General features: G+C 40.9%; 49 protein-coding genes and 2 tRNA genes (1 of these 51 running past the window's edge). 37 read left to right on the top strand and 14 right to left on the bottom strand.

Features of this window, described 5'->3' with window-relative positions:
- From PR675_RS16285 to narI, 5 genes are all read left to right on the top strand, one after another.
- Positions 1-1,314: the 3' portion of a NarK family nitrate/nitrite MFS transporter gene (locus tag PR675_RS16285; protein WP_060560941.1), read on the top strand. Its footprint begins 84 nt before the window's first position; only the last 1,314 of its 1,398 coding nucleotides appear in the window; its start codon lies beyond the left edge, outside the window; it ends in the stop codon at positions 1,312-1,314.
- A gap of 67 nt (positions 1,315-1,381) precedes the next feature.
- The gene (locus PR675_RS16280; protein ID WP_036941951.1) at positions 1,382-5,143 is read left to right on the top strand and encodes a nitrate reductase subunit alpha; all 3,762 of its coding nucleotides are present in this window, start codon (positions 1,382-1,384) and stop codon (positions 5,141-5,143) included.
- A complete protein-coding gene (gene narH / locus PR675_RS16275) occupies positions 5,143-6,684 on the top strand; it encodes a nitrate reductase subunit beta (RefSeq protein WP_004926510.1) in 1,542 nt (513 codons plus the stop codon). Before PR675_RS16280 ends, narH begins: the two co-directional genes overlap by 1 nt.
- Positions 6,681-7,403 carry a nitrate reductase molybdenum cofactor assembly chaperone gene (gene narJ / locus PR675_RS16270; protein WP_060560942.1) on the top strand — a complete coding sequence of 241 codons (723 nt, stop codon included), beginning with the start codon at positions 6,681-6,683 and terminating at the stop codon, positions 7,401-7,403. Before narH ends, narJ begins: the two co-directional genes overlap by 4 nt.
- Positions 7,400-8,077, top strand: coding sequence for a respiratory nitrate reductase subunit gamma (narI, locus tag PR675_RS16265; protein ID WP_060560943.1), 678 nt, complete (start codon positions 7,400-7,402; stop codon positions 8,075-8,077). Before narJ ends, narI begins: the two co-directional genes overlap by 4 nt.
- Before the next feature lie 107 nt (positions 8,078-8,184).
- On the opposite strand, the gene PR675_RS16260 is transcribed toward narI, so the two are convergent.
- Entirely contained in the window at positions 8,185-9,111 is a 927-nt protein-coding gene (locus PR675_RS16260; RefSeq protein WP_004926518.1) for a DUF808 domain-containing protein, read from the bottom strand.
- A 311-nt stretch (positions 9,112-9,422) separates the two neighbouring features.
- Here PR675_RS16260 and PR675_RS16255 point away from each other — a divergent pair, with 311 nt between their 5' ends.
- Positions 9,423-10,406, top strand: a complete 984-nt coding sequence (locus PR675_RS16255) for a glycosyltransferase (RefSeq protein WP_004926519.1) — start codon at positions 9,423-9,425, stop codon at positions 10,404-10,406.
- A 51-nt stretch (positions 10,407-10,457) separates the two neighbouring features.
- Here PR675_RS16255 and uriH read toward each other — a convergent pair whose 3' ends face one another.
- Positions 10,458-11,402, bottom strand: a complete 945-nt coding sequence (gene uriH / locus PR675_RS16250) for a uridine-preferring nucleoside hydrolase UriH (protein WP_060560944.1) — start codon at positions 11,400-11,402, stop codon at positions 10,458-10,460.
- Between the two features lie 340 nt (positions 11,403-11,742).
- Between uriH and PR675_RS16245 the strand changes: the two genes are divergently transcribed.
- The 15 genes from PR675_RS16245 (at position 11,743) to PR675_RS16175 (ending at position 26,969) form a co-directional block, all read left to right on the top strand.
- Positions 11,743-12,513, top strand: coding sequence for a helix-turn-helix transcriptional regulator (locus PR675_RS16245; RefSeq protein ID WP_014656847.1), 771 nt, complete (start codon positions 11,743-11,745; stop codon positions 12,511-12,513).
- A 236-nt stretch (positions 12,514-12,749) separates the two neighbouring features.
- Positions 12,750-14,054: an NAD(P)/FAD-dependent oxidoreductase gene (locus PR675_RS16240; RefSeq protein WP_004926527.1), complete on the top strand. Its 1,305-nt coding sequence runs from the start codon at positions 12,750-12,752 to the stop codon at positions 14,052-14,054.
- A gap of 46 nt (positions 14,055-14,100) precedes the next feature.
- Positions 14,101-14,469, top strand: coding sequence for a cupin domain-containing protein (locus PR675_RS16235; protein ID WP_004926531.1), 369 nt, complete (start codon positions 14,101-14,103; stop codon positions 14,467-14,469).
- Between the two features lie 27 nt (positions 14,470-14,496).
- On the top strand, positions 14,497-15,990 hold the full coding sequence (locus tag PR675_RS16230; protein ID WP_004926533.1) for an aldehyde dehydrogenase family protein: 1,494 nt from the start codon (positions 14,497-14,499) through the stop codon (positions 15,988-15,990).
- A 1,258-nt stretch (positions 15,991-17,248) separates the two neighbouring features.
- Positions 17,249-17,536 carry a helix-turn-helix domain-containing protein gene (locus tag PR675_RS16225; RefSeq protein WP_004926536.1) on the top strand — a complete coding sequence of 96 codons (288 nt, stop codon included), beginning with the start codon at positions 17,249-17,251 and terminating at the stop codon, positions 17,534-17,536.
- 265 nt (positions 17,537-17,801) lie between these two features.
- Complete coding sequence (locus PR675_RS16220; RefSeq protein ID WP_004926539.1) at positions 17,802-18,344, top strand: fimbrial protein; 543 nt, start codon at positions 17,802-17,804, stop codon at positions 18,342-18,344.
- A gap of 58 nt (positions 18,345-18,402) precedes the next feature.
- Positions 18,403-18,945, top strand: a complete 543-nt coding sequence (locus PR675_RS16215; RefSeq protein ID WP_004926542.1) for a fimbrial protein — start codon at positions 18,403-18,405, stop codon at positions 18,943-18,945.
- 14 nt (positions 18,946-18,959) lie between these two features.
- On the top strand, positions 18,960-21,434 hold the full coding sequence (locus PR675_RS16210; protein ID WP_060560945.1) for a fimbria/pilus outer membrane usher protein: 2,475 nt from the start codon (positions 18,960-18,962) through the stop codon (positions 21,432-21,434).
- A 9-nt stretch (positions 21,435-21,443) separates the two neighbouring features.
- A complete protein-coding gene (locus PR675_RS16205; protein ID WP_060560946.1) occupies positions 21,444-22,151 on the top strand; it encodes a fimbrial biogenesis chaperone in 708 nt (235 codons plus the stop codon).
- A 28-nt stretch (positions 22,152-22,179) separates the two neighbouring features.
- The gene (locus PR675_RS16200) at positions 22,180-22,578 is read left to right on the top strand and encodes a hypothetical protein (RefSeq protein WP_036941941.1); all 399 of its coding nucleotides are present in this window, start codon (positions 22,180-22,182) and stop codon (positions 22,576-22,578) included.
- Positions 22,571-23,071: a fimbrial protein gene (locus PR675_RS16195; protein ID WP_004926555.1), complete on the top strand. Its 501-nt coding sequence runs from the start codon at positions 22,571-22,573 to the stop codon at positions 23,069-23,071. Before PR675_RS16200 ends, PR675_RS16195 begins: the two co-directional genes overlap by 8 nt.
- 14 nt (positions 23,072-23,085) lie before the next feature.
- Complete coding sequence (locus PR675_RS16190) at positions 23,086-23,619, top strand: fimbrial protein (RefSeq protein WP_004926558.1); 534 nt, start codon at positions 23,086-23,088, stop codon at positions 23,617-23,619.
- Between the two features lie 18 nt (positions 23,620-23,637).
- The gene (locus PR675_RS16185) at positions 23,638-24,660 is read left to right on the top strand and encodes a PapG chaperone-binding domain-containing protein (protein WP_101495259.1); all 1,023 of its coding nucleotides are present in this window, start codon (positions 23,638-23,640) and stop codon (positions 24,658-24,660) included.
- A 600-nt stretch (positions 24,661-25,260) separates the two neighbouring features.
- Positions 25,261-26,058 (top strand): methylenetetrahydrofolate reductase, encoded by a 798-nt coding sequence (locus tag PR675_RS16180; protein WP_072197208.1) that lies wholly within the window; start codon positions 25,261-25,263, stop codon positions 26,056-26,058.
- A gap of 140 nt (positions 26,059-26,198) precedes the next feature.
- On the top strand, positions 26,199-26,969 hold the full coding sequence (locus PR675_RS16175) for an N-acetylmuramoyl-L-alanine amidase (protein WP_014656841.1): 771 nt from the start codon (positions 26,199-26,201) through the stop codon (positions 26,967-26,969).
- Between the two features lie 239 nt (positions 26,970-27,208).
- On the opposite strand, the gene PR675_RS16170 is transcribed toward PR675_RS16175, so the two are convergent.
- Positions 27,209-27,880, bottom strand: coding sequence for a LuxR C-terminal-related transcriptional regulator (locus PR675_RS16170; protein WP_014656840.1), 672 nt, complete (start codon positions 27,878-27,880; stop codon positions 27,209-27,211).
- A 398-nt stretch (positions 27,881-28,278) separates the two neighbouring features.
- Between PR675_RS16170 and PR675_RS16165 the strand changes: the two genes are divergently transcribed.
- From PR675_RS16165 to PR675_RS16135, 7 genes are all read left to right on the top strand, one after another.
- Positions 28,279-29,772, top strand: coding sequence for an APC family permease (locus PR675_RS16165; RefSeq protein WP_004926576.1), 1,494 nt, complete (start codon positions 28,279-28,281; stop codon positions 29,770-29,772).
- Positions 29,747-30,352, top strand: a complete 606-nt coding sequence (locus PR675_RS16160; RefSeq protein ID WP_060560948.1) for a DUF3156 family protein — start codon at positions 29,747-29,749, stop codon at positions 30,350-30,352. Before PR675_RS16165 ends, PR675_RS16160 begins: the two co-directional genes overlap by 26 nt.
- A gap of 56 nt (positions 30,353-30,408) precedes the next feature.
- Entirely contained in the window at positions 30,409-31,995 is a 1,587-nt protein-coding gene (locus PR675_RS16155) for an alpha/beta hydrolase-fold protein (RefSeq protein ID WP_223854867.1), read from the top strand.
- A 201-nt stretch (positions 31,996-32,196) separates the two neighbouring features.
- Complete coding sequence (phoA, locus tag PR675_RS16150) at positions 32,197-33,636, top strand: alkaline phosphatase (RefSeq protein ID WP_272582803.1); 1,440 nt, start codon at positions 32,197-32,199, stop codon at positions 33,634-33,636.
- A gap of 419 nt (positions 33,637-34,055) precedes the next feature.
- Positions 34,056-35,708, top strand: coding sequence for a Na/Pi cotransporter family protein (locus PR675_RS16145; RefSeq protein ID WP_004926590.1), 1,653 nt, complete (start codon positions 34,056-34,058; stop codon positions 35,706-35,708).
- On the top strand, positions 35,692-36,225 hold the full coding sequence (locus PR675_RS16140) for a GNAT family N-acetyltransferase (RefSeq protein ID WP_004926592.1): 534 nt from the start codon (positions 35,692-35,694) through the stop codon (positions 36,223-36,225). Before PR675_RS16145 ends, PR675_RS16140 begins: the two co-directional genes overlap by 17 nt.
- Before the next feature lie 112 nt (positions 36,226-36,337).
- Positions 36,338-36,598 (top strand): DUF1435 family protein, encoded by a 261-nt coding sequence (locus PR675_RS16135; RefSeq protein WP_004926595.1) that lies wholly within the window; start codon positions 36,338-36,340, stop codon positions 36,596-36,598.
- 80 nt (positions 36,599-36,678) lie between these two features.
- Here PR675_RS16135 and PR675_RS16130 read toward each other — a convergent pair.
- The 3 genes from PR675_RS16130 to rsmC form a co-directional block, all read right to left on the bottom strand.
- Positions 36,679-36,764: transfer RNA gene (locus PR675_RS16130), tRNA-Leu, on the bottom strand.
- A 69-nt stretch (positions 36,765-36,833) separates the two neighbouring features.
- Positions 36,834-36,919 (bottom strand) — tRNA-Leu (locus tag PR675_RS16125).
- Positions 36,920-37,074: 155 nt separating this feature from the next.
- Positions 37,075-38,088 (bottom strand): 16S rRNA (guanine(1207)-N(2))-methyltransferase RsmC, encoded by a 1,014-nt coding sequence (gene rsmC / locus PR675_RS16120; RefSeq protein WP_060560949.1) that lies wholly within the window; start codon positions 38,086-38,088, stop codon positions 37,075-37,077.
- 208 nt (positions 38,089-38,296) lie between these two features.
- On the opposite strand from rsmC, the gene PR675_RS16115 reads away from it, so the two are divergent.
- Complete coding sequence (locus PR675_RS16115) at positions 38,297-38,707, top strand: DNA polymerase III subunit psi (RefSeq protein ID WP_004926599.1); 411 nt, start codon at positions 38,297-38,299, stop codon at positions 38,705-38,707.
- Entirely contained in the window at positions 38,676-39,128 is a 453-nt protein-coding gene (gene rimI / locus PR675_RS16110) for a ribosomal protein S18-alanine N-acetyltransferase (protein WP_004926602.1), read from the top strand. Before PR675_RS16115 ends, rimI begins: the two co-directional genes overlap by 32 nt.
- A 79-nt stretch (positions 39,129-39,207) precedes the next feature.
- Here rimI and PR675_RS16105 read toward each other — a convergent pair whose 3' ends face one another.
- Positions 39,208-40,260 carry a hypothetical protein gene (locus PR675_RS16105; RefSeq protein ID WP_040132763.1) on the bottom strand — a complete coding sequence of 351 codons (1,053 nt, stop codon included), beginning with the start codon at positions 40,258-40,260 and terminating at the stop codon, positions 39,208-39,210.
- Positions 40,261-40,471: 211 nt separating this feature from the next.
- On the bottom strand, positions 40,472-42,037 hold the full coding sequence (locus PR675_RS16100; RefSeq protein ID WP_014656834.1) for a BCCT family transporter: 1,566 nt from the start codon (positions 42,035-42,037) through the stop codon (positions 40,472-40,474).
- A 293-nt stretch (positions 42,038-42,330) separates the two neighbouring features.
- Here PR675_RS16100 and PR675_RS16095 point away from each other — a divergent pair, with 293 nt between their 5' ends.
- From PR675_RS16095 to PR675_RS16085, 3 genes are read left to right on the top strand one after another with little or no spacing between them, the layout of a single operon-like run.
- Positions 42,331-43,458: an aromatic ring-hydroxylating oxygenase subunit alpha gene (locus tag PR675_RS16095; protein ID WP_014656833.1), complete on the top strand. Its 1,128-nt coding sequence runs from the start codon at positions 42,331-42,333 to the stop codon at positions 43,456-43,458.
- Positions 43,459-43,473: 15 nt separating this feature from the next.
- A complete protein-coding gene (locus PR675_RS16090; protein ID WP_040132764.1) occupies positions 43,474-44,922 on the top strand; it encodes an NAD-dependent succinate-semialdehyde dehydrogenase in 1,449 nt (482 codons plus the stop codon).
- Between the two features lie 28 nt (positions 44,923-44,950).
- Positions 44,951-45,904 carry a PDR/VanB family oxidoreductase gene (locus PR675_RS16085; protein ID WP_004926619.1) on the top strand — a complete coding sequence of 318 codons (954 nt, stop codon included), beginning with the start codon at positions 44,951-44,953 and terminating at the stop codon, positions 45,902-45,904.
- Between the two features lie 32 nt (positions 45,905-45,936).
- On the opposite strand, the gene PR675_RS16080 is transcribed toward PR675_RS16085, so the two are convergent.
- Both PR675_RS16080 and PR675_RS16075 read right to left on the bottom strand, forming a co-directional pair.
- Entirely contained in the window at positions 45,937-46,836 is a 900-nt protein-coding gene (locus tag PR675_RS16080; RefSeq protein ID WP_004926622.1) for a helix-turn-helix domain-containing protein, read from the bottom strand.
- Positions 46,837-46,857: 21 nt separating this feature from the next.
- Entirely contained in the window at positions 46,858-47,781 is a 924-nt protein-coding gene (locus PR675_RS16075) for a LysR substrate-binding domain-containing protein (RefSeq protein WP_004926625.1), read from the bottom strand.
- A gap of 108 nt (positions 47,782-47,889) precedes the next feature.
- Between PR675_RS16075 and PR675_RS16070 the strand changes: the two genes are divergently transcribed.
- Both PR675_RS16070 and PR675_RS16065 read left to right on the top strand, forming a co-directional pair.
- Positions 47,890-48,957, top strand: a complete 1,068-nt coding sequence (locus PR675_RS16070) for a tartrate dehydrogenase (protein ID WP_004926627.1) — start codon at positions 47,890-47,892, stop codon at positions 48,955-48,957.
- A 1,135-nt stretch (positions 48,958-50,092) separates the two neighbouring features.
- Positions 50,093-52,111: an ATP-binding protein gene (locus PR675_RS16065; RefSeq protein ID WP_000211147.1), complete on the top strand. Its 2,019-nt coding sequence runs from the start codon at positions 50,093-50,095 to the stop codon at positions 52,109-52,111.
- Between the two features lie 129 nt (positions 52,112-52,240).
- Here the strand turns inward: PR675_RS16065 and PR675_RS16060 are convergent, their stop codons facing one another.
- The 3 genes from PR675_RS16060 to PR675_RS16050 are packed head-to-tail and all read right to left on the bottom strand — an operon-like array spanning position 52,241 to position 54,730.
- On the bottom strand, positions 52,241-53,482 hold the full coding sequence (locus tag PR675_RS16060) for a tyrosine-type recombinase/integrase (protein ID WP_001218618.1): 1,242 nt from the start codon (positions 53,480-53,482) through the stop codon (positions 52,241-52,243).
- Between the two features lies 1 nt (position 53,483).
- A complete protein-coding gene (locus tag PR675_RS16055; RefSeq protein ID WP_001995600.1) occupies positions 53,484-53,753 on the bottom strand; it encodes a hypothetical protein in 270 nt (89 codons plus the stop codon).
- A gap of 2 nt (positions 53,754-53,755) precedes the next feature.
- On the bottom strand, positions 53,756-54,730 hold the full coding sequence (locus PR675_RS16050) for a ParM/StbA family protein (protein ID WP_000497807.1): 975 nt from the start codon (positions 54,728-54,730) through the stop codon (positions 53,756-53,758).
- Between the two features lie 482 nt (positions 54,731-55,212).
- On the opposite strand from PR675_RS16050, the gene mobI reads away from it, so the two are divergent.
- Entirely contained in the window at positions 55,213-55,638 is a 426-nt protein-coding gene (gene mobI, locus PR675_RS16045) for a conjugative transfer protein MobI(A/C) (protein ID WP_000229427.1), read from the top strand.
- 10 nt (positions 55,639-55,648) lie between these two features.
- On the opposite strand, the gene umuC is transcribed toward mobI, so the two are convergent.
- A complete protein-coding gene (umuC, locus tag PR675_RS16040) occupies positions 55,649-56,821 on the bottom strand; it encodes a translesion error-prone DNA polymerase V subunit UmuC (protein ID WP_001142610.1) in 1,173 nt (390 codons plus the stop codon).
- A 283-nt stretch (positions 56,822-57,104) separates the two neighbouring features.
- On the opposite strand from umuC, the gene PR675_RS16035 reads away from it, so the two are divergent.
- A partial coding sequence (locus tag PR675_RS16035) for a Tn3 family transposase (protein WP_042991769.1) occupies positions 57,105-57,671 on the top strand: 567 nt, incomplete at its 3' end.

Genomic DNA, 57,671 nt, shown 5'->3' with positions numbered 1-57,671 from the left:
TGGCAAACAACAGGGCAGCGCATTGCAAATCGCAATTTGTGGATCTCTGTACCATGTTTGTTACTCGCATTCTGTGTCTGGATGTTATTTAGTGCAGTTGCCGTTAATTTAAATAAAGTAGGATTTAATTTCACAACTGACCAACTATTTTTATTAACAGCGCTACCCTCAGTTTCGGGTGCACTTTTACGAGTACCGTATTCATTTGTTATTCCTATTTTTGGTGGCCGTCGTTGGACTGCAATTAGTACTGTTTTTCTTGTTATTCCCTGTATTTGGTTAGGGTTTGCTGTTCAAAATCCAACAACACCTTATAGTGTTTTTGTCATTATTTCGTTGCTATGTGGTTTCGCTGGGGCCAATTTTGCGTCCAGTATGGCAAATATCAGTTTCTTCTTCCCTAAATCACGTCAAGGAGGAGCGCTTGGGCTAAATGGTGGCCTTGGTAATTTAGGGGTGAGCGTAATGCAGTTAGTTGCGCCATTTATTGTTGGTATTGGCGTATTCTCTTTTATGGGGGGAGCAGGCACACCACAGGCTGATGGCTCTGTGTTATGGCTAGAAAATGCTGCATGGATTTGGGTACCTTTCTTATTATTTTTCACCGTGATGGCTTGGTTTGGCATGAATGATTTGGCAGCTAACAGAGCATCGTTAACAGCACAACTTCCTGTACTCAAAAGAGCCCATCTTTGGATCTTAAGTTTTCTTTATCTTGCGACCTTTGGGTCTTTCATTGGCTTTTCTGCAGGGTTTGCGATGCTGTCTAAGACGCAATTTCCTGACGTCATCATCTTAAAGTTCGCCTTTTTTGGGCCATTACTCGGCGCACTTGCCCGCCCTGCCGGAGGTATGCTGTCTGATCGCTTTGGCGGCGTAAAAGTGACGATGATTAACTTTATTGTGATGGCTATTTTCTCTGGATTGCTGTTCTTCACACTACCAACTCAAGGTCAGGGCGGTTCCTTCATCGCGTTTTACGCGGTATTTATGGTGCTGTTTTTAACGGCGGGATTAGGTAGTGGCTCAACATTCCAAATGATCGCAGTTGTTTTTCGCAAGCTAACTATTGATCGCGCCTTGTCTTTTGGGGCTTCAGAACAAGATGCACAAAAGCAAGCGGTGACAGAGAGCGCGGCAGCATTAGGTTTTATTTCCGCTATTGGGGCAATCGGTGGGTTCTTTATTCCAAAAGCATTTGGAACCTCTTTAACACTGACAGGTTCACCCGCTGGTGCGATGAAAGTTTTCTTCGTGTTCTATGTCTCTTGTGTGTTTATCACATGGTTAGTTTATGGGCGTAAGCACAAATAATAACAACCAATAAATACGATTTAAGCAATGTATGACGCCTGTCGGCGTCTCTTTGGAGGCAATCCGAATGAGCAAATTTTTAGACCGATTTCGTTATTTCAAACAGCTTGGCGAGACTTTTTCAGGCGATCACGGACAAGAGTTGAACGTCAATCGTGATTGGGAAAATGGTTATCGTAGCCGTTGGCAGCACGATAAAATTGTGCGCTCGACACATGGCGTAAACTGTACAGGGTCATGTAGTTGGAAGATATATGTCAAAAATGGTTTGGTAACATGGGAAACGCAACAAACAGATTACCCACGTACACGCCCTGACCTACCTGATCATGAACCAAGAGGCTGCCCGCGTGGAGCGAGTTACTCATGGTATCTTTACAGCGCTAATCGGGTGAAATATCCAATGGTTCGTAAGCGCTTACTAAAATTATGGCGTGAAGCGAAAGCAGAACATCAAGATCCTGTAAAGGCTTGGTTTTCTATTATCAATGATCCACAAAAAGCACAAAGCTATAAGCAAGCTCGTGGGCGCGGCGGCTTTGTACGATCAAGCTGGCAAGAAGTAAATGAGCTGATAGCCGCAGCTAATGTCACAACGATTAAAGAGTTTGGCCCTGACCGTATTATTGGTTTCTCTCCAATACCCGCAATGTCGATGGTTTCTTATGCTTCAGGAGCAAGATATTTATCGTTGATTGGTGGTGTTTGCCTCAGTTTCTACGATTGGTATTGTGATTTACCACCATCTTCACCGATGACTTGGGGTGAACAAACGGATGTACCAGAATCGGCGGATTGGTATAACTCCTCCTATATCATTGCATGGGGTTCTAATGTGCCTCAAACGCGTACTCCGGATGCGCATTTCTTTGCTGAAGTACGTTACAAAGGTACGAAAACGGTCGCAGTCACACCTGATTATGCCGAAATAGCTAAATTGTGTGACCACTGGTTGAATCCAAAACAGGGTACAGACAGTGCAATGGCGATGGCGATGGGGCATGTGATCCTTAAAGAATTCCATATCGAACGCCAAGCTGAGTATTTTCGTGAGTATGTACGTACTTACTCTGATATGCCAATGTTGGTTATGTTGGATAAACGTGAAGACGGAACATATGCTGGCGGTAGAATGTTACGAGCCGCCGATTTGGTTGATTCTCTGGGCGAAGAGAAAAATGCTGAGTGGAAAACCATTGCTATTGATGAAGCAACAGGGGCGTTATGTGTTCCTCAAGGTTCAATGGGGTTCCGCTGGGATGATAGTCGCAAATGGAACCTTGAGCCTCGTAAAGCGGATGATGGGCAAGAGTTCAAAATGCAGCTTAGCCTCTTGGATGGATGCGATGAGGTTGTCGAGGTTGGTTTCCCTTACTTTGGTGGATTAGAAAGCGAACATTTCCAAAATGTTGAGCTTAAAGACGTGCTGTTACATAAACTGCCCGTAAAACGTATTCAATTGGCGGATGGTAGCGACGCTTTGGTGACCACTGTTTATGATTTGATACTCGCGAACTATGGTATTGAACGTGGTTTAGGCGATGAGAATTGTGCCGCAGATTACGATGATATGAAGGCATACTCCCCCGCATGGGCGGAGAAAGTGACGGGGGTTAGCCGTCAAAATATCATCCGGATTGCACGGGAATTTGCGGATACGGCAGAAAAAACGCATGGACGCTCTATGGTGATTGTTGGTGCAGGTATCAACCACTGGTATCACATGGATATGACCTATCGCGCTATTATTAATATGTTAGTGTTCTGTGGCTGTATAGGACAAAGTGGTGGTGGTTGGTCACACTATGTCGGACAAGAAAAATTACGTCCACAAACGGGTTGGCTGCCTCTTGCTTTTGGCTTAGATTGGCAACGTCCACCGCGCCATATGAATAGCACCTCATTTTTCTACAATCATTCAAGCCAATGGCGCTATGAAACAGTCAAGACGGAAGAGCTATTATCCCCATTAGCCGATAAAAAAGCATTTAGCGGCTCTCTTATTGATATGAATGTGCGCGCAGAGCGCATGGGATGGTTACCTTCCGCACCACAATTAAACGTTAACCCTATTACGATTGCTAAACAAGCCGAAAGTGCAGGTATGTCAGCGGTAGATTACACGGTTAACCAATTGAAAGAAGGGAATATTCGCTTTGCCGCGGAGCAACCCGATAGCCCACAAAACTTTCCGCGTAACCTATTTATTTGGCGTTCGAACCTACTTGGCTCAGCCGGTAAAGGCCATGAATATTTATTGAAATACCTATTAGGTACTGAAAATGGTATTCAGGGGCTTGATTTAGGACAACAAGGAGAAGTGAAGCCTGAAGAGGTTGAATGGGCAGATAAAGCGGCAGAAGGAAAAGTCGACTTAGTCGTAACCCTCGACTTTAGAATGTCGAGTACCTGTTTGTTCTCGGACGTGGTTCTACCAACCGCAACGTGGTATGAAAAAGACGATATGAATACTTCGGATATGCATCCATTTATTCATCCATTGTCTGCGGCGGTTGATCCTGCTTGGGAATCGAAAAGCGATTGGGAAATTTATAAAGGGATTGCTAAAGCATTCTCAGAAGTCAGCGTAGGTCACCTCGGGAAAGAAACCGACGTTGTTACGCTGCCAATCCAGCACGACAGTGCCGCTGAAATGGGGCAACCTTTCGATGTGCGTGATTGGAAAAAAGGCCAATGCGAATTGATCCCAGGGAAAACGGCACCGCACATTATGACGGTTGAGCGTGATTATCCATCGACCTATGCACGTTATACCTCACTTGGTCCTTTGATGGATAAGCTCGGTAATGGCGGTAAAGGGATCAGTTGGAATACGCAAGATGAAATAGACTTCCTGAAAAAACTGAATAAAACCCAACCTAGTGGCGTTAACCAAGGACGGCCGAAGATTGAAACTGCTATTGATGCTGCGGAAGTTATCTTAACGTTAGCACCAGAAACCAACGGGCAGGTGGCAGTGAAAGCGTGGGATGCTTTAGGTAAAGTCACAGGCCGTGATCATACCCATTTAGCACGCTATAAAGAGGATGAAAAAATCCGTTTCCGCGACATTGTTGCGCAGCCACGTAAAATCATCTCTAGCCCCACATGGTCAGGCTTGGAAGATGAGCATGTGTCTTACAATGCCTGTTATACCAATGTTCATGAAATGATCCCTTGGCGTACCTTAAGTGGTCGTCAACAGTTATATCAGGATCATGAGTGGATGAGAGCTTTTGGTGAAAGCCTTGTGGTTTATCGTCCTCCTATTGATACCCGTGCGGCCCAACCGTTGATGGGGAAAAAGCCAAATGGTTTCCCTGAAAAGGCGCTTAACTTCTTAACGCCGCATCAAAAATGGGGGATCCACTCCACATATAGTGACAATTTACTGATGCTAACGCTGGGTCGAGGCGGACCGATTGTCTGGTTAAGTGAAGAAGATGCCCGCCAGTTAGGTATTGAAGACAACGATTGGGTAGAAGCCTTCAACAGCAACGGGGCGTTGACCGCGAAAGCCGTGGTGAGCCAGCGTATTCCTGATGGCATGATCATGATGTATCACGCGCAAGAACGCTTGATTAATTTGCCAGGCTCCGAAATTACGGCGCAGCGCGGCGGGATCCATAACTCAGTGACCCGCGTCTGCCCTAAACCGACCCACATGATTGGTGGTTATGGGCATTTAGCATATAGCTTCAACTACTATGGCACCGTGGGCTCTAACCGCGATGAATTTGTGGTGGTACGTAAAATGAAGCAGGTCGATTGGCTTGATGGTGAGCAAGATGGCTATCAGCAGGCGCTGAGCGGAAAGGAGAAAGCATAATGAAAATTCGTTCTCAAGTCGGCATGGTATTGAACCTCGACAAATGTATTGGTTGTCATACCTGTTCAGTGACCTGTAAGAATGTCTGGACCAGCCGTGAAGGCGTTGAATATGCTTGGTTTAATAACGTCGAAACGAAACCAGGTATCGGTTATCCCCATAATTGGGAAGATCAGGAAAAATGGAAGGGCGGCTGGATCCGTAATATCAAAGGTAAATTAGTGCCGCGTATGGGCAACCGAGTCGGGGTACTTTCAAAGATCTTCGCTAACCCAGATGTTCCTGCTCTGGATGATTACTATGAACCATTTGATTATGACTACAGTCATTTAAAAAATGCTAAAGAAGGGCAACATGTGCCAACGGCTCGCCCACGCTCATTAATTACTGGGCAGCGTATGAGCAATGTCAATATGGGGCCAAATTGGGAAGATGATCTTGGTGGCGAATTTAGCAAACGCGCGCACGATAAGAACTTTGAGCATATTCAAAAAGAGATGTATGGGCAATTTGAAAATACATTCATGATGTATTTGCCGCGCTTATGTGAGCACTGTTTGAACCCAGCTTGTGTGGCGACTTGCCCGAGTGGTGCTATCTATAAACGTTCAGAAGATGGCATTGTCTTGATTGACCAAGATAAGTGTCGTGGTTGGCGAATGTGCTTAACAGGCTGTCCATACAAGAAAATTTACTTCAATTGGAAAAGTGGTAAATCAGAAAAATGTATTTTCTGCTATCCACGCATTGAGTCTGGTATGCCGACAGTGTGCTCTGAAACCTGTGTTGGGCGCATCCGTTATTTAGGCGTGCTGCTATACGATGCCGATAAGATTGAGCAAGCGGCGAGTGTAGAAAAAGAAACCGACCTATATCAAAGCCAACTTGATGTATTCCTTAACCCACATGATCCACATGTGATAGAAGAAGCACAAAAACAAGGGATCCCTCTGAGTGTGATCGACGCTGCTCAAAAGTCCCCTGTTTATAAAATGGCGATGGAGTGGAAGCTTGCATTGCCATTGCACCCAGAGTATCGAACTTTACCGATGGTGTGGTATGTGCCGCCTTTGTCACCCATCCAATCCGTTGCGGATGCAGGTATGTTGGCGAGCAATGGTGTCTTACCTGATGTTGAAAGTTTACGTATCCCAGTACAGTACCTAGCGAATTTATTAACCGCTGGAGATGTCGAGCCAGTATTGCTTGCACTAAAACGTATGTTAGCGATGCGTCACTATAAACGTGCTGAAACAGTAGAAAATCAATGTGACACCAGTGCACTAGAACAAGTTGGTCTAACAGAAGCTCAGGCACAAGAGATGTATCGTTATTTGGCAATAGCGAACTACGAAGACCGCTTTGTGATCCCATCAAGCCATCGTGAGTTAGCGCGAGAAGCTTTCCCAGAAGCGAAAGCGTGTGGCTTTAGCTTTGGTGATGGCTGTCATGGCAGCGATAGCAAGGTGAATTTGTTTAATAGTCGCCGTATCGATGCGATAGATGTGACACCAAAAACATCGCAGGAGAAAACATTATGATGTCGTTGAAAGTGATTTCGCGCTTACTTGACTACCCAAGTGAAGCGTTATGGCAGCATCGTGATGAGCTTATCGAGGCGCTAGAGCAAGCGAATGAGTTGCCATTTACCCAAGCCGTTCAACTGATGATGTTTGTGCGCGAATACCTTGATGAAGATCTGTTAGACATGCAAGCACAATATTGCGAGCTATTTGATAGAGGACGCGCAACTTCCTTGTTGCTATTTGAACATGTGCATGGGGAGTCTCGTGATAGAGGGCAAGCAATGGTTGATTTGATGGAGCAGTATCAACAGCAAGGATTGCAGATTGATTGCCGCGAATTACCGGACTATTTACCGATTTATTTGGAATATTTAACGGTATTAACCCCCGACCAAACCCGTGAAGGCTTAAGCGATATTGCGCCAATTTTGGCGCTATTGGGTGAAAGATTGAAACAACGCCAAAGCCGATTCGGTGTGTTATTTGACCTTCTTTTGACGCTATCGGCGACTGCTATCGAAACTAGCCAATTGAGTGGGCAAGTCGCAGCGGAAGCACGAGATGATACGCCAGAGGCATTGGATGCTGTTTGGGAAGAGGAGCAAGTGAAATTCTTTACCGATGAAAAAAGTTGCGCGAGTGAAGTGACGGCTCATCAACATCGCTTTGCAAACGCGGTTGTGCCTCAATACTTGGATCTTGATGCGGGCTATAATGCGGGAGTTCAAAAATGAATTTTATCAATCAATTCTTCTTCGATATTTACCCCTACATTGCCGGTACTGTGTTTATTGTCGGTAGCTGGTTACGCTATGACTATGGGCAATATAGCTGGCGAGCTGGTTCAAGCCAAATGCTTGATAAAAAGAATATGCGCTTAGCGTCCAATTTGTTCCATGTCGGGATCATTGGTGTCTTTTTGGGGCATTTTTTCGGTATGTTAACCCCGCATTGGGTATATGAGTCTTTCTTGCCAATGCATATTAAGCAATTGATGGCGATGATTGGTGGGGGCGTATGTGGGCTAATGGTACTGATAGGTGGAGCGATGTTATTAAAGCGCCGCTTAACGAATCCGCGTGTCAGAGCTACTTCATCCTTTGGCGATATTATGATCTTAACCTTACTGGTAATACAGGTCTGTTTAGGGTTACTGACTATTCCATTCTCTGCTCAGCATATGGATGGTAGTGAAATGTTGAAATTGGTAGGGTGGGCACAATCGGTTGTCACCGTCCATTGGGGGGCGTCACAATACCTCGAAGGAGTTGGAATTGTCTTTAAGTTACACCTTGTTTTAGGAATGACGCTATTTTTGTTATTCCCATTCTGCCGTTTAGTGCATATCTGGAGTGCGCCAATAGAGTATATTACGCGCCGTTACCAGCTAGTGAGAAATCGTCACTAAAAATATGGCCTTGCAAATGAAGGCAAGGCCAGCTCGTGTTCTTGTGTAAACAACAAATATTGCTAATGTAGCAACCCCATATCATCGATATGGGGTTTTTTGCTTCTTTAGGCGCTTAAACGTGTTTTGACTTGTTTGGCTAAAGTGATAAGCAAAACGAGTATAATGCCCACGATTAACCCAAAAATAAGGTTTGCCAATGAAGGCGTAATGAATTGCATTACCTTACCAATTGCAGGTGTTAACGATAGCGCTAGGGCTAACTCTTCTATCCAATAATAGACTGTTGTTATACCATGAGTCAGAATACCGCCTCCGACCATAAACATGGCAGCTGTGCCGACAACGGATAAGGTTTTCATTAGGTAAGGCGTGGCGTAAATAAGCCATGTACCTAATTTGCTTAACCAAGCAGAAGCCTTTTTCTGTAAATAGAATCCGAGATCATCCAGTTTGACAATACCTGCCACTAGCCCATAAACCCCAATTGTCATAACAATCGCAATAATGGAAAGAACAATAACTTGGTTCATAAAGGTTGTTGCAGAAACGATACCGAGTGTGATCGCAATAATTTCAGCGGATAACACAAAATCCGTACGTACTGCTCCTTTGATTTTGCTTTTCTCAAATGCCGCCAGCTCTTCCGGCGACATGACGGCTTTTTGTTCCCTTTTTTCATGGTGTTCTTGGGCGGAATGGAGATATTTGTGCATTAATTTTTCTGCGCCCTCAAAACACAGGTAAGCCCCACCAATCATCAGTAAAGGCGTCACGGCCCAAGGTATGAAGGCACTGATCAATAAGGCGAGCGGAACCAATATCAGTTTATTGATAAAAGAGCCTTTTGCTACGGCCCATACCACAGGGATTTCTCGTTCTGCTCGAACCCCTGTGACTTGTTGGGCATTTAAGGCGAGATCGTCACCTAATACACCGGAGGTTTTTTTCGCGGCCATTTTTGTCATTACAGAAACGTCATCTAATACGGCTGCAATGTCATCAAGTAAAGCAAGTAAGCTACTTCCTGCCACAGAGTGATCCTTTTTGTCTAATTTAAGGTGTGTTTAATGTTAATTAGGCTGATATTGCGATAATTAGTTCACCTTTCGGTAGGTAAATAAATCCGATTTAGAAGGAATCTATGTCTGTAAGCCAAGAGATGGAGGCTCCACTTTTTAATTGTGAATTTTTTATGACAGTGGAACCAATATATATATTTTCTCTCTAATCATCTAAATTACCGTGTTTAGATGAGTTTTAAAAAGTATCGTTTGAACAAAATAATAGCAGAAAGTGACCAAGGAAGGTGGCTTTCGAATGAATGGTTTAATAAGGTTAATACATGTCTCCTGCACCTGTTTTGAGTATTGTCGTTGCCGTTTATAATGGTGAAAAGTTTCTTCCTCATTTTTTTGATAGCTTATTAGCGCAAAATCTGAGTAATTGGGAATTAATTGTCGTAAACGATGGTTCAAAAGATAACAGTGAGGCGGTGATCCGCCAGTATCAAGATAAATTCAGTCACTTTACATTATTAACGCAAGACAATCAGGGGGTTTCTGTCGCACGTAATACCGGCATGGCAGAAGCGCGAGGGAAATATATCACTTTCCCTGATATTGATGACGAAATTAGTCCTAAAATGTATGGTCGCTTGTTAGAAATTGCGTTGGCGGGAGATTTGGATGTAGCCACCTGTAACGGAACATATATTTACACTAATGGTGATGCACCAAAAGCGATTTTTCCACCCAATAAAGTACCATCAACAGGTGTGATTAGTGGCCCTGAATGGCTGGAAATTGGTTTAAGTTCACGTAAATTTTTACATGTGACTTGGTTGAATCTTTATCGTTTGGATTTAATTCGCCAGCATAACTTTTCCTTTGAACCTAAATTGCACCATCAAGATATTCCATGGACTACGGAATTACTGCTGGTGGCGAAGCGAGTTCAATTTATTAATGAGCAATATTACGATTATCTGATCCATAATCAGTCGGTTTCCCACTCCTTGCAAGGGGATGAACGGTCTATTCGTAAGATAAATACCTATTTGAAAATCATTGATATGCTGTTGGATATCTATAAGCGCTATCCGAAACAGGTTGAACAGGCGCCAGCGTGTTTATGGCAGGTCGGTAAAGAAGGGCTTGGGATTACTCAAGCCATACTTGCCATTAAATCACCGGAAACACAGCGAGATGTCGCCCGCATGTTTTTTGAGAAAGGTTATTGGGATGTGATCTGGTCTCATGCGACGACGATCAAGTTAAAATGGCGTTTGATCCGTCGTTACACTAAGTTGAAAGCTATCGCTAAATAATCGCTAAAGGGTAGCGAATGGAAACATTGGCTACCCTTGTTTTGAAAAGGCCTAATTAGGTAATCTTTTCAATGAATCAATAAACAATTCCCACAATCTAGCATTATCCAATCGAGTCGCAACTTGCGTATGGCAGTCGCTAGCTGGCGGATGCCGGAAATCAGTGACAGTCATCCCTGTGGTCAGTGCCCCTTGTAATTCAATATTTACCGGCGCTTTTTGGGTTGTGATTAATGTTGGATCAATAACATAAGCAACAGCACAAGGGTCATGCACAGGGGCGTGCTCATTGGTTCCATTACGTTGGCGATATCCCGCAGTGTAGTAACTTAATGAGTCCACGACAAACTGGCTTATCGGTGTATTGAGTGCGGCGATATCGGCCATAATTTTGTCTGTCGGCCTTGCTTGGTGTGTTAAATCGAGGCCTACCATGGTGAGTGGCCAGCGTTCATTAAACACAATATGAGCAGCTTCTGGGTCGATAGCAATATTGAATTCGGCGACCGCAGAACGGTTTCCGGTGTGGTAGCCTCCTCCCATTAAAACCACTTCTTTAACTAACTCGACGATCTCAGGCGCTTTTCTTACAGCAAGGGCAATATTAGTTAGCCCCGCAGTAGGAACGAGTGTGACCGTTTTAGGTGGATGGGATTTTAGGGTATCTATGATGAGATCAACGGCATGGCGCTTATCGAGTGGCTGTGTAGGGGAAGGAAGATGGGTGCCATCAAGGCCACTTATACCATGTACTTCTGCCGCATTTTGGATGTTACGTATTAGTGGGCGAGGACAGCCTGCTGCAATAGGGATTTGTTTTCCACCAGCGAATTCAGTGATGGCTTGAGCGTTGTGGGTGACTTTATCTAACGTTTGATTACCGACGACAGTAGTAATTGCTAGCACATCGATATCAGGATGCCCTAATGCCAATAGAATTGCCATTGCATCATCATGGCCGGGGTCGCAGTCTAAAATGATTTTCTTTTGTGGCATTTTTCTCTCCTAAAGTTGGCAGGAAAATGGTTAAGCATGAATGTATTAAGGAATGAGCTTAACCATAGGATCCATTGCTAATTGAGTCTATCTAAGCGTGTTATTAAGGTTAAAAAATTGCGTGTACATTTCCTGTGATACATCTCGGATTTATATGGATGGTGATAAATAGTTGGTAACAAATTATTAATACTTTTGGACGAGAGTGTGATTTGATTAACATATTAATAACAATTGGATTGAGTTGCTTAGGATAATGTGGTTTTTATAAGCTTTTGGCAGCTGATTTTATCGCTTAGAGAAAATAGCTTATTAATAAGTTAATGACTTTGGAGGCAGAATGGAAAACTATCTGGATAAACTACCTGATGTGATTGATTCTGTTGCAACCAACCAATTTTATCCTAATTTATTATCATGGCTATCATCATTTATTGCATTTGATAATGCCATTGTTTATTCATTTGAAAAAGATGCCCCACCACGCTTTTTATCGAAAGTTGAAAAGCGCAACAGTGACAGTGTGAACCGCATTTATCAACGCGGGGCTTACCTTATGGATCCTTTCTACCAAGAGTTACAAAAAGGGGGAGGCTCCCAGGTGCTGACATTGAGAGAACTAGCACCAAAAGGTTTTTATCACACGGATTACTATCTCAATTTTTACCGGAAAACAGGTTGGTGTGATGAAGCGGGGCTGCTACTGGAAATCACCGCAGATAGGCAGTTAGGGATCTTTTTTGGTAATGAAGATGAACCGTTTTTATCTGAAAAATCAACACAGGCACCTTTAAAAGAAGCATTTGAAATTATTCGTAGCATGGCAAAACTGCATAAAGAAATTTCTCCAAATGATGTTTCTAGCCACTATCGCTTAGCAGATATGCAGACTCGTTTCGGTTTAACGCCAAGAGAGTGTGAAATAGTGGAGCTGATCCTTGAAGGTAAAGGCTCTCCGCAGATTGCGCAGTCTCTCTTTATTAGTTTAGGCACAGTAAAAAACCATCGTAAGAATATCTATCAAAAGTTGGATATTAATTCTCAAGCAGAATTGTTTAACTTATTAATGAATCATCGAAACCACCCTTCTTATCGTCGCTGTTTGTGTTGAAATTTCTAACATCAAGCATGACTTTAAAATTGTGATTATTAATATAAAAATAATACGTAATATTATGATTTAATTTGTTTTTGTTTTATTTTTAAATTAGTTGTTTATATCGAAATATTCTACCTGTGTCACAAATGTTAAATCAATGTTTCAAATATCCCTAAAGGGCTATGTAAATGTTAAAGCAAGGTTAAGATAATCGAGGTTATCGAAAGATACTAAATAGGGTATCCATTATGAATAACCAAGTAGAATCATTAACTTATTACGCTGCTACTAAAAAGTATGACCTACGTTTTCCAACATTGAGAGAAGACTTAGATGTTGACGTTGTGATCATTGGTGGTGGCTTTTCCGGTATCCATACGGCACTTGAATTATGTGAAAAAGGCATCACCAATATCGCGATTTTAGAAGGGCGTTATTTGGGATATGGCGGTTCAGGGCGTAACGGTGGACAAGTCATGGCGGGAATCGGTCATGATATTGACGCCATTAAAAAATATGTTGGCAAGGAAGGTTTAGAAACTATTTTTAAGCTTAGCAACATGGGGGCGGGGATCATGCGCGACCGTATTGCTAAATATAATATTGATGCCGATTTTTGTCGTGGTTACGCCTACTTAGGGAGTAACAAACGCCAAGAAAAAACGTTACGCAGTTGGTTGAATGATTTTAAAGCCGTCGATCCAGATGAGGAAATTGAGTTTTACTCAGGCTCTGATCTTAAACAGATCATTGGTTCGGATGCATATACCTGTGGCATCAAGCATATGGGCGGCGGTCATGTTCACTCCTTGAATTTACTCTTGGGTGAAGCAAAAGCTATTAGCGAAGTCTATGGCGCGAAAATTTTCGAAAACAGCCAAGTCGTCAATGTGGAATATGGTAATACCATCACAGTGCGTACGGCAATGGGATCTGTGCGAGCGCAAAAAATGCTATGGGCTTGTGACTCATTCCTGAATGGTCTTGAACCCACAATTTACCCAAAAACCATTAATACCTACGCTTATCAATTAATGACAGAAGAGTTACCTGAAGAACTCATTGAGCAAATTAGCCCTATTCGTGGTGCTTACAGTGATATTCGCCCTGTCATTGATTATTACCGAGTGACAAAAGAAAACAGGCTGCTGTTTGGTAGCTCAACGCATTTTCTTGAGTATATCCCGTCTGATCTAAAAGCTTGGAACCGTAATTTGATGCTAAAAGTTTTCCCCTATCTAAAAGATGTCAAAATCGAATTAGCATGGGGCGGACCGATGGCATGTAGTGCGAACCTATTCCCGCAAATAGGAACATTGCCACAACATAAAAATGTATTTTATGTACAAGGCTATTCCGGTTTTGGTGTGACGCCGAGCCAGATCGTGTGCAAAGTGCTTGCAGAAGGTATGGTCGAAGGGTCAAGCCGTTATGACTTAATGAGTTCTATTCCTCATGCCAACATCATTGGTAAGGACAAACTGCGTAATGTCATCGTATCACTGGCAAAAATTATGCACCAAACATCGGGTTACTGGCAGGGGCGCCGCTAACTCAACTATTTTGTACCATCGTGTTAATAAATAAAAAGGTGAAGTCATGATTAGTCCACTACTGTTAAACAAACCACTTCCTGATTTACTGAATATTGGTAGTGTAACCAATTTAGGATCAGAGGTTGTTGAAGGTGACCCACAAGCTAGCGTTGCGATGATCCATGGTGAGCCAACAGATAACCTAACGTGTGGTATTTTTGCCTGTACTAAAGGTAAGTTTAAAATGGTTTACCCATTTGATGAAATGGCGACAGTATACGAAGGCTCAGTCAAACTGACTGATGTCAAAACAGGTAAGACTGTTGAATATCATAAAGGTGACACTTGGTTTGCTGCTAAAGGCACTGAAGTCCTATGGGAGATCACCGCTGAGCGTTTTGTTAAGCATTATCTTGCTTGTGTAAACGCATAATTTATTTTTAAAAGTGGAGTGATAACGATGAATCAATTAGCCCTATTGCCGGAAGTTAGTGCGTTTTTGCAACGTCAACATGGACATTTTATCAACGGCCAGCCAGTTTCCGGTGAGGGGGATGCCTTCTTTGAAGTCGTTAACCCTGCCACAGAGCAAGTTATCGCGAAAGTGAAAGAAGGCACTAAGGCCGAAGTGGATGCTGCTATGCAGGCTGCTTACACCGCTTTTCGTGGTGCTTGGGCAAAAACAACGCCGATGGAGAGAGGTAACTGCCTCAATCGCTTAGCGGACTTGCTCGAAAAACATCTTGAAGAGCTGGCGCAGTTAGAAACCTTATGTTCAGGGAAAACCATCCAATTATCGCGTTTTCTTGAAGTTGGCTCTGCTGCTCAGTTCTTACGTTATTTTGCAGGTTGGGCGACAAAAATTAGCGGTGAAACACTGAATGTCTCTCTACCATCATTTAAAGGTGAACAGTATTCAGCCTTTACCCAGCGTGAACCAGTAGGGGTTGTTGCCGGCATTATTCCGTGGAACTTCTCAATTATGATTTCCATTTGGAAGTTGGCAGCGGCGCTGACTTGTGGCTGTACTATTGTTTTAAAACCGAGCGAATTTACACCGTTAACTATGCTGAGAGTGGTTGAATTAGCCAAAGAAGCTGGGATCCCTGATGGTGTTATTAATATTGTTAACGGCGGTGGTCGTGAAGTTGGCCCAGCGTTAATTAGTCACCCATTATGTTCGAAAGTGACCTTTACGGGGTCAGTACCCACAGGACTTGCCGTAGGCCGAGCTGCAATGGAAGGGAAACTCACCCGTGTAACCCTCGAATTAGGCGGTAAGAATGGGGCGGCTTTCTTGGCTGACCTGCCTGTTGAAAAAATTGTTGATGGCATTATTGAAGCGGGTTACCTCAATCAAGGCCAGATTTGTGCGGCAGCGGAGCGTTTCTATATCCCATCTTCTTTGATGGATGAAGTATTAGCTCAGCTTAAACAGCGTTTATCTACCTTGAAAATTGGTTCTCCGTTGGATGAAACAACCGAAATGGGGCCATTGGCGAATAAAGCCCATTATGAAAAGATTTTAGGGTTATTTGAGAAAGCGCGTAAAGAAGGCAATGAAATTGTCTACGGTGGTCAGCCGATAGCTGGTGCGGGTTATTTCGTACCGCCAACCATTATCCGTGCGAACAGCCCAGATGATGCGTTAATGAAAGAAGAAACATTTGGTCCAGTGGGTACTTTCTTAAGTTACGATGATGAAGAAGAGTTGATCGAACAGATGAACAGTACGCCATTTGGTTTGGCCGCGAGCCTTTGGACTAACGATCTGAGTAAGGCGATGCGTATGATTTCACGTATCGAGGCAGGAACCGTTTGGGTCAATATGCACACATTCCTTGACCCTGCCGTACCTTTTGGCGGGATTAAATCCTCGGGTATCGGTCGTGAATTCGGCAGTGCGTTTATTGAACATTACACAGAACTGAAGTCGGTCATGGTTCGTTATTAATTGTTAATGTTGTTGTATTCAGCATGCCTCCAATGCAGTGTTGCCAGTAGTTGTATTTGGACGTGTTGTATCGAGTATTTTTTGAGTCAATTTTATAGTGGTTGCCCAGCTAACGCTGGGTTTTTTTTTATCTCCAAAAAGTCAGGCGCAGCTTTTCTAACATTAGCCTTAAAGGAACGTTGAGACTCGGCTGGAGAAAATTATCAGTGGAGGTCACTCATGAAAACCCGTGCTCCCTGAGCTTTTGTTATCTTTTTCCTCTTGGTAACGTCGGTATCACAATCTTCGAAGAGAGTGCCTTAACAACGTACATAACCCAGTGTTAGGTAGGGCACAGAATGCCCTTTAGATAGGTTAGAACGTTTTCTGATATTGATTGTGAGACGATGCAGGATACCGCTTATCCATTAATTATTTTTAGTCTAAAGATAGATATCAAATCGCCGTAAACTCATTTTAGTTTCAGTGTCACGTTCAAAAGCCACCTAGCAAGAGCGAGTTATCAATGTACAGGTAACCGATTTGAAGGTTATTTGTAACGGCATTCACTATTAACTCTCAAACGACAAATTCTCGATATGGTTTTGTGTTGGTTTTTGGGAAACATATTAAAAATTAACACGAAAAGAGAGTTTACTTGAATTTACAAAAATCGATGAGTGAGATACAAGATAATTTAGTAGATAATGCTTTGATGGTAGGGGTAAATAATCATAAAGACAATTAAAATGTTTGTTTTTTAATTTTAAATATTATAAAAAATAATAAAACTCATTTTCGTTGTTTTTGCTTTTGGTTATTTTATTTACGATAATGTTATTAAGTTTGTTTTTATCTAAAAAATTATTTTAGCGAAAAACATGAGAAAAGGGTATACGTATTTTTTAATGTTTTCATATGTAAAAGTTTATTTTAATAATAATGGGTAAATATACGTATATTAATTTAATGGGATTATTAAAATATAAAGTAATCATTTAAAGTGTATTATTCAAAAAGTCTTTTTAATCATTTGGTTAGTTGTGAAAATCCAGTAGTTGTATTTATATTATTATTTAATTCATCGAACAATTTATGTCACTTGATAGGTCTCACCTATCGTAAGTGGTTTGTTCGATCGAAATAAACTTCTTTAATCGAATATAGATAAGAGTTAGATTACATGCAAATAAAGAGTATTTAATTATCTAATAATTTATTTCTATTTGGTTTTTCATTTTTTTATTCTGATAAATACTTGCACTAGAGAGATTGTTTTATGGTTTCACAAGAAAAAGAACATTTTGATGTGATTAACTCTGAAATTGGTGAATTTATAAGAATGATTAGAATAAAAAAAGGGTTAACGGGAGCTGAGCTTGGTAAATTAATAGGTGTAAGTCAACAGCAAATTTCACGGTATGAAAGAGGTTATCATACACTCTCATTATCAGATTTTACATTTATACTATCAGTGATGAATGTGTCATTTTTAGACTTTATTTCATATTCGTCATTCTTTAAGTCTGATGATTGCCATATAACGCCAAAAGATTACATGCTATGAAATGATAGCCTATTTCTGTTTAAAGAATCTTTATAGTATAGGTAAAAGTTAAACTAGTTTTAGCTGTATTGTCTTTCTAATATATCAAATTAACCTTTTAGCTTTATAGCTAATGGGGATGGACTTCGTGAATTTTTATGTATTAGAAAGTGTTTTATCTAAAATGCTTTCTAATACAGATATGTTTATCTGTGTTGAGTAATTAAATAGTCTTAATTTTATTATTCAATTTATAATTCAACTTAAAACATTGATAGGAAATAGTATGAAATTAAATAAAGCTATGGCTGTATTAGCAGCGGCTATGTTAACCACATCTTTCGCTTCACTTGCAGATGTTAACTCAGGCACCGTGACTTTCAAAGGTGAAGTTCGTGATACTCCTTGTAACCTAGATGCGGGTCAAGGCGGTACGGCAACGGTTGTTGATTTTGGTCAGCTATCTCTAAGCCAATTAAATGCGGGCGATTCAAAATACAAAAATTTTGAATTGAACCTGAAAAATTGTTCTTTGACTTCTATTGACGATACAGATCCACAAAACCCAGTCACAGTTACTAAGACCGCAACGATTACTTTTGATGGTGTTAGCAAAATTGCAGGTCAAAATCTTTTAGCAACATCAGGTAGCGCAGCAAACGTTGCAGTTGGTATCCAAGATATTACTTTTGGAACCCCTGCGGCACTGAACCTACGTGATGGTGATAATACATTGACTTATTCTGCTTTCGTTAAGAAGGTGGGTGCTAATGCTGTAACAGCAGGTGATTTCTCAACGATCTCTACTTTCGAAATCGCATACCAGTAAGTTATACAGGCTCCTTCACTATTAGGCGAAGGAGCCTATAATTTGAAAAATTAATACTATGAAAAGCTTGCTGATTATTACTCTGTTATTCTCACCTATTTTCAGTATGCCAGTCTTTGCTGCAATGAATTGGGGACAGGCAACAGTAAAAGGAGAGGTACTCGCTTCTGGTTGCTCAATTCAATTGACGAGTAAAGACCAAATTATTGATTTTGGTGCCTATGCCTTAAGCAAGTTAGAAGAAAATAAGATAAAGAAACCATTTAAAATAATTTTAAATAATTGCCAATTATCAAATTCTTACTTCAATGATGAAAAATCGCCTGTACGAATAAAGTTTACAGGTCCAGCAACAAATAATTTTAATGGCTTTAAATTTAATGATGCCGATGGTTTAGCTATTTATATATTAAGTGGAAACGATGTTGTTAAACCTAATCAATACTACCCAATTTATAAATTAAAAAGAATATCTGGGAAAACAAAATCGATTAATGAACAGCAATTAGACTTTTTATCTGAGGTTATTGTTGTTGATAAGCTAAAGCCTCAATTAGGAGAATTCTCAAGTATCATTACATTTGATATCGATTACTATTAATCTAATGAGTATTTATGATGTTATCAACAAAAGAAAAAATAACGATATTCATGGTATCGATGCTTTGTTTGACTAAAGTGTCTTACGCTGTAGAGTTTAATACCGATATACTTGATAGCGAAGATAAAGCTAACATTGACGTCTCAAGATTTAAAAATCCTAATTTCATTCTACCGGGAACTTATTTCTTTAACATCATTATAAATAGTACTCAATTGACGCAGTCTACAGTTCCTATTCAAATTATTGGTGATAGTACAGATGCCTCTGTCAGTGATGTGTGCATTGATAAGTCATACATTAATAGCTTAGGTATTAAAGAAAAGTATATTGACCAATTAACCTATTGGAATGATGGGGCGTGTATTGATTTTTCGGCATTAAAAGGGGTCAGTGTTATCCCTAATTTATCCGAAGGCACTGTGACGCTGAATATACCACAATTATATCTCGAATATATGGATAATAACTGGTTACCGAAATCATTGTGGGATGAAGGTATCAGTGGGTTGTTATTAGACTATAATGCAAACTATCAATATAGTGATCGGGATAGCTTAAAGAATCAGATTGCTTCCATTAGTGGATATCTTGGCGCCAATATGGGAGCATGGCGCCTACGTAGTGAATACTATGGTAATTATCAAAGACAAAATTCCAATGGTAAAACATCGACAATACGTAATTTTTTATTTAATGCCATTTATTTATATAGAAATATAAAAGCGCTAGATTCTAAATTAGTGATTGGTGAGAGTACAACCCCCTCACAAATTTTAGAGCCAATTAAATTTACAGGATTATCATTATTCACTAATGATTCCATGTTACCACCAAGGTTACGTGGATATGCACCAGAGATAACAGGTATAGCTAAAACGAATGCGCGAGTTGTCATTACACAACTCGGACGTGTATTGCACGATGGAAATGTACCTGCTGGACCATTTAAGATTCAATCATTAAACAGTGGAACTCGTGGTGAGCTTAACGTAAAAATTATTGAGCAGGATGGTACTGAACAACAATTTACAGTGAGTAGTTCGAATGTTCCGTATTTAACGCGTCCGGGCACCACACGATATAACGTATCTGCGGGGCAACCGACAAAAGTGGATCATTCGGTATATCGTGGTGTGTTCTTTTTTAGAGCAGAGGCTTCTCACGGTTTAAATAACAATTGGTCGTTAAACGGTGCAACAGATATTAGCCAAGGCTATCAACAGGTTTCATTAGGTGTTGGTCGTTTTATGAATCGGTTTGGTGCACTTTCTGTGAACATTACGCGTTCGTTCGCACAATTAGATCATGATAGTCCTTCAGGTAACTCATATAGTGTTAATTACTCGAAAACATTCGATGACTACGATATGGACTTAACTTTTGCAGGGTATCGATTTACTGATAGAAAATACTATACATTATCCCAATATTTAGATTTAAGAGATGATAGGGTTGTTGATAGCGAAAAAGAACGTTATCAAATAACGCTTTCTAAGCGCTTAGGCGAGTTTAATATAAACTTAAATTATCAATTGCAACAATATTGGGATAGAGGTCAAACTCATCAATATGGTCTTAATATAGGTAAAAGTATCAATCTTCCTTACTTAAAACTACAGGGAGGAAGCATTACATTATCAGCAAATAGAAGCTATTATCAAAATAAATATGATGACCAAATTAGCTTAATGCTTTCTGTGCCATTTGGTAAGCAGTTTTATACTTTTGATACAATGAAATATAACGATACTTATAATTCGCGTGTTTCAGTGTCTAATTTAACAGATGATAATGACTACTATAATATAAGTGCATCGACAAGCTACGGTAAAGATGCCAAAAAACAAAGTACACTTGCTGGAATGTATGATTTACCGACACGCTATGCATCTATCAATAGTAATATGTCTATCTCGGATAAAGGGGATAGTAGTTTAGGCTTAGGACTCAATGGTGGGGTGACATTGACGCAACATGGTGTAGCTTTACACAGTTCATCATATTCTTCTGCCTCAAGGTTAATGATAGACACAAATAATATCGCGGATGTTCCTTTAAATAATGGTACAACCGTGACGAATGGATTAGGTATTGGCGTTATTCCTAACATGACTAACTATTATAAAAATAGTTACAATGTGGATATGAGTAAATTACCAGATAATATTGAATCATCAAATACAATTTATGATATCGCCTTAACAGAAGGCGCTATTGGATATAGAAAAATAAGTGCAGATAAAGGTTTTAAATTATTTGCAACGATTAAAATGTCTGATAACTCAGGGTCACCACCATTTGGTTCTCAGGTATTAAATGAAAAAGGGAGAGAGGTCGGGATTGTAAGCGATAATGGATTAGTTTGGTTAACAGCGGTTCAATCAGAAGAAAAGTTAAATATCAACTGGTCTAATAAAATACAATGCAGTACGACCTTACCAACCTTAGATAATGTAAATCAAATTATTTTAATTTGTGAGAAATAGAGAGTTTTTATGAAATATAAATTATTGTTAATTCCACTATTATTTATAGCACATAACAGCATGGCCGCGGTTTCTCTTGATAGAACAAGAGCGATAGTAGAAGGGAGCTCTAATCCAGTCATTATTAATATTGAGAATCAAAGTGATACTTTGCCCTATTTAGCTCAGGCTTGGATTGATGATAAAGATGGTAATAAATTAACAACAGGGCCGTTAATTGCAACACCATTGGTTCAACGTTTGGAACCAAACGTAAAAAGTATGATTCGAATCTCGACGACGGATGTATCTCAGTTACCGAAAGATAGAGAGTCTGTTTATTACTTTAATTTAAGAGAGATCCCGCCTAAAAGTGATAAACCGAATGTTATGCAGGTCGCATTACAGTCAAGAATTAAATTATTCTATCGCCCAGAGGCGATTTTAGATAAGGCAAAAACCAATTGGGCTTTAGATTTAGAATTACAATCTGTCAGCAATGGTTATGTGGTTAAAAATACATCACCTTTTTATTTGACCGTGATAGGCTTAGCCGGTGATAGAAATAAGTCAGAAAATGGTGCCTTTGATTCGTTTATGATCGAACCTTTTGGTTCTTATCAAGTCAAGACTGCTCATTTTCAAAAGCCTTATCTTACTTATATTAACGACTATGGCGGAAGGCCAACAGTTTCATTTAACTGTGATTCATCCGTCTGTAAAGCTGATAAACAATAAATTTCAGAGCTAACAAAGTGAGAGTGCAATGAAGTATTTTTATTTAGTGTTTTACACTTTATTTATTTCATTTAGTAGCATGGCCACTCAGTATGAGGAAAACAATTATTTTCCTTCGAATGATGTGACATCTGCAATGAAGATGAATGAATTAAGTGGAAAACTGAATTTTAAAATAAGTTTAATGTACTCTCCGTGTGTCATTTTAGCTAATGAATATGTTGGAAGTTTCTTTTTTATTGAGTTAGATAAATGCTTGTTTAATGATAATAATATAAAAATTCCATTACAGGCAAAAGCGAAAGTGTTTGAAGGTAATCAGCAAGTGATGGCATCTCAGAAGCTATTCTCAGGTAGAAATAATGTTTATCTACAGACTAAAAACATTAAGGGTAGAGCAGTGATTATGGAGCTAGATTATGATTAAAAAAATACTGGTCATATTACTTAGCTTGATGGTATCTCCCGCTTTTGCCAGTGAATTGGTTATTAATTTTAATGGTAATTTAGTCGATAAAAAGTGTGAAATTAAACAATCAGATATAACAGTTCAATTCATACCTTATTCATTAGGCTATATTGAAATCGGTGGCAATATCTCGGATAAAAAATCATTTGCAATTGAATTTCAAAATTGTACGCCGACACTGATGAATAAGATTATAAAAATTTCATTAGACTCTACTAATGTATATAGGCGAAATGGCGTTGATTATTTGAAAACGCAAGGTGGAACCGGTCTCATTGTCGGCCTAGAAAGCATGAGTGGGGAGCCTATATCATTTAATCAACCTTTAGAAGTACAGGTTACTAATGATAGTAAAGCAGAATTAGTTTTAAATGCATTTTTAACTAAAGGTGATTTCGCTAAACCTGGCACTATTCATGGCACAGCAAGTGTTATGGTTAATTATAATTAATAAGAGGAAATAATATGATAAAGACAAGACAGTTACTCTTATTATTATTGTTTCTATCCAATTGGAGTCTTGCCGCTGATTTTAATAGCGGTCGTGCAGATGTCAGAATAAATATTAGTGCAACGATTGTTGCTCCGGTCTGTACCGTTTTAGGCAATAATAATCAATCCCCCTTGTTTGTGAACTTTGATAACATTGATTTTTCTGACGTAGAGAGTGGAACTGCTTATCAAGATATTCAACTTAAATATAACTGCGCTGGTAGTTCAGTACCCGCTAACAAAGTGATGAGCTTATATTTATATCCGACAAAATATGGCATTTATACACAGGTAGGTAATAATGTATTACGCACATCAAAGGAGGGGTTAGGAATTTCGTTGACAAAAGAAAATACTAATCTTGATTTAAATAAGTGGATCCCTTTTGGGAGTAATGAGCTAGAAGGCTCATTTATTCTTCGTGCATCTTTAATTACACCTGATAAATCACTATTAACTGAAGGTAGCTTTGACAGTACGGTGGCTATTTTGATGAGTTATTTATAATCTGAATTAGGTCTTATGATGAAAAAATTTTTTTCTTTACTACCGGTCGTATTATTTGCTTTTTCAAATATTAGCTCCGCTGGAGACCCTGATGATTGGACTGTCATGGGATATAATGGCACTCAGTTTACCGCAAATACAACTTGGACAGGGGCTAATTTTAATGGTGTAAACTTAACGTTGAATGCCATTTTAAGTAGCTCTGGCGGGAGAATGACAGAATATGCTTGGGGGACTCGTGCCTGTGCTCCTTATGGTGGTTCTCCTAATTCAATTAACGTGCAGTATGTTATCGTACCAAATACAGTGAGATATGTTGATCCTGTAACGCGGAAGGCATTTGATTTTAGAATTGTTTTACCTCAATCTTTGGGATCAATTTCGGGATATCCTAATGCTCAATACGCAAAAATAGGTCAAAGTGCAGGTAATGTCGGGCGTGCAACGTGCAATTCAGTACCTTATACACCGATGGCTTTTAGTGGGCAAACGGCAGTAACTTTAATTAGTAATACAAATTTACCGATTAGAAGTACACCGCATATTATTCAAGTGGATACAACTTTGTTTGGGGTAAGGAATCCGGAGGTACCTAGTAAATGGTTAAGTTCTGTTGCGCTAATCCAGCCTAAAAACTCAGCAAGGTTAAACTTTTATGTCACGGTGGTGAATACGTGTCGAGTCGATAAAACTCAATTAGATTTTAATTTTGGTACATTACCTCAGTCATTAGCAGAAGGTAAAAATTTGACTAAAACAATAACGGTTAGTTGTACTCATCCAGGCAATATTAAAGTGACTTACCGACCATCAAAACCAATTGATAGTGCTAATCCAACTCGTACTAGTTTAGATTTAGGTAACACGTCATCGGGTTGGTATGGTGAGCTATCCGTGGATAATAAAAAACAGTTAATTACCACTTTACAAGGCATTACAAATAAAACATTAGATATTGGTATGACATTAGGAAAAAATAGGGCTAATGCATCGGTAGGTAATATGAGTGGTGGTGGTGTATTAATTTTTGAGTATATTTAATTTGAATTACGTTTGGTGATGGTGAAAATCAATGGATTGATTTTTACCATTTTTTATTGATATTAACACGCATAATGAGTCATTATACGTGTTAATATATGCTTTGTTTTATGATTCTCTTCATCTTCTGAGTTCACTATCACCATTTTTAATTCTCAAAATAATAAGCACCAATAATAATGAAATTAATCGTTTGATTTCCTATATCAACCTCGTAATCAATTAAATATTGATTGATTCTGTCTGTTCGATGAGTTCGTGAATATGCGCCATGACTGAGTTGATAGAAAAAAACCACTCGTTTTATGCGTATTTTGTTTGTTGAAGTATTTTAGTTGTTCTCCTATGATGAACTATAATTTAAATAAAAGGATAAAGTTATTGAATATAAAATTAAAATAATTCAGTGTTTTCTCTATAGAATAGTGAGTTGAGGAACCGTGTTTCAAGTCATCTATAAACGTTTAATAAAATGATTAAAGGTATAAGATGTCCTCTATTTTAAATATTCGATTGTTTTGTTTTTTGGGATGCTGTTACTTATGATTAATGAATGAGTGAAGCTTTAGTGGCGAAATGTTAGAGAGCGAGGGTATGTATATGGAAACAGCCTTAAGCTTTGAAATCAGTGCTATGTCTAAAATAGATAATACATTAGAACATTTGCTAAAAAATACTGAAGAGCTAACGCCCTTATTCTATACAGTGAATACTGAGATAGGTAAAACTGAATGGCGAGATACCTATAATACGTGTTGTGAATTAAAGAACCTTACTCATGTAAATGTGGTTCCTCATATTGCGATTAATAATAAAGATGAATGTGAGTTATGTTTTATTATTGAAGAGTATTTGAAGAATGATATAACAGAATTGTTTGTTATTAGGGGGGATAGACACCGTTTTGATGAGGAACTCCCATTTAATTATGGCATAGAACTTATTGATTTTATTCGGAGGAGATACCCTGAAGTGATGATAAAATCCAGTATTTATCCTGATTATCACAAAGAGAGTATCATACCTGAAATAGAAATTGATTGGCTAAGAAAAAAATTGCAATTAGGCGTTACAGAGCTTATTAGTCAATTATGTTTGAATAAAAATGCATTTTCTTATATGAAAAAGCAATTGGGGAATGATATTCCTATCACAATATCAATGATGCCTATGCTTAACTTTAGTTTTATTGAGTCGTTTTTTAAAAATAATGCGATCGATTATCCATTATGGATAAAGAAACACATAAGGCCGAGTAATATTAATAACCATAGTGCATTTGGTATTCAGCTTACTCAATTTCTCATCGGAGAGTATATAAAAGAAAACAAGCGATTGCATTTTTTTACATTAAATAATGCACAGATGGTCAAAAAGCTATTTGATAAATTGAGATGAATCATCTGAATATCGCTGATAGATTGAACTATTTTTTCCAGCGAAATTAATATTGGTTTTATCCCGACAACAATAGGGGATGATAATCAGTTTTAATTTTATCCTTGTTAGGCTAATTCAGTATCAATGAGGGTATGATAATGTTAAAAGTCGATTACAATGCGTACCGTTCAATAAAAGGTTTTAATCGTAGAGTAAGGTTTTTAGTCATGCATTACACTGCTTTGAATTTTCAAGGTTCAGTTAATGCATTATCAGGAAATGCCGCTGTAAGTGCTCATTATTTAGTTCCCGACCCAACAGATAAAATGTATACAGATGCTGGGTTTAAGGAGATGAGAGTCTTTAATTTAGTTGATGAAAATGAAAGAGCTTGGCATGCAGGCGTGAGTGCATGGGCTGGTAGAACTAACTTGAACGATACTTCGATAGGTATTGAAATTGTTAATGAAGCTCAAGATAACAACGGGAATTTTCTTTTTCCGCCATATAATGAAGTGCAAATTGAAGCAATCAAACAATTAGCATTAAATATTATCGAACGTTACCCTGATATTATTCCTACCAATATTGTCGGACATGCGGATATTGCACCTGATGGGCGTAAAAGTGATCCCGGTGCAGCGTTTCCTTGGAAACAACTTTATGATGCAGGAATTGGGGCTTGGTATGATGAGGCGACTAAATCTTGTTATATGCAGAAATATAACGGGGGATTACCAGAAAAAGCAGAAATTTTAGAGAAGCTAAAACGCTATGGGTATGACGTTTCAAAAGCGAATACAGATAATGGCTATAAAATGTTAATTCGAGCTTTTCAGCTTCACTTTAGACCAGAAAACTATGATGGTATTGCGGATGTTGAGACGGTTGCGATCATTTATGCCTTAGTTGAAAAGTACTTCCCTTAATGTAATTACGTTAGTTGAATAACAGGACTTTGCCTAATACTTCATTGAGTGTGATAGTGAACGTATTTATTTAAGAATGAAATGCATTGGTGTTCAATCCTATTTGGAGAGCAATGTAATAGGGGCGTTGCCAATGCATTTACTCCCAGTTGTATTATTAAATAAACAAATAATTATATGGTTAATGAATCAAATATATTGGTTTTTCCATGAATTTATTAAGGGCTGTGTCTAAGCACTCACAGCATCTTTTCTTGGCGAATAATAAAACCGGATGAAACCAGTTCTGTGCGGTTGCTGACATTCGCCTTAGTAAAAATATTGCGTAAATGGGTTTTCACCGTAGACAGTGAGACCCCAAGTTGCAAAGCGATACGTTTATTGCTTGCGCCTTCTCGGACTAAGTGAATGATCTCTTGCTCCTTCGGGGTATAAGAAACCAGAGAATCAGGCAAAATGTCAAAAGTCATTAATTCAGCAATAGGTAAAATCGCGTTAAGCCGCATAACTTCTTGTTGTTGAAAGGGAGCATCCCGCAATACGGAGATCCCTGCGATGATCTTGTTTTTACGACGGATAAAAATCTCTGCCATATCTGTAATATTATTTGGCCTCATAAAGTCGTTATAAAACTCTTGGCTTTGTTGTTTCATGTCAGGTGCCATTCTGACTAATCGTAAATCATCACCTCGGAATTTATCGGGGTGTAACGGATCTAACTGATAAAAATGCTTTAAATAATCTTGATGCATACGTGAGCTAATACCATAGAGCACATGGTTATCAGGCTGCCAAAAATCATCCACCAAGTAATAAACGGATGCCGAAACAGGAATAATATGAGCAATTGTGTTCAAGCAACAGTTGATTAATGTTCGCTGGTGGTAGCACAAAGGGGGTGTCTTCATCATATTACCTTCCGTAGTGGGTCCAATCATTATCATGCAACTAATTTCTGTTAACATAAAATAAACATGTTAATAACGTGAGCTTGATTACAATATTTAAACTTCATCGGTGATAAGCCAACTCACTCAATTCGCCAATCTGTATCTTTCGTTACTACTTTATTAACATATTAATAATCTAGCTGTCTGTTATTTATTGATTTTTAATGTGTTATTTGTTTTTTTTGCAATTTATCCGGTACTTTTCGCGGCTATCCCCTTTATTCCCTCCCCCTATGGGTATCGTCCTTTAGGACGATAGCGGCAAGATTATGCTTATTTCTATAGTGGCAATGCAGTCACTCTATTTTTACAAAAAATTCACAATCATGACTGTGTTCTGAGAAAGAGAGGGAAGCAAAATGAATATATCCTCAAAATTAACCTCACATATTGAAAAGGGGAAAGTAGGGTTTCCAACGACCCTAGCTAGCTCTGTGGGTGTAATTATGGCAAGCCCTGTTATCTTGACGGTGACAAGCGGTTTCGGGATCGGCGGTGATACTTTTGCGTTAGCCGTACTGCTGAGTTTTATCATGATGCAAGCTCAGTTGACGACATTCTCTGAAGCAGCGGCGATTTTGCCAACATCAGGTTCTGTCTATGATTATATTTCATGTGGTATGGGGCGTTTTTGGGCAATTACGGGGGCATTATCAGCCTATTTGATTGTGCATGTGTTTGCAGGAACGGCGGAGACAATTCTGTCGGGTATCATGGCATTGGTAAACTTTGAAAGTCTCAATACCGTGATGGAAACCAGTAACACTTCTTGGATGGTTGGGGTTGGCTTAGTGATCACATTCGGCCTACTCAATGCCTTTGGTATCGAAGCTTTCAGTAAAGTGGAAGTGGTGCTCACGTTTGCGATGTGGAGTACTTTAGTCATATTTGGTATTGCCGGATTATTAATGCCATTCCATGCATCAGCTGAAGGCTGGTTTGGTCTTGGATTAAATATTTCAGACCCAACACTCGTGTTAAGCTTTGTGGGGATGGCGATGTTTATGTTTGTCGGTTGTGAATTGGTCACACCGATGGCCCCTGAAATTAAAAATTCAGCAAAAGTTATTCCTCGCGCCATGGCAACGGGGCTGTGTGGTGTTGCTTTTTGTATGTTCTTATTTGGTGCTTCAATGACACACCAAGTTGAAAACATTATTGTTGATCCCGCGAACAATGTTAGCTTGTTAGAAACACCAATGGCGATCCCTGCTTTCGCGGGGCAAGTGTTTGGGGATATTGGTAAATATTGGATTGGTATTGCGCTGTTATTAGCGGGTGGTGCAACGATTAACACATTGATGGCGGCGGTGCCACGGATCCTTTATGGTATGGCTCTTGATGGCGCATTACCTCGCATCTTTGCTTACCTGCATCCACGTTTTAAAACACCAGTATTTGGTATTTTTGTGGCGGTGATGATCCCTTGCCTACATACTTTCGCGATCCAAGGTGATTTAGACCGGATCATTCCATTAGTTTTAGCGGCAGTATGTTCTTGGGGAACGGCGTATTTGTTGGTGACTATCTCGGTTATTCTATTACGTATTCGTCGTCCTGATTTACATCGCGCTTATCGTTCACCGTTTTTCCCGCTTCCACAAATTATTTCTAGCGTCGGCATTATCTTGGCGATTATTTATATTACGCCGCCGGGAATGAATAAGTCTGATGTCTACATTCCTTTTATTATTATGTTAAGTCTGACAGCAAGTTACGCTTTAATTTGGACTGTCTTTGTGCAGAAAGTAAATCCATTTAAACCTGTTCCAGTTGAGCAAGTGCTATCAAGCACCTTTACTGAGGAAGAGTTGAAGGGGGTGAAAATTGAGCCACTACGCAACCTCGCCTAAGGGCAACATTTGGCAGCGTTTAAATAAAAAACGGTTGCCAGCAGGTTATCAACAAGGGTTAACCTTGAATAGGGTAGAGCGTGATATTTTACCGTATCAATGTGAATGGGGAGCTCCAGGGGAGCTCCTAATACACCCGCAGGCGTCATTGACTATTCGAGTGACTGAACGTGTTAAAACCTTATTTATGGCGTTTATTGTATTTAGCCGTTTTTCTGTGACAGGGCGCTGTGGTTCAGCTATCAATGCAAAAATTACGGTGAAAACCCGCGGGAGCTTAAAGCAAAAACATGTTCATTTCATCTCGAAGGATGAAGAAGGGCAAGCCGTCGTTAATTTATTGAAAGAGTACCCCATTATTGCTCAAACACTTGAAGAGTTAGACTTTAATTATTTTCACTTAGTGATCAAAGATGGGGTTTGGCATTGTGAAATAGAGCCTTTTACCGCTTCCGAGATGGTGTGTCGAATGCCAGCAATCCGCCGTTATTTACGTTTAACACCAGAACAAAGGCACCGCCTATTAAGTGCATTGCAATTATTCCAGCAATTTATGGAAAAACATTATGGTAATCATTGAGTTTGAAATGTTAATTTGATAGTAATGTTTGCTATTGAAACTCTTTCTCAATGGAAATGGATGTGAAATCGTTACCGTTATTAGGCTGTATCTTACTTTCATCGGCAGCTATGGCAGCCGTTCCAGATTGTATTCGCTTGGATGAATTATCTCCTTCTATTGAGGGGATTCATAATAGCGAAGGTCATAGCTGTTTGCTGGTTGAAATCTCAAATAAACAGTACATTCGCCAAGAGGGGGATGGTATTTCAGAAGCTGTGCTTTCAGGGAATGATAAGCAACCCATTCGCGTGTTAGTACAACATTTACCACAAACAGAGCCGCATTCTGTCTCTTATATTGTGCCCAAGCAGGGGCAATATTACCTCAATTTACAAGGTGCACCGGAGCAGCCTTGGCATCTCAAATTTAATTTAACTGACTATCAACCATTAGCGATTGAAGCGGAACATAAAATTGATAGCCCTAAATTACAAGCTTTACTTGATGCACATAAACAAGAGAAAACGACAGACGCTTTTTGGCGAGAGGTAAAAGCACAGGGAACCCCCTTAGTTGAAGAGTACAAAAAAGGACAAAAGAAGGTCACTTTTTTATGGCGTGGTGCAACCGCCAATGCTTATATTTTAGGTGCGCCTTCAGGGAATCATGAAACCATGGCCCATATCCCGAATACGGATATCTGGTATCGCACTTTTATCGTTCCGAAAGACACTTTGTCACAATATAAAATCGCCCCTGATGTGCCGAAAGTGACAGAAGGTGGGTTCGCGCAACGCAAAGCGATTTTGGCGACGGCACAAGCCGATCCATTCAATGCGCATGGGATCCCGTCATTTGCGACGGATCGCTATAATCGCTTTTCATTATTGTCATTAGCGCCAGAAAAACGTCAATGCGACTTTGCCAAGATTGAGGGGCACCAACGTAAAGGCCGCTTAGAATCATTTAATTTTCACAGTAACCTGTTAAATAATGATAGGCAGATTTATCTGTATCGCCCTGCGGTCGCAATGAGTAAGCCATCGGTGTTGGTATTATTAGATGGACAAACCTACTTGCATACTTACAAAATGGCTGACTTTTTTGATAAGTGGATGTCGGAGGGCGCAATACCACCAATGTATGTGGTGTTCCTTGATAGCATTAGCTCCGAGCGCCGCAACGTCGAGTTACCACCAAATCCTGATTTTCCGAAGATGCTGTCAAAAGAGCTGATGCCTGTCTTAGCAACAAAAGGCATCCAAGCACCTGCACAGTCAACCATTATTGCCGGATCGAGTTATGGAGGATTAGGCGCGACTTGGAACGCCCTCTCACATCCTGAATTATTCGGCAATGTACTCAGTATGTCAGGCTCTTATTGGTGGGCACCTAAAGGAAAAGAGCCTGAGTGGCTGATCCGCGAAATAGAGCAGATGTCGAAAAAACCATTGCGTTTTTACCTTGAAGCGGGGCTATTTGAGCAACGTGGTAGTTGGGGCGGTATCATTCAAAATCATTATCGATTATTGGATGTATTGAAGCATAAAGGTTATCAGGTGGAAGCGACTGAGCTACCAAGTGGACATGATTATGTCTCTTGGTGTGAAACGCTCTATACAGGAACTCGTTACTTAATGGCGGAACCACCGAAACAATAGTGTCATTTAATTGACCCAAAGAAAAACAATAATGGAAGCAGCCACCGTGTCGTTAGGCTGCTTTTTTTATTCTTAATGACAATGATCTTTTTTTCGACATAAAAGCGTCATGCAACTGTCATCTGACTCAATTAGCATGCCTGTCATTATTTGAAGCAATTACATATTTAATTTCTTTTTATTATTGGCAAGGAAATGGTTATGACAGGTCATTGCATGAAATCGATTTTAGCTGTTGCTGTAAGTACAATGATTTTTGGTAGTGCTATCCCTGTATATGCGGCAACGCCGACAGATGCGGTTTCACAAAATCGCGCAGCACAAGGTGATATCACTAAATTTGGCGGTGCTCGTCGCCTAGCACAAGAGCAAACCGATATTATGAAAGCGGCGCTCCATAATGGGCAGGCGAAAAACGTCATTTTGTTTATTGGTGATGGTATGGGCGACTCTGAAATTACGGTAGCACGTAATTATGCAGAAGGGGCAGGCGGTTTCTTTAAAGGTATCGACGCATTACCTATTACTGGTCAATATACTCACTACGCATTAGATAAAAAAACGAAAAAACCTGATTACGTAACAGATTCAGCCGCTTCAGCGACAGCTTGGTCTTCTGGCGTGAAAACCTATAACGGTGCTTTAGGTGTTGATGTGTTTGATAAAGACCATGAAACCTTACTTGAAATCGCTAAGCGCCATGGTAAAGCGACAGGTAACGTGACGACCTCTGAAATTCAAGATGCGACCCCAGCCGCGCAATTTTCCCATGTCACAGCGCGTAAATGTTATGGGCCAGAAGAAACCTCCGCAAAATGTGCGAGCAATGCCTTAGAGAATGGCGGTCGTGGTTCAATCACTGAGCAACTGCTGGTTACCCGTGCTGATGTTACATTAGGTGGTGGTGCGAAAAGCTTTAAACAAGTGGCGAAAGCCGGTGAGTACAAAGGTAAAACGCTAGAGGAGCAAGCAAAGGAGCGTGGTTTCAATATCGTGCGTGATGCCAAATCCTTAGATGCGGTTACTGTTGCAAACCAAGATAAACCTGTTTTAGGCCTATTCCATGATGGCAATATGGCGGTTGCTTGGGAAGGCCCTAAAGCAACGCATTATGGCAATATCAATAATCCACCGCTTGAGTGCAAACCGAACGCTAAGCTAGATCCAAATGCACCGACATTGGCTCAAATGACACAAAAAGCAATCAATCTGTTGCAAGTCAACCCGAATGGTTTCTTCTTGCAAGTTGAAAGTGCTTCGATTGATAAACAAGATCATATGGCTAATCCATGTGGCCAAATTGGTGAGACGGTAGCTTTGGATGAGGCCGTACAAGTTGGCTTAGAGTTTGCGAAAAAACACGGTGATACATTGGTGATTGTCACTGCTGACCACGCGCACTCCAGCCAAATTATCCCTGAAGGAACCAAGTCTACTGGGTTAACACAAGCATTGATCACAAAAGATGGTTCCGTCATGGTGGTTAACTACGGTAACTCTGAAGAAGAAGATTCACAAGAGCACACCGGCGCACAGTTACGCGTTGCAGCGTATGGCCCACATGCCGCTAACGTCATGGGGTTAATTGACCAAACCGATTTGTTCTTTACCATGCGCGATGCCATGGGATTGAAACAATAAACCAACCTGTAAGTGGAATCCTCTGCGATAGGAGATTGCGGAGGATTTTTTATTGCCCCCTCTTTTTAACCTCCCGCTATTTACGCTCTCTTACATTAACTTTTTTGCGTTAACTCAGCGATTCAGGTATAAAAAATGATTAGACGATTGAGCCTGCTTGATGTGTATTGTGGCATAGTGGGGAGAGTTTAATCGCTTATTCATACCATCTGCATTAAGGTTTATTGTTAACTTTTTGAATAATAATAAAAATAATGTATGATTGTATGATTTCACTTAATTCGGCAACGTTTTAAGTTATCTAATTAATTCATCCATCAAGCAAGAGTGAAAAAGGCGGTCTCCTTCCGTTTGAAATCACTCGTACAGTTTTATCACCATTGTCTTAAATATAACAAATATAACGTCATAGGGTTTCAATGCTGGCACTTTTACATCTTTTATCATCTGTCGCATTGCTAGTTTGGGGCACACATATTGTCCGTACTGGTATTATGCGGGTTTTTGGTGCAGATCTACGCCGTATTTTAGGAAAGAGTGTTAATAAGAGAACAAGCGCATTTCTTTCCGGCGTAGGGGTAACTGCGCTCGTGCAAAGTAGTAATGCAACGGCATTACTGGTTATCTCTTTTGTTTCTCAGGGGCTGATTTCATTAACGCCTGCCATGGTTATCATGCTTGGTGCCGATGTCGGGACAGCGTTGATGGCGAGGGTGTTAACGTTTGATCTCTCTTGGTTATCACCGCTGCTGATCCTTGTGGGTGTTTCAACCTTTTTAAGCCAAAAGAAAAATCGAACAGGACAAATTGGTCGTGTCGGTATCGGGCTTGGGCTTATTTTATTAGCGTTACAGTTAATTGTGGCATCGGCAGAGCCGATTACCCATGCTGATGCGGTGAAGGCAATTTTTACCTCGTTAAGTGGGGATGTTGTTTTGGCACTGCTGGTGGGTGCTCTGTTTGCCATGGTGAGTTATTCAAGCTTAGCAGCGGTGTTATTGACTGCCACATTAAGCGCAACAGGCTTGGTGCCTCTTTATATTAGCTTGAGTATCGTTATTGGCTCTAACATTGGTAGTGGCTTACTCGCCATGATGAGTAGCCGCGGGCAAAATGAAATTTCACGACAAGTCGTTCTGGGGAGTTTGCTATTTAAACTAATCGGCTGTGTTGTCGTATTACCTTGGGTGAAACCACTGGCAGAATGGATTGGGGGCTACGGCTTTAATGAAGCCGAAATCGTGATCTATTTTCACGTGTTTTATAACCTAGCTCGTTGTCTTGTCATGTTGCCTTTTGTTGGGCCAATGGCGAGGTTATGTAATAAATTAATCCCTATTGTTCCTTCGATGGAGCAAGAGGTTGCCCCGCGTTATTTGGATAAAAGTGCATTAGAGACGCCATCACTGGCAATCGCTAACGCCGTACGAGAAACATTACGTATGGGGGATCTACTTGAATTAATGCTTCAACGTTTTACAGATGTTCTTAACGGTAATAAAGAGCAGAAAAGGGAAATTAACCGCTTGGATGAAGAGGTCGATATGCTGCATAGCAGCATTAAACTCTATTTAGCGCAGTTACATCAAAGCGAACTCAGTGAGGAAGATTCAAGGCGTTGGGCTGAAATTATTGATACTGCTTTTAATTTGCAGCAATCATCGACTATCATCCACCGAATGACTTCTGAGTTAGTCAAAAAATCGATTGATAATCGCCGTTCCTTCTCTAATGAAGGTTATAAAGAGCTACATTCTTTACTTGAGCGATTACAGACGAATTTGAATCTAGGGATGTCTGTTTTTGTTTCGGCCGATATTGATAATGCGAAACGTCTACGGCGTGCAAAACACCGTTTTCGTCTTATTAACCAACGCTTTGCTTATGCGCACGTTGAAAGGTTACACAAACAAAATATGCAAAGTCTAGATACTAGTAACTTACATGTTAGCCTGCTAGGCGATATGAAACGGTTGAATTCATTATTTTGTGCCGTTGCTTATCATGCGCTAGAAGGCGTAGCAGAAAGCCGTAAAGAACAATTGAGTTTAGAAAATGAGAAAAATACGTGAATTAACAAGGGATGAAGTTCCTTCGGTTTGGTCAATTGATAGAACAGAATTAATCGAAAATTTATATCTTCACCAAAATGGGAAATTAGTGTTATCCGCGCAACGCTTTGATATGAAAGGTTGGCCGGAAGGTGAACCTGAGGCATATACGCCACATTTACTCGAAAGCTATGATAACGGAGCGGTATTTATTGGCGTGTTTGATCATGACACACTAATCGCCGCTGCAAGTTTAGATAATGTATGGCGTGGTGAAGAGCGTAATTTACTTCAATTGTCATTCTTACATGTTAGCCACCGCTATCGGGGTGAGGGCTTAGGGGGCATGTTATTTAATCAGTGCTGTGAATTAGCCAAAGAGAAAGGGGCAGCTGGCTTATATGTATCAGCAACGCCTTCTGAAAATACAGTCCATTTTTATCAGTATATGGGGTGTGAACTGCTGGATAAGCCAGACCCAGAGCTATTTGCCTTAGAGCCTGAAGATATTCATTTTGTTTATTTATTTAATCAATAAATAGCTTTTATTTTTTCTTAAATCGGCATGGTTTCCTCAATAAAAAATATTGTATTTTGCCAAAAACAAGATATGATTGATAATCATTATCATTTAGATTGTTGAGGTCGCTATGCCAACTAGCGTAACAAAAAGCACTTATCTACGTCGCTCTACAGCAGGGTTATGGGGTGTTTTCGCGGTTATTTTGTTGAGCGTGATTTATCTACTCAGCAATATGGGGCTAAATAGCCTTAAAGCTGTCACGATAGTGACTATGCTAACCACCGCCGCAATGTTATTCAACCGCGGCTCTCGGCGCTTATTGATTATCCCCGCCGTGATAGCACTGTTATGCAGTCTAATGGCTTTAGTCTCACAACATAGCGTATAAGATAACCGTAGTTTACACGCCTACAGCGAATCTTCGGGTTATAGGGAAAGGGTTCGTTGATCGAGATAGGAAGTTAACAGTGGTGCGAAAGGGGGGACTTGAACCCCCACGCCCGAAGGGCACTAACACCTGAAGCTAGCGCGTCTACCAATTCCGCCACCCTCGCAGGTACTGTCAATTCATTGAAAGCTATCGATTTAATTTTTAACTTGGTGATTAAAAATTGTAGTCTGTATGGTGCGAAAGGGGGGACTTGAACCCCCACGTCCGAAGGACACTAACACCTGAAGCTAGCGCGTCTACCAATTCCGCCACCCTCGCAATATCAGACTCTATTTTGTGTCGATAGTACGCAGCGGATTTTAGGCTAATTTAGCCGCGCGTCAATAATTTTTTTATTATGCTTTTATTATTTGATGTAAAAACGGCCAACCATTTCTAGGTTAGCCGCGATAGAAATCATGGAGGTTTATGGATTAGCGTTTAATTGCTTGATAAACCTTAAATTTACCTGTTTTTGCTAATACTTCATGGCTGCCAAATGCCTTATCAAGCATGTCTGGATAAGGTAAAAAAGCATTGGCCACAATACGGAGTCGCCCACCTTTTTTCAGGTATTTCGGGGCTTGGAAAATCATATTTTCAGCCGCACTGTAGCTGGTATTTAACCCATCATGGAAAGGGGGGTTAGAGATAATCCAATCAAAGGTGTCATTGATATCTGAGTAGGCATCGCTTGCAAGTACTTTGCCAGTTAACTGATTGGCTTGTAATGTGGCGATAGAGGAGGCAATAGCAGCCGCGCTCACATCACTCAGTGTCAATGTTACATTAGGGTTGTGGCTTCCGACGACGGCAGCTAAAACGCCATTACCGCAAGCAATATCAAGTAGATTACCTGTAATAGGCTCATTCAGTGTAGAAAGTAGGAGTTCACTACCAATATCTAATTCATTGTGACTAAACACGCCAGGTAAGGCTTGGATCTGTACGTTCTCTACTTCATAGCGGCGCCACCAACGAGTTATATCAAAATCCGTAGGTTGTTCTAACTCACCATAATACAGCCCACAGCGTCTTGCAGAGTCAATTTTTTGCAATGTCGCGATGCCTTCCATGATAGATTCGGCACTTTTTACACCGCTACGGTTTTCGCCAACAATAAAAATTTGGCTACCTGTGGTCAGGTGAGTGCATAAATCATCCAGTTGAAAGCAGGCTTCTTGTTTATTTTTAGGCCAGAAATAGATCAAGGTATTGCAAGGACGTACAAAATCAGCATCCGCTACCGCAGCAAATTTCACACTGTCGCCCATTAAGGAGTGCAAATTTTGCCAACGATGGTATTGATTAGTGAGAACACGTAAGCTCGCAGCTTCTAAGGTTGCTGCTAATTCATCTTGGATGTCACCCGCTAAAATGACATGGCGATCGGTAAAATGCTCAAGGTGGCGTTGGATAACTTCGCTAGCCGGTGTCAGTAGTGACATACTTTGTTGATCTCCTAAAATACCCTCAATCTTTCGAGCCATCGCGTTTTAGCGTCTAGCTACAATGCAAATTGTTTATGGTATGTATGTAAGCCTAATTATTTTGTGCACACTTTATCAGAAAATGGGGAAATAGCATTGCTCTGTTGGCGCTATTGATCCGCTTTGATAAGATGTCGTTGTTAACATAGCGACTGGAATGAAATGAATGGCACGACGTGACAGACTTTTAAATCAAATGGGTATCACTCAATGGGTAGTGAGAAACCCTGCTGTATTACGTGGTGAACGTGGTGTAAGAATTCCAGATTCGACTAAGCTTATTATTATTACTGATGAGAACCTTGATTTAAACAACCGTCTGTTAAAAGATATTTTTCTGGCGATGAAAATTTATCCAACGGATGTGGTTTGTATTAATTCAGAGCAATTGGCAATGCTTCCAACACCAATAACAATAAATTGTTGGGTCTTAGGCGGCCAATCTCATCCAGAAGGGTTAAATACAACCTTTATTTCTCCTGTATTAGATGAGCTGGCAGCCAGCAATAGCGCTAAACGGGCACTTTGGGAGCAGATTTATCAATATGACGAAAATTTCAGCACTAAAGCAGTCTGATCTTGCGACAGCTTTCTTAATCGAAAAGTTAAGTCATGATTTTCCTTGGACTGAGCGTGTTTTTTATGGAAACCAAGGGGAAAAGTATCATAACATCAAAATTACTCTTAATAATCAGATCGTTGGTTTTGCTATAACACAGTGTGTTCTTGATGAGGCAACACTCTTTAATATTGCCGTGCACCCCGATTATCAAGGAAAAGGGTATGGGCGTATGTTAATGGAGCAACTGATTAAGGATCTGGTTGATAAAGGGATTTTGACATTATGGCTTGAAGTTCGTGAATCGAATGCACCGGCGCTGCACCTGTATGATAAATTAGGGTTTCATCAAGTGACGGTACGTAAAGATTATTACCCTGCAAAGCAGGGGCGAGAAGATGCGCTTATTTTGGCATTAACCCTGTTTAATGACGCATAATGTGATTATTAAACCACGGCCGAATATGGGTCGTGGTAAATTTGCCTGCCGATTATTTAATACGAATACTTAAGCCATATTAGCCTTTTACAATGAGTGGGTCTTGGCTAACCATATTATATTCAGCATCTTTTCGGTAACCAAAAAGCCGAACCAGTGTACGGCGGTTATCTTTTACAATATCCCGACTATGTAAGCTTAATTTATTATTAATCACTATCATCCTATATGGCTGCAAATCGACGGCATCAAATTCCATATTTTCGGCAATAGAATTAAATTTATTATACGTTTTTTGGACGAATTCTGAAGCCGCGGGATTGAGTGAAAAACGCTCTGAATTATAATTCATATTCAATTTTCCATGCTTATCAAGTTCAAGGATAGAAATACATTTTCCACCGATACTTTTTCCTTCACTGGCTGTTTTCGCTTTACGGAAATCAAAGCTGGCTGTGGTTAAAGCAACGATTTCTTCAGGTGATAATTGGTCAATGATGCGCTTAATGGGGGCTACTTTTGTTGTTTCTGATAAAGGGTTCCACCTTGCAGTGAGTATCAGCGATGACGGTGAAGGGGAGTGCCCATCGATAACGTTAATTGCGGAGTAATAAGGGTCTTCAGTGTGTGGTACGACCGCTTTGCCCGAATGGGAACTGGCATCTGGGGCTTCATTTTGGCGTTTTTCAGCACCACCGCCATTAAAGTTAGCTACAATTCTAATAATATTTCCTAGGTTTTCAGTATCATAAGCAAATGTGGTTTCATTTAATAATGCTAAAATAATTTGCTCTTGTGAGGCCAATTTTAAAATTTCGATATCACTTTCTAATTCTTGGAGGGTCGGTAAGGCGCTTTTATTCGGAAGGTTAATCGGTTCACCATTAACGTCCGTATTCACAAACCCTTCAAAAACTAAATAAGGAATTTTTTCATTCCTATAGTCATCCAGTAGTTTCTTATCTTCATCATTGAATAAGTTGTATAACTGAGTTGCAACCTGCTCTGCTAATTTTTGACTTCCTGATATTTGAGGCCCACCATTTAAAGCGAATTGATAGGACTTTTCCTGTAAAAGCGTGGCGATCTCACTGCTGAGGAAAATGTGATTAATGGTTTTATTGTCTGGCATAATTTTATTATTCCTATAATTCAATTTGTTAGATAACGATTTTTAATGAATAAAAACTAATTCATTAATTAAGGAATAATAAAAAAATATTATTTTTTTTCGATTTCTTAATCTATTAGTGTTTGATCTTATAATCGGATGCTTTTTATTTGACGGCATGAAAAACCACAGTATCCAAACTGTGGTTTTATTCTAATGGGCTTTTAGAGGGTTATTTAGATAGCTTTTCAGATGCAGGTAGAATAGGGGGATTGATTACAACTTGGCTTTTTTTGCGGTACTTCTTTTCTGCTTTTTCTGTGCGGACCTCTTCATTAAGGCCTTTGTATGTCGAATAACACATCAATAGCATTAATATGGAAAGCGGGATAGCAGTGGCAACTAAAGCAGATTGTAAACCGGATAATCCACCTGTGATGATCAATACGATAGCAATAGCCGCGATAACCACTCCCCAAATGGTCTTCGTCGTATGGGTTGGATTTGGGTTACCATTTTCACTGACCATTCCCAATACGAATACGGCTGAGTTTGCTGAAGTAATAAAGAAAACCATCACTAAAACCATGGCCAATACGCATAAGAAGGTGCTTGCAGGGAAATAGTCTAAGAATTTAAAGAAAGCAGAAGTCACATCTGATTTCACCGCTTCTGCAAGTGCTTTTTGTCCCATGTTTTGGATAAGATGGATGGCTGAGCCTCCCATCACGGCAAACCAAGCGAATGAGCCGAACACAGGAATAAAGACAGCGCCAATCATAAACTCTTTAATGGTACGCCCTTTGGAAATACGCGCCACGAAACTCCCTACTAAAGGCGCCCATGCAATCCACCAGCCGAAGTAAAAGAGAGTCCAGTTCGCAATCCAAGCACCATCATTATAGGGTTCAGTACGGAATGACATACTGACAAAGTTTTGTACATAGTCACCAATACCTTGAAAAAGAACTTTAAGGATCGTTTGTGTCGGGCCAGCAAAGAGAATAAAACCCATCAAGGCGAATGCTAATAGCATATTTAAGTTAGATAAATGCTTAATCGCACCTTGTAAACCAGAGATGGTCGACATGATATAAATGATGGTGACCACTGCAATAATCGCAATTTGGATCCAGATACTTACAGGGATCCCCCATAAGTAATTCATGCCACTGTTAACTTGCAGTGTGCCAAAGCCTAGCGAGGTCGCAATACCAATAACGATCGACAATACCACTAATACATCGACCCATTTCCCTATCGAGCCTTTGATACGTTCACCGATCAGTGGGTAAAACACAGAGCTCAGCGATGAAGGTAATTTCTTTCTAAATTGGAAAAAGGCTAATGATACACCGACTAAGGCATAGCAGGCCCAAGCTGAGACCCCCCAATGTAAATAGACATATTGCATGGCGGTTTTTGCTGCTTGTTCGGTATAGCCTGTACCAACTGGAGGGCTGATATAGTAAGAAACAGGCTCGGCAACTCCCCAAAACACGAGGCTAATCCCAATCGATGCACTAAATAACATTCCAACCCATGTTGCGGTACGATATTCGGGGCGATCACTGTCCTCTCCAAGCCGAATATGACCAAACTTTGAAAAACCGAGATACATACAAAAACTAAAAAAGATAAAAACGGCTCCGAGTATAAACCAACCTAAATTGTTATAGATAAAACCCAGAGAGTAATTTGAAAATGCTTCGAGTTTGTCAGGTATAAAGGCGCCTAAGCTGATTAATACCAGACTAAAGGCGAGTGATACGTAAAATACAGATTTCTTATTATTCATCATACCTCTTCTCCAGTTGCTCACTTATTTTTATGTCTTTTAATGAGAGTTGGTTTGCAGGGAATCTACTTTTGGTTTACAGAGAATATCCATGAAAATATTGCGTGGTCAACAATTAATTAACCTGTAATTAACAAATGTATTTCACGATATGTCATTATCTATATGTTTTAAATAGGTAAATTATTATTGTTATAATAATGTTTAATATTTTGTTTGATCATTATTGAGATCTAGATTAACATTCCCAAAAAACATGTTAACTATAAGTTTACATAAGTGAGGCAATAATGATGAGCAATGCAAAAAAAGTCATTTCGATTAATGATCACCTTGATATTGATAATGCGTGGACCATTCCTGCACGCTATTACACGTCAGATGACGTATTTGAGTTCGAAAAAGAAAATATCTTTGCTAACTCTTGGGTTTGTGTTGCTCACAGTAGTGAGGTGAAAGAGAAAAATGCCTATATCACTCGCCAGTTGATTGGCGAAAGCCTTGTTATCGTTAGGGGGCGAGATGATGTTTTGCGGGGCTTTTATAATGTCTGCCCGCATCGAGGCCATCAGTTGATCAGTGGTGAAAGCGGTAAAATGAAAAATGTCATCACTTGCCCTTATCATGCTTGGGCATTCAAATTGGATGGTCAATTGGCACATGCGACAAACTGCGAAAACGTGAATAACTTTGAAGCCGATGCCATGTCATTGAGCAGTTTTCATGTGATTGAGCACGCAGGGTTTATTTATATTAATTTGACAGAAGGCGAGCCTCAACCTATCGAGGAGCAACTGCCTGGATTAGCGGCAAAAATGGAAGAAGCTTGCTCAGTGATCCGTGATCTGAAATTAGCGGCACGCTTTGTCAGCCATACGCCAGCTAACTGGAAGACGATTGTTGATAACTATATCGAATGTTATCACTGTCCAACAAACCATGTCAGTTTTGCTAGCTCGGTCGATGTGAATGTGTATGAGCACCAGTTGAATGAAAACTGGACGGTACAGATTGGTCAAGCCAAACCTTCAGAGTCGTCATATCAATTTGATGAATCAGTAGTCAATCCACGTTTCTTCGGCTTTTGGATTTGGCCTAGCACCATGTTTAATATGCCGCCAGGTGGTGATTTTATGACCGTCATTTATGAGTTTCCGGTTAGTGCGGGAGAAACGTTGCAGCATTACGATATCTATTTCTTAAACGAAGAATTGACGGAGTACCAAAAGAATTTAGTGGAGTGGTATCGGACGGTATTTCGCCCAGAAGATCTGCGCCTCGTTGAGAGTGTTCAAAAAGGGTTACGTTCCCGTGGCTATCGAGGGCAAGGGCGGATCATGGCTGATAGGCAACGTAGTGGGATCAGTGAGCATGGCGTCGCACACTTCCATAAGCTGATTGCAACGGCACACACTGAGTGACGGGAGAAATAGCATATGAATAGGTTAAATAACCCAGCGCTATTCCGCCAGTCTTGCTATATCAATGGTCAATGGGTGGATAGTTCGAAGACTATTTCAGTATTGAACCCTGTGGATCAATCGGTGCTGGGTACTGTACCCAGCCTTTCACCAGAGCAGGTGAATGATGCGATTGTGAAGGCACATCATGCGATGGAGGCTTGGCGTCAGTTCACGGCAAAACAACGTGCTACGATTTTACATCGCTGGTTTACATTGATTGAAGCCAATATGGATGACTTAGGTTTGCTGATGACATTAGAGCAGGGCAAACCGTTGAATGAGGCTAAAGGGGAAATTCGTTATGCCGCCTCGTTTATCGAATGGTTTGCAGAGGAAGGCAAGCGAGTTTATGGTGAGACGATCCCGCAAACCGTAGCTAGCAACCGTCTTTTAACCATCAAGCAACCGATTGGTGTGTGTAGTGCCATTACGCCATGGAACTTCCCCGCCGCAATGATCACGCGCAAAGCCGCTCCCGCATTAGCAGCGGGCTGTAGCATGATCATCAAACCCGCCAGTGAAACACCGTTTACGGCTCTCGCACTTGCTGAGTTAGCGCAACAAGCTGGCGTGCCTGCTGGGGTGCTGAACATTGTGACAGGGGAATCTCGTGTTTTAGGGGAATTACTCACACGCCATGAATTGATCAGTAAATTTTCTTTTACTGGCTCTACGCAAGTTGGACGTCAACTGTATGAGCAGTGTGCCTCAACGATCAAAAAAAGCGCTTTAGAGCTTGGGGGAAATGCCCCTTTTATTGTGTTTGATGATGCGGATATTGATAAAGCGGTAAACAGCGCAATACAGGCAAAATTTCGTAATGGTGGGCAAACCTGTGTTTGTGTGAATCGTTTTTATATTCATGAGTCCATCTATGCGCCATTTATCGAGAAATTCACCGCAAAAGTAAGCCAGTTACGTGTTGGAAATGGGTTGGATGAGGGTACTGATATTGGGCCTATGATTACATCTCGAGCCATCGATAATATGAATCTATTAGTTAAAGATGCACTTGCTAAAGGTGCCAAGCAGCTAACGTTGGGGAGTGAAATCACTGAGCAAGGTAATTTTATCAATCCAAAAGTGTTAGTGGATGTGGATGATTCAATGGATATCGTACACGAAGAGATTTTTGGCCCTATTGCGGTACTTATTCGTTTTCGTGATGAAGATGAGGTTATTAAGCGAGCGAATAATACGATCTATGGTTTAGCCGCCTATTTCTTTTCAAAAGATATTGGTCGTGTTTATCGCGTGGCAGAGAAACTGCAAAGCGGCATGGTTGGGATTAATACAGGCCTGATCTCCAATGAAGTTGCTCCATTTGGTGGTGTTAAGCAATCGGGCCTAGGCAAAGAAGGTTCCCGATATGGCATAGAGGACTACCTAACCGTGAAATATCTGTGTATTGACATCGCTTAGCCAGTAATCAGTAAAAGAGGGAATTGTGATGAGCCAACAAAAAATAGCCGTAAATGTTAGCCGCATAGAGCAACTTAGCCCAACCATTAAAATGTTCGAGTTCGTTGCAAAAGAGACCTTGCTTGAACCGTTTAGTGCGGGGAGCCATATTACGGTACACATGAACGAAGAGCTGGGATTACAGCGGGCTTATTCGTTAATTAGCGATCCTAAAGATTGCCATTGTTACCGTATTTCTGTGCTACGCGATGAGAACTCGAAAGGCGGCTCTGCTTATATGCATGAACAGTTAGCGGAAGGGGATTTAGTTTATTTATCGCCTGCTCAAAACTATTTTTCATTGAAACATGACAGTTCTTGTAAGCATATTTTGATTGCGGGAGGGATTGGTATTACTCCGTTCCTCTCATACCTTTATGAATTAGAGCAAACGGGTATGGAGTTCGAGCTTCATTACTGTTTTCGCGATCAAAATACGGCTGCTTTTGTTGAACAGCTTCAAGAGCGATTGGGGGAGCGATTATATCTTTATGATAATGCGAAAGCGCAGCGACTATCTGTCGAGCAGTTGGTTAAAGCGCAACCCAAAAATAGCCATGTTTATGTGTGTGGCCCTGAATCATTAATTAATGCGGTTATCGAACATGGCAATGCACATTTAGGTGAATCTCAAGTTCATTTTGAAAACTTTGGTGAAGTAGCAAATGAAGGCGAGGCTTTTGAGGTTTATTTCCAACGTTCAGGGTTTAGCTTAAATATCAGCGAAGATGTCTCCATTTTGCAGGCGATCGAAGCAGATAAACGTATTCAGGTTGAATGTTTGTGCCGCAATGGCGTGTGTGGCACTTGTGAAACGGCAATTTTAGAAGGCGAGGCAGATCATCGCGATCACTACCTTGATGATGATGAGCGTGCGGAGCAGAAGACCATGATGTTGTGTGTTTCGCGTGCTAAGACTAAACGGTTAGTGTTAGATTTGTAATGTATGCTAGCCCCGATAATGGGGCTTTTGTGTTATTTAAGCTGAAACATGAGGAATGGCTGCTGCTCATCATTGAGATGATAAGAGGCACTAATTTCACGGTCTTGGAAGTGAATGTGACCGTGACCTTTACTATACACCCCTTCTAACCACGGCTTATGATTGATAGCGAGTTGATAGAGTAAGCGCTGTAATTCCAAATAATCGATATCCGCAGTTTGGCTTTCGAGATTACTGGCAAGTATTTCCCCCGCTTTATCGGTAAACACAACTAAATGGTTAAAGTGAGCGAGTAAGACATCAAAGTAGCACTTAATTTTACGTAGCCGTAGTTCTGTATTTTTACGTTCGGTGTTATCTAGGCTGATCCCCACCAATTTAGTCACTTTACCATTTGGGCCTTTAACACCGGTTGCTCGTGAGGTGATCCATCGGTAGCCATCATCCCACGCAATTTTAAAATCCATTTCATGGGCGCCACCTTCACGAATGATCTTTGAGTAACCATTCACTAATTTATCTTTCGATTCTTGGTTCATTAAAGCCCAAAAATCATCATTAGTGGTGATTTTGATGCCGTAAACATCTTCAACATTATCCGAATAGTTCAGTTCGCCCGTGAGTAAATCCCATTCCCAAGTAACGATCTCAGTGGACTCTTGAAGATGCACTTCATTGATATTACGAACAATGGCTGGGTGTGAAGCGGTAGAGGCGTGATTGGTGTATTCACCATATTTGAGCCATATTTTATCAACATTCAGTAATTGTGCTAATTTCTCAAGGTTGTTTTCATCAATCATACCGCCTTTTGTCCACTTGTTGACGGCAGTCCGAGAAACACCAAGTGCTTCAGCGGCTTTTAACTGGCTCATTTTTTGTTGTTTCAATAAGGCCAGCAAACGTTGTCCAAATGTTTGCGTGTCTTTCATCGGCTCATGTCCACCTTTTGTTTATTCATCCTGAAATTGATGCGGTAAATGTTTTGATAAGTATTCTGTTAAATTTTCAATAAAAACGCGTAAGTTTGCATTATTGCGGGCGGTGCGTGAATAAACGGCATACACATCAGCAGGTTGGCTCCATTGTGGAAGTACGCGAATTAATTTTCCGCTCTCTAACTCCGGTAGTACACTCCATAATGAACGCAACAAAATACCTTCACCGCCGATACACCACTGTTTAGCGACATCACCATTGTTCACCATGAGCTTACTATTTGGTGCCACCGTCATACTTTCTGTTTGATGTTGTAGTTTCCATTGTGCAGGTGCTTGGTTGCGCTCTTTAATCGTAATGCAAAAATGTTGTTTTTCTAGCTCTTGAGGATGATTAGGGCTGCCATGCTGCTCTAAATAAGCAGGGGAAGCGCAGAGAATGCGTTTATTTTTGGCGATTTGCTTCGCAATGTAATGATCGGGGATTGTGCCACCAATATAAATATCGAGATCAATGTTTTCGCTGATAATATCAATGGAACGATCGGTTAAAGTAAGGTCGATCCCTAAGAGTGGATAGTTAGCACGTAATGCTAGGATAAAGGGGTTGAGATAGGCGCTACCAAAGCCTGTGCTGCAACTGACCCTTAACTCACCACGGATCTCCTCTCGACAGGCGTTTAACGCATTGTGCATATTGTCGAGTTCGTGTAATAGCCGCTCACCACTGCTCAGAACAATGCGTCCTTCATGAGTTAAATTAATTGAGCGGGATGCTCGCAGAAATAGCGTCTGTCCGAGATTTTCTTCAAGTAATTTTATGCGTTTGGAGACATAGGCGGGTGAAACAAGCAGTTGCTCCGCGGCTCGTGAAAAACTCATTAAGCGAGCAACAGTGACAAATACTCTAATGTCTTCCAATGCGGGTAGCTTGTTCATAGTTTGTAAACCCAAAGATTACACTTCGACGCTATACTTTATCACAGCAACCCATAAACTGGAGATCTTACTTACTCATAAAATTTATTGTTGTGGGAGTGCCGTGACATGTCACAATTTAATATCGCAGTCATTCCAGGTGATGGTATTGGAACAGAAGTTATACCTGAGGGATTAAAAGTCTTAGAGGCCGCAGCAAGTCAACATCAGGTAAAGCTTAACTTTACCCATTTTGATTGGTCCTGTGAAACTTACCATCGTACAGGACGCATGATGCCTGAAGATGGTTTAGAACAGTTAAAAAAATTTGATGCCATTTTCCTTGGTGCAGTCGGGTTCCCTGGTGTGCCTGACCATATTTCACTTTGGGGGCTGTTGTTACCCATCCGCCGTGCTTTCAACCAATATGTTAATTTGCGTCCGGTACGCCTATTTGAAGGGATCAAATCCCCTTTAGCCGATAAAAAACCCGGTGATATTGATTTCTATGTGGTACGTGAAAACGTAGAAGGGGAATATTCGGCTATTGGCGGCATTCAGTATGAAGGTACTGAAGATGAAGTGGTGTCTCAGCAAAGTATTTTTACCCGTAAAGGTACGGATCGGATATTAAAATATGCGTTCGAATTGGCACAATCACGGGAGAAAAAACATTTAAGTTCGGCAACGAAATCAAATGGCCTTTTTCACTCAATGCCTTATTGGGATAGCCGTTTTGCGGCAATGGCAAAACACTACCCTGATGTGAAAGTGGATCAATTCCATATTGATATTTTCGCCGCCAACTTGGTCAGAATGCCTGAATTTTATGATGTGATTGTAGGCTCCAATTTGTTTGGTGATATTTTGTCGGATTTAGGCCCTGCCTGTACCGGAACCATTGCCATTGCACCTTCTGCGAATATTAATCCTGAAAAACAGTTCCCATCTATGTTTGAGCCAGTACATGGTTCAGCGCCTGATATTGCGGGGCAAAATATTGCTAACCCAATCGGCACTATTTGGGCGGCCGCAATGATGATGCAGCATCTCGGCTGCCCAGCAATGCATGATACCATTATGGATGCGGTTGAAACGGTGATCAAAGAGCGCCATCACTTGACTCGCGATATGGGCGGAAATGCAAGTACACAGCAACTTGGGCAAGCCATTGCTGATCTGATTTTAGCCAAATAGTCACTCTTCTTGGGGAGCCTACTGAGGCTCCTTAGTGGCTTTGGCGTGTCGTCCGTTCTGTTTTAATTAGTTTAATGGCAGTAACAAAAAGAGTCTCTTTCTCGGTAACAATCGCTATCAATTAAGTGACCTTTGATTGTTTATGACCCTAAGATCTGAGAAAATAGCCGCCAATTTCGATTAACAAGACGGATTTGCTGAGCTAAGAGCCACCTATTGCCTCTCCTAATGCATGTACAAATCTGTATTCAAACAAAAAAGAACGGTTAAATGGCAGATCAGAATTTTCTACATGAAGTCAACGCGCGCAGGACGTTTGCGATCATCTCTCACCCTGATGCCGCCCAGCCTTTCAACGCTTAAAACCACCTTTCATTGCACACCACAATCACATCTCTACGTACTGAATTTAAAGGCTTTTTGTCTTTTTCTCGTTTCTTTGCTTTTCAATGATGTTCAAGCGTAACCTCGGAAAATGTGTACAAACTTGAGTACAAATCGCCATATTTACCGTTTTTAGCCAAATTCCATGACACAAACCTAGCTGTAGGCCTTGTTCCTACTGGGTTTTAGCCAAAACTTGCCTATATTTTTTATGCCAAAAATCGAGAAATGATGGTAAGACGTTCGCGATTATCTCTAATTGTTTGCCGGTTGAGTTGGTTACCGGTTGCTTTCTTGCTGTCCTAAAAGTTCATTTGTATGGGCCTGATCTTCTGAACAAATCATGCATCTTTCTGACCATCAACAAGTGATGAATCAGGCGATGATAGCTTTACATTGATTTTCAGGAGAATGCAGATGACAGCAGTAGCGCACCAAGTAACCCCTTTTCTAACGTCTTACGAAGTTATGGCTCGTTACCACATTAGCTATACGACGCTCTGGCGAAGAATAAAAGATGGCAGCTTGCCGCAACCTCGTATCAACCGAAATACACGAAACAAGCTGTGGCACATTGAAGACTTGGAGGAGTATGAGAAGAATTAGGAATAGATAGCGTAGCTTAGTTTTTCTGTTGGAGCTTGGACTAACGCTTTGAAACGCCGGCTTGTGCCAACAATATAGTTAATATGTACACCAACTTAGGCTAAGATAGCAGCATGGATTTTTTATTGATTGGATGGATAGGTAAGTGACGACTCCTCAAGAACGGACAACAGGTATTACAAATGCGTCGATAAAAAAACGTTTCGGCTCAATTCCCGCTTGGAAGATGTTGAGTGAATATATCTGGAACGGTTTGGATGCTGGTGCATCAGATATTGATGTCATTATTAACACCTGTGATCTCGGCGGGGTGGAGTCAATAGAGATCCATGATAATGGTGAAGGAATTGACTTTCATAACCTAGACCGAAATTTTGATAATTGGGATGACTCATCCAAAAAACAGGTTACCCAAAAAGGCAGTCAAGGCAGAGGGCGGTATTCATTTCATAAATATGCTGCAACAGCAACCTGGCTTACGAGAAGACAATCTGAGAATGCACGTATTACCATAGACTCGTCTCGTATTAAAACGTACAAAGTTGAGTTGATCGACGATAAAGAACAGCATAGTAGTATTCTTTCAAATGGAAGTGGGACATCAGTATTTCTTACGGGCATTACGAGTGAAAAATCTCAAAAAATCCCTAATATTGAAAATATCATGGAGGAGCTTTCAAATGAATTTGGTTGGAAGCTAATAGTTTTTTCTAACCTTAAAATATCAGTTAATAGAGTCCGAGTGACGCCTCCCCAACATAGGTTGTTTCAAGAGCTTATAGATGTTGATGGAAATATATTTAGTTCAAGTATCATTCAGTGGATAAAAAAACCATCTGGTGAAAAGTCATACAATTATTTTAGAGATTCAAAAGAACATCAGAAGTATAGAAATCTGACTGGTTTTAACTACAAAAACAATTTTTTCATAAGTGGATATATACAATCTGAGTGGTTCGATAATTTTCAAGATACCTCATCTCCAAATGCTGATCTCTTCATTAGTGAAAAGAGTGATGGGAATAAAGTTTTAGCTATGCTGCTAAAAGAACTGCGCAACAAAACAGCCGAGATTTATCAGGGGTTCCTTAGAGAAAGAGCTGTTCAGCTTGTCGATTCTTTCGAAGAAAAAGGATATTTTCCTGTTTACAATTGGGAGTCTGACGAAGATCGTTCCTTTAGAATTGCACATACGAAGAAATTAGTAACTAGTATCTGCGTTGCTGATCCAGCAGCTTTTAATGGGCTAAAGGCTAAGCAAACAAAAATTATAATCGGTTTGCTTGATAGGCTATCTACATCAAGTGAAAATGATAGTTTGATAGATATATTGGAAGGCGTTTTAGACTTAAATAAGGAGCAAATGGATGAATTTGCATCTCAAATAAGTAAATCTAAACTTGATTATATAATTAGCACGATTGGACACATTCATAAGCGAGATCTAGTCGTACAGAAAATGAAGTACCTTTTTAAAGAGCACGCTAAAGAAGTTCTAGAAACACCAGACTTACAAGGTATTATTGAGGCTAATACATGGTTGTTTGGCCCTCAGTACACAACTATAGGTGCCGAAGAGGATGACTTTTCTAATACAGCTAGAAATCTTCGGAATTCAGATATTGAAATATTGGATGGGGACGATATCAGTACCAGTGATCTTATTGAAGGCGCTACCATAGAGGGGGCAAAAGGCCAAGTAGATTTGTTTCTTGCACGCAAAATGGTCACAATTGATCATTCTACACAAGAAGAATTTATTAAATGTACGATCATTGAAATAAAAAGACCAAGTGTAGCATTGAATAAGAAACATTTAGCTCAAGCTGAACGTTATGCTGAGGTACTTGATAAGCATCCTGCCTTTAATGATGAGAGAATGAGATTTGATGTTGTTCTTGTTGGAACTAAAATCTCCCAGAATGATACTCAAATTACAAGGCGGTTGAAAGACCTTGCTGGTAAGGGCGGCGCGGGCCTTGTTTCCGGGGCGGATGAAAGAATTCGAGTATACGTTAAAAGTTGGTCTACAATTTTTAATGATTTCGAGGTGACTCATAGTGCTTTATTACAAAAGCTAAAAATAAAGAGAAGCGAGCTAGAGTATAAATCTAAGCAAACCCTTGTGGATGAATTGCAAATACCTCTCTCTGAGGCGTCGTGAGACTTATAATAATTATTCGATAAGTTGTTTTTTTGTAACTGGAAAAACAACTAATCTAAACCGAGCCAAATGCACTACTTGACTCGGTCATTTGTACTAGCTCAGTCTCTTCCTTAATTCAGCTACCCCTTATTGTCCGAAACGCCAGTTGAATGGAAAGCCTGTCGGCTCGATGATGGTTTCTAGTTGTTGATACCAAACGTCGTAAGCATGACGCATTTCGTCCAGGTACTGATATTGGTTGTAGATAGCATCCAGCCCTTTTTTGCTGTGGCCAATCATCAACTCGGCAACTTCTTGCGTCGTGATGGCAGACATTCGCGTTCGCATCGTTCTGCGAAGATCATGCATAGACCAGTGTTCCATCTCAATACCAAGCGATCTGCGAGCCCAGATTTTCACATTGTTAGGAATAGTGGTATCAAAGCCATTTGTGGCAAGCTCTTCTTGTCCGTTCGCGGGAAACAAGTAAGTTGATTTGCTCATCTGCATCGCCAGTTCAATCAGCTCAATAGCTGGCTTAATCAATGGCCGCATGATCGGCGCTCCAATTTTCTCACCTTGTTTGCGGATCTCTATGGGCACTGTCCACATTGCAGATTGCAAGTCAAAGTGATGCTTTTCAGCTTGAATGAGTTCGCCCTTGCGCCCTCCCAATAAGAGAAGCAGTTTTATGTAGATGCGATTCTTCTCAGTGATTTTTGACTCATGCAAATAGCGCCAAAGTATCCTGATCTCGTTGTCATTTAGCACCCGAGTTCGTTTTCCTTTTTTACCGCCAACCTTTTTTGCTGTGATCCCAGCGGCAGCGTTAATTTCCAAAATTTGTTCATCAATCAGCCAGTCATAGAACTTATGCAGTACAGACACTAGGCGCTCTGTGTTTGACGGAGACGATTCCGAAACCTCACGAAGACAGTTTCGCAAGGACAATTCAGTGATGTCAGTTAATGGATACTTGCCAAGTCGGGGCAGCAAATATATTTCACTGCTGCGTTTTTGGTAGTGCCACGTTTTCTCCTTTAGCCCTTGCTTACCGGCAGAGTCTATCCAGTCTCGAAAAATCGATTCGAAGCTTTGATTAGCAGAATACTTAGCCCGTTCCTGCTGTAGGTAAAGCTTGGGGTTTCGGCCTTGATCAAGTACTGCCCTTAACCTATCCAGCTCATTCCTGGCTTCAGCCAGCTTCATAAGGGGGTAAGTACCTATGTCTACCCGCTGTTGCTTGCCATCGAACCGATAACGAAACTGAAAAACAATTTTGCCCTTGGGCGATACCCGAGCACTTAGCCCATCTCGGTCGGCTTTTACTACGGTTTCTTTTGCTTCTTTATTTAACCTGGCATCGAGCCAGCTAACTGATAACGCCATGTTATAAGCCCAGCCCTAGTTTTGATTTTAATGATTGTTTACGTGTTTCTGCTTTGGGTTCTGGCGCTGTACTCATAGAAGTAACTTCACCATCTGGTGCAAGGCCATCCACCGGTACAGATGTCGTGGATAGATTGGGTTGGCTCATTTGAATTAACCCAAAGGTTGCCAGCATCCGCAGACGCTCAGCGCGTTCCCGTGGTGGCGTCTTTTCCAATTCTTTGAGTAGTTCTGGGTGGCTCCCTGGGGGAATGTTGACGACAACTCTCATGATCATGCCCCATAAAACCAGAAGCCTCGGACGTTCGCCAAAACAGACTGCTCAGGCACGATGATCTTGCTTCGTGAAAAAATCTCCTTGGCCGCTTCCTTATAAGCCAAGGCTCCACCTCCGGCGATCAATACCAAGTCCGCATTAATGCTTTCGTCACGCATGGATTGACGCATGGCTGTAAGAGCAACAGGCGCTACCTTTTTCATGGCAGCATTCAGATAAGGTGAAATATCGACTTTTTCTCCAAATAGCAGGACCTGTAAGTCGCCGGTTCTCATGGCTTTTTCAAGTCGATCCATTCCGACTTTGGCACCATGATCTTCCGAAATCAGCTTATCGATGGTTTCCAGTAGCACGGACATTGCCTGAAGACTGGTTCCTGATGAGCTGTAGCGAATTTCTCCGGCCTCAAGGGCAACCCAATCAACAGAAAAGAAGCCGGGATCAATGACGACGACACGACCTTCTTCAATCAAGCCCAGATCACCACCCGTTTGAACCAGATCCATATAGGCACCGGCAGGCTGTGGTAGTACTTTGACGTCATGAACGGTGATGCTGCGCTTAGGCGTCACTTGATGGACACCTTTTAAACGCTGCACAAGGTCAGACTTACGTTGTGGTTCATGAAACTGGGAAACCGGTAATCCAGTGACAACCAAATCGATGGATTCTGTTTCAGCCATTAACAAGGCGGCATGAAAAAGTGCCTTATAGGTTTTTGTGGTGGGATATTCCGGGTGAAGCTCTCGTTCCCAGCCTTGAAGGCGTCCAGCAGGAACACCAGCGGCCCAGCGCTCATTATCGACAGAGACATACAAACAAGTTTCATCATCGCCTCCACCGATACGCTCCGGCATACGATCCGCTGGACCGGCACCCGCAGGTAGAATAATGGTTTTCGGTTCACTACCTGATTGGCCAATTGCCAGCTTCAGGTTTGAGTAACCGATATCTACGCCTAGTACAAACATACTTATCTCCTGTGCACTCAAAGTGCTCTAACGGTTTTCAATCAACCGCGCTGTTCACGCTTGGGCATTTCCAAGTGCTCTGGCGGTTTACTCAAATGTCATTATCAGGATTCGGTGCACTGGCGGTGGGCAGAAAGGTGACAAATCCTTTCATCTATCTGCCTATTGCATTTTTGCAAAAGTATGAGAATAGGCTCTGTTTGGCGGCTGGTGACCTAGCCAAAAAAATTGAGACGCCAAACGTCGTTTGCATTCTGGCCTGAACTTGCCAAACGGTTTGTATCTTCATGGCGATACGTCTTTTTAGGTGTTTTTAAGTGAAATCAGCCTGTATCCCTTGTCGGGTATGGGATTGAGCGAGTCGATTTATATCGAGACGCCAAACAGTGATTGTGACGGCAGTTTTACGTTTGGCGTTTCGATCCAAAAGCCAAACGGATAGTGGTTTTGGCTTTAGGGGTTAATTGGATGGGGAAATTGGTTTGGTAGAAATCGTCAATGAACAATGGAAAGCAGATGTATCAGATTTACTTCAGCAAGAAACGGACAGGCTAAAAGCGCTGGCACGAGCTGAAGTTGATGACTTTTGGGTTACCCATTACAAGGTTCGAGAGAATGAGCCCTTTAAAGACTGGGGTCTGCTTGGTGTCCGTATCAGAGACTTTAAGTATGGCTTTGGCATAGAGTGGTATATCAACAGTTTTCACGGTCAACGAGGCAAACGCGTGGTCTTTAGCAAGGGGCTGCGTATCTCAAAGACGAAGCTGAGATACGCATTTTTAGACTGCCAAGGTTTGGCCAAAGAATGGGAGCTAGCGCTGGCCATGGAGAAAGAGGAATTCTTCAGTGATATTCGACGCCAGGTTGATAAGCTCAACATGCTGCGTCGCAGAGTGAATGCGTATTGAGTCAACTGCGCTACTTCACTCGCGGTAACTGGTCCCAGCGTGTTGTATAAGCGGGAGACAAATGCTCTCGCTTCATCGACCAATCTTTCTTGAGTCCTTGTCCAGCAAAGAAAACCTTTCCGGCACCGCTTTGGTTAATGGTGTCCAATACAGACATTAGCTGCTGGCTATTAGAGCGGGTCGATACGTCATCGAATAGTCCTGGTTGAAACATGCCAGGATCGTAAAAGTCAGACAGCATGACGCCCGCTTTGGCATAACGAAAACCATCCTTCCATATCCGCTTGAGTAAGTGATTGGCCAGCTCGATAAAATCCCGCGTGTCGCAACTGGGGATTAGCAATTCACCCGATGCAGAGTTGCTGTACTGCGGCTCGTTGTCCTTAAAGGGGCTGGTACGTATGAACACGGTCAGCACTTTGGCTTGCTGCTGTTCTTTGCGAAGTTTCTCAGTGGCGCGGGTTGCGTATTCGCATACGGCTTCACTTAAAAATTCAAAGTGCGTCACTTTTACGCCAAATGAACGGCTACAGACGATTTGCTTCTTAGTTGGCGGGATCTCTTCAAGTTCAATGCACGACTCACCATTGAGCTCTCTGACGGTTCTTTCTAAAACCTCTGAAAACTGGTCTCTGATGGCTCTAGGAGAGGCATTGGCGAGATCTAAGGCTGTGGTGATACCCAACGCATTTAAACGCTTAGAAAGCCGTCTACCAACGCCCCAAACATCATCAACCGGGACTAATGCGAGCAATCGACGTTGCCGATCTGGATTGGTCAGGTCTACAACCCCCTGAGTAGCTGGATATTTTTTGGCGGCATGGTTAGCCAGTTTGGCGAGTGTTTTAGTCGGTGCAATGCCTACACAGACGGTGATCCCAATCCAGTGGCCTATGCGCTCTCGCACTTGTTGTCCGAACTCGACAAGAGATATGGCAGACTCAATACCGGTTAAATCCAAAAACGCTTCGTCAATAGAGTAAACCTCTACTCGTGGTGCCATCTCCTCCAAAGTGCGCATCACTCGACTGCTTAAATCTGCATACAGCGCGTACAGTTGGCTAAGAATTCCCGCTAAAAATAGACGAGTAAGTGAGCAACCATTCTGCCGCATGGGTTGCTGGCGTCTAACACCAGAAAAATCACCCAGCCCAACCCGCTGTCTATTTTTTAAGGTGGGCATTCATCTACATGTCTAATTTTTTACCAATTTGATCGCTAAGATGTACTAATTTGATTACCGAGGGAGACTGACGGACTAATTACTTAGGGGCTTAATCGTACAATCTCCACTCGACACCACACAACTCACTTCTGGACATTTCTGAGTTGCATTTTAGCTAATTTAGAAAAACATGAATTAGATAAAGTATGGAAATTTCAAATCAATATGAGGCGGACATGAAGAAATTGAAAAAAGTAGCTTAACTGGGTTGGTCAATTTTGGTTGACCACGTCATGTTCCGGTGAGTACGCAAGTCATTGGCGCTAACGAATATGAAGGTCACTTTGCTTTTGACTTACTCTATAACAACTCTTCAGATATACAGCCTAATACCTTATCGACCGATACGCATGGTACCAATAATGTTAACTTCGCTATATTAGATTTCTTTGGTTACACATTCGCCCCTCGATACGCGAAAATGAAAAAGGTGTTTTTTGAGCTATTTGAAGTGACTGAAGAGAACGGAGGCCGTATTCAATTAAAGAAAGATATTAATCATAAGCTAATTGCTGAAGAATGGGACAATATTCAGCATATTGTTTGTTCATTGAGTCGTAAAACCACCACTCAAAGCACAATCATTAGAAAGTTGAGTAACGGCAAGAGCCGAAGATTGTCAGCATTGCATGAGTACGACCGTTTAATTAAATCTATTTATGTTTTGGAGTATGTTGATAATTCAACGTTGCGTCATTACGTCCAGCAAGCCTTGAACAGAGGTGAAGCATACCATCAGTTAAAACGTGCTATTACTTCAGTTAATGGCAATAAATTTCGTGGGGGGAATGATTACCAAGTATCACAA

This window comes from Providencia sp. PROV261 (assembly GCF_028477945.1).
GTDB lineage: Bacteria > Pseudomonadota > Gammaproteobacteria > Enterobacterales > Enterobacteriaceae > Providencia > Providencia stuartii.
Note: the sequence above shows the minus strand (reverse complement) of the source record. Positions and strands in the feature narration are given on the sequence as shown.

Bases quoted from the DNA above. Each gene is read 5' to 3' on its own strand.
- PR675_RS16280 (WP_036941951.1), top strand. From the start codon at position 1,382: ATGAGCAAATTTTTAGACCGATTTCGTTATTTCAAACAGCTTGGCGAG.
- narH (WP_004926510.1), top strand. From the start codon at position 5,143: ATGAAAATTCGTTCTCAAGTCGGCATGGTATTGAACCTCGACAAATGT.
- narJ (WP_060560942.1), top strand. From the start codon at position 6,681: ATGATGTCGTTGAAAGTGATTTCGCGCTTACTTGACTACCCAAGTGAA.
- narI (WP_060560943.1), top strand. From the start codon at position 7,400: ATGAATTTTATCAATCAATTCTTCTTCGATATTTACCCCTACATTGCC.
- PR675_RS16255 (WP_004926519.1), top strand. From the start codon at position 9,423: ATGTCTCCTGCACCTGTTTTGAGTATTGTCGTTGCCGTTTATAATGGT.
- uriH (WP_060560944.1), bottom strand. From the start codon at position 11,402: ATGCCACAAAAGAAAATCATTTTAGACTGCGACCCCGGCCATGATGAT.
- PR675_RS16245 (WP_014656847.1), top strand. From the start codon at position 11,743: ATGGAAAACTATCTGGATAAACTACCTGATGTGATTGATTCTGTTGCA.
- PR675_RS16240 (WP_004926527.1), top strand. From the start codon at position 12,750: ATGAATAACCAAGTAGAATCATTAACTTATTACGCTGCTACTAAAAAG.
- PR675_RS16235 (WP_004926531.1), top strand. From the start codon at position 14,101: ATGATTAGTCCACTACTGTTAAACAAACCACTTCCTGATTTACTGAAT.
- PR675_RS16230 (WP_004926533.1), top strand. From the start codon at position 14,497: ATGAATCAATTAGCCCTATTGCCGGAAGTTAGTGCGTTTTTGCAACGT.
- PR675_RS16225 (WP_004926536.1), top strand. From the start codon at position 17,249: ATGGTTTCACAAGAAAAAGAACATTTTGATGTGATTAACTCTGAAATT.
- PR675_RS16220 (WP_004926539.1), top strand. From the start codon at position 17,802: ATGAAATTAAATAAAGCTATGGCTGTATTAGCAGCGGCTATGTTAACC.
- PR675_RS16215 (WP_004926542.1), top strand. From the start codon at position 18,403: ATGAAAAGCTTGCTGATTATTACTCTGTTATTCTCACCTATTTTCAGT.
- PR675_RS16210 (WP_060560945.1), top strand. From the start codon at position 18,960: ATGATGTTATCAACAAAAGAAAAAATAACGATATTCATGGTATCGATG.
- PR675_RS16205 (WP_060560946.1), top strand. From the start codon at position 21,444: ATGAAATATAAATTATTGTTAATTCCACTATTATTTATAGCACATAAC.
- PR675_RS16200 (WP_036941941.1), top strand. From the start codon at position 22,180: ATGAAGTATTTTTATTTAGTGTTTTACACTTTATTTATTTCATTTAGT.
- PR675_RS16195 (WP_004926555.1), top strand. From the start codon at position 22,571: ATGATTAAAAAAATACTGGTCATATTACTTAGCTTGATGGTATCTCCC.
- PR675_RS16190 (WP_004926558.1), top strand. From the start codon at position 23,086: ATGATAAAGACAAGACAGTTACTCTTATTATTATTGTTTCTATCCAAT.
- PR675_RS16185 (WP_101495259.1), top strand. From the start codon at position 23,638: ATGAAAAAATTTTTTTCTTTACTACCGGTCGTATTATTTGCTTTTTCA.
- PR675_RS16180 (WP_072197208.1), top strand. From the start codon at position 25,261: ATGGAAACAGCCTTAAGCTTTGAAATCAGTGCTATGTCTAAAATAGAT.
- PR675_RS16175 (WP_014656841.1), top strand. From the start codon at position 26,199: ATGTTAAAAGTCGATTACAATGCGTACCGTTCAATAAAAGGTTTTAAT.
- PR675_RS16170 (WP_014656840.1), bottom strand. From the start codon at position 27,880: ATGATGAAGACACCCCCTTTGTGCTACCACCAGCGAACATTAATCAAC.
- PR675_RS16165 (WP_004926576.1), top strand. From the start codon at position 28,279: ATGAATATATCCTCAAAATTAACCTCACATATTGAAAAGGGGAAAGTA.
- PR675_RS16155 (WP_223854867.1), top strand. From the start codon at position 30,409: ATGGATGTGAAATCGTTACCGTTATTAGGCTGTATCTTACTTTCATCG.
- phoA (WP_272582803.1), top strand. From the start codon at position 32,197: ATGACAGGTCATTGCATGAAATCGATTTTAGCTGTTGCTGTAAGTACA.
- PR675_RS16145 (WP_004926590.1), top strand. From the start codon at position 34,056: ATGCTGGCACTTTTACATCTTTTATCATCTGTCGCATTGCTAGTTTGG.
- PR675_RS16140 (WP_004926592.1), top strand. From the start codon at position 35,692: ATGAGAAAAATACGTGAATTAACAAGGGATGAAGTTCCTTCGGTTTGG.
- PR675_RS16135 (WP_004926595.1), top strand. From the start codon at position 36,338: ATGCCAACTAGCGTAACAAAAAGCACTTATCTACGTCGCTCTACAGCA.
- rsmC (WP_060560949.1), bottom strand. From the start codon at position 38,088: ATGTCACTACTGACACCGGCTAGCGAAGTTATCCAACGCCACCTTGAG.
- PR675_RS16115 (WP_004926599.1), top strand. From the start codon at position 38,297: ATGGCACGACGTGACAGACTTTTAAATCAAATGGGTATCACTCAATGG.
- rimI (WP_004926602.1), top strand. From the start codon at position 38,676: ATGACGAAAATTTCAGCACTAAAGCAGTCTGATCTTGCGACAGCTTTC.
- PR675_RS16105 (WP_040132763.1), bottom strand. From the start codon at position 40,260: ATGCCAGACAATAAAACCATTAATCACATTTTCCTCAGCAGTGAGATC.
- PR675_RS16100 (WP_014656834.1), bottom strand. From the start codon at position 42,037: ATGAATAATAAGAAATCTGTATTTTACGTATCACTCGCCTTTAGTCTG.
- PR675_RS16095 (WP_014656833.1), top strand. From the start codon at position 42,331: ATGAGCAATGCAAAAAAAGTCATTTCGATTAATGATCACCTTGATATT.
- PR675_RS16090 (WP_040132764.1), top strand. From the start codon at position 43,474: ATGAATAGGTTAAATAACCCAGCGCTATTCCGCCAGTCTTGCTATATC.
- PR675_RS16085 (WP_004926619.1), top strand. From the start codon at position 44,951: ATGAGCCAACAAAAAATAGCCGTAAATGTTAGCCGCATAGAGCAACTT.
- PR675_RS16080 (WP_004926622.1), bottom strand. From the start codon at position 46,836: ATGAAAGACACGCAAACATTTGGACAACGTTTGCTGGCCTTATTGAAA.
- PR675_RS16075 (WP_004926625.1), bottom strand. From the start codon at position 47,781: ATGAACAAGCTACCCGCATTGGAAGACATTAGAGTATTTGTCACTGTT.
- PR675_RS16070 (WP_004926627.1), top strand. From the start codon at position 47,890: ATGTCACAATTTAATATCGCAGTCATTCCAGGTGATGGTATTGGAACA.
- PR675_RS16060 (WP_001218618.1), bottom strand. From the start codon at position 53,482: ATGGCGTTATCAGTTAGCTGGCTCGATGCCAGGTTAAATAAAGAAGCA.
- PR675_RS16055 (WP_001995600.1), bottom strand. From the start codon at position 53,753: ATGAGAGTTGTCGTCAACATTCCCCCAGGGAGCCACCCAGAACTACTC.
- PR675_RS16050 (WP_000497807.1), bottom strand. From the start codon at position 54,730: ATGTTTGTACTAGGCGTAGATATCGGTTACTCAAACCTGAAGCTGGCA.
- umuC (WP_001142610.1), bottom strand. From the start codon at position 56,821: ATGCCCACCTTAAAAAATAGACAGCGGGTTGGGCTGGGTGATTTTTCT.